General features: G+C 66.3%; 49 protein-coding genes and 1 pseudogene (2 of these 50 running past the window's edge). 31 read left to right on the forward strand and 19 right to left on the reverse strand.

Annotation, left to right across the window (positions count from 1 at the left end; genetic code table 11):
• On the forward strand, positions 1-2156 hold the 3' portion of the coding sequence (locus BAC01S_RS20750) for a TonB-dependent siderophore receptor (RefSeq protein WP_174442454.1). Its footprint begins 91 nt before the window's first position; 2156 of the gene's 2247 nt are visible here — the last part of the coding sequence; its start codon lies off the left edge, out of view; the stop codon is at positions 2154-2156.
• Positions 2157-2222: 66 nt separating this feature from the next.
• Here the strand turns inward: BAC01S_RS20750 and BAC01S_RS20755 are convergent, their stop codons facing one another.
• On the reverse strand, positions 2223-3425 hold the full coding sequence (locus tag BAC01S_RS20755; protein WP_027796489.1) for an ammonium transporter: 1203 nt from the start codon (positions 3423-3425) through the stop codon (positions 2223-2225).
• A 441-nt stretch (positions 3426-3866) separates the two neighbouring features.
• Between BAC01S_RS20755 and BAC01S_RS32070 the strand changes: the two genes are divergently transcribed.
• Entirely contained in the window at positions 3867-5528 is a 1662-nt protein-coding gene (locus BAC01S_RS32070; RefSeq protein ID WP_043203054.1) for a sensor histidine kinase, read from the forward strand.
• On the opposite strand, the gene BAC01S_RS20765 is transcribed toward BAC01S_RS32070, so the two are convergent.
• Positions 5525-5869 carry a hypothetical protein gene (locus BAC01S_RS20765; RefSeq protein WP_027796490.1) on the reverse strand — a complete coding sequence of 115 codons (345 nt, stop codon included), beginning with the start codon at positions 5867-5869 and terminating at the stop codon, positions 5525-5527. The genes BAC01S_RS32070 and BAC01S_RS20765 overlap by 4 nt on opposite strands.
• A gap of 131 nt (positions 5870-6000) precedes the next feature.
• On the reverse strand, positions 6001-6582 hold the full coding sequence (locus BAC01S_RS20770; protein ID WP_027796491.1) for a DJ-1/PfpI family protein: 582 nt from the start codon (positions 6580-6582) through the stop codon (positions 6001-6003).
• Between the two features lie 59 nt (positions 6583-6641).
• Here BAC01S_RS20770 and BAC01S_RS32075 point away from each other — a divergent pair, with 59 nt between their 5' ends.
• From BAC01S_RS32075 to BAC01S_RS20810, 7 genes are all read left to right on the forward strand, one after another.
• A complete protein-coding gene (locus BAC01S_RS32075) occupies positions 6642-7091 on the forward strand; it encodes a GNAT family N-acetyltransferase (protein WP_245616636.1) in 450 nt (149 codons plus the stop codon).
• Between the two features lie 76 nt (positions 7092-7167).
• Entirely contained in the window at positions 7168-7632 is a 465-nt protein-coding gene (locus BAC01S_RS20780; protein ID WP_043203056.1) for a hypothetical protein, read from the forward strand.
• A gap of 76 nt (positions 7633-7708) precedes the next feature.
• A complete protein-coding gene (locus BAC01S_RS20785) occupies positions 7709-8176 on the forward strand; it encodes an Rrf2 family transcriptional regulator (protein WP_027796493.1) in 468 nt (155 codons plus the stop codon).
• Between the two features lie 106 nt (positions 8177-8282).
• A complete protein-coding gene (locus BAC01S_RS20790) occupies positions 8283-8927 on the forward strand; it encodes an NAD(P)-dependent oxidoreductase (protein ID WP_027796494.1) in 645 nt (214 codons plus the stop codon).
• A 152-nt stretch (positions 8928-9079) separates the two neighbouring features.
• Positions 9080-11611, forward strand: a complete 2532-nt coding sequence (locus BAC01S_RS32080; protein ID WP_084168737.1) for a mechanosensitive ion channel family protein — start codon at positions 9080-9082, stop codon at positions 11609-11611.
• Positions 11612-11791: 180 nt separating this feature from the next.
• Positions 11792-12250, forward strand: a complete 459-nt coding sequence (locus BAC01S_RS20805; protein WP_027796495.1) for an Lrp/AsnC family transcriptional regulator — start codon at positions 11792-11794, stop codon at positions 12248-12250.
• A 79-nt stretch (positions 12251-12329) separates the two neighbouring features.
• Complete coding sequence (locus BAC01S_RS20810; RefSeq protein WP_027796496.1) at positions 12330-12524, forward strand: hypothetical protein; 195 nt, start codon at positions 12330-12332, stop codon at positions 12522-12524.
• A 43-nt stretch (positions 12525-12567) separates the two neighbouring features.
• Here BAC01S_RS20810 and BAC01S_RS20815 read toward each other — a convergent pair whose 3' ends face one another.
• Positions 12568-14949: an FUSC family protein gene (locus BAC01S_RS20815; protein WP_027796497.1), complete on the reverse strand. Its 2382-nt coding sequence runs from the start codon at positions 14947-14949 to the stop codon at positions 12568-12570.
• Positions 14950-15077: 128 nt separating this feature from the next.
• A complete protein-coding gene (locus tag BAC01S_RS20820; RefSeq protein WP_027796498.1) occupies positions 15078-15719 on the reverse strand; it encodes a VC0807 family protein in 642 nt (213 codons plus the stop codon).
• Between the two features lie 167 nt (positions 15720-15886).
• Here BAC01S_RS20820 and arfB point away from each other — a divergent pair, with 167 nt between their 5' ends.
• On the forward strand, positions 15887-16291 hold the full coding sequence (arfB, locus tag BAC01S_RS20825; RefSeq protein WP_027796499.1) for an alternative ribosome rescue aminoacyl-tRNA hydrolase ArfB: 405 nt from the start codon (positions 15887-15889) through the stop codon (positions 16289-16291).
• Positions 16292-16340: 49 nt separating this feature from the next.
• Here arfB and BAC01S_RS20830 read toward each other — a convergent pair whose 3' ends face one another.
• The 3 genes from BAC01S_RS20830 to BAC01S_RS20840 all read right to left on the reverse strand — a co-directional run bounded on the left by BAC01S_RS20830 (position 16341) and on the right by BAC01S_RS20840 (position 17902).
• Positions 16341-16598 (reverse strand): hypothetical protein, encoded by a 258-nt coding sequence (locus BAC01S_RS20830; protein ID WP_027796500.1) that lies wholly within the window; start codon positions 16596-16598, stop codon positions 16341-16343.
• A 153-nt stretch (positions 16599-16751) separates the two neighbouring features.
• On the reverse strand, positions 16752-16982 hold the full coding sequence (locus tag BAC01S_RS20835) for a hypothetical protein (protein ID WP_027796501.1): 231 nt from the start codon (positions 16980-16982) through the stop codon (positions 16752-16754).
• Between the two features lie 170 nt (positions 16983-17152).
• The gene (locus BAC01S_RS20840) at positions 17153-17902 is read right to left on the reverse strand and encodes a YdcF family protein (protein ID WP_027796502.1); all 750 of its coding nucleotides are present in this window, start codon (positions 17900-17902) and stop codon (positions 17153-17155) included.
• 244 nt (positions 17903-18146) lie between these two features.
• Here BAC01S_RS20840 and BAC01S_RS20845 point away from each other — a divergent pair, with 244 nt between their 5' ends.
• Positions 18147-18464 carry a hypothetical protein gene (locus BAC01S_RS20845; RefSeq protein ID WP_027796503.1) on the forward strand — a complete coding sequence of 106 codons (318 nt, stop codon included), beginning with the start codon at positions 18147-18149 and terminating at the stop codon, positions 18462-18464.
• 278 nt (positions 18465-18742) lie between these two features.
• Here the strand turns inward: BAC01S_RS20845 and BAC01S_RS20850 are convergent, their stop codons facing one another.
• The 3 genes and pseudogenes from BAC01S_RS20850 to BAC01S_RS34775 form a co-directional block, all read right to left on the reverse strand.
• Positions 18743-19027: a hypothetical protein gene (locus BAC01S_RS20850; protein WP_156954488.1), complete on the reverse strand. Its 285-nt coding sequence runs from the start codon at positions 19025-19027 to the stop codon at positions 18743-18745.
• A 235-nt stretch (positions 19028-19262) separates the two neighbouring features.
• Positions 19263-19658 (reverse strand): annotated as a pseudogene (locus BAC01S_RS20855) (transposase); the annotation flags it as partial.
• Positions 19659-19934: 276 nt separating this feature from the next.
• Positions 19935-20072: a hypothetical protein gene (locus tag BAC01S_RS34775; protein WP_156954489.1), complete on the reverse strand. Its 138-nt coding sequence runs from the start codon at positions 20070-20072 to the stop codon at positions 19935-19937.
• Positions 20073-20100: 28 nt separating this feature from the next.
• Here BAC01S_RS34775 and BAC01S_RS20860 point away from each other — a divergent pair, with 28 nt between their 5' ends.
• The 9 genes from BAC01S_RS20860 (at position 20101) to truB (ending at position 32543) form a co-directional block, all read left to right on the forward strand.
• Positions 20101-21003 (forward strand): LysR family transcriptional regulator, encoded by a 903-nt coding sequence (locus BAC01S_RS20860; protein ID WP_027796506.1) that lies wholly within the window; start codon positions 20101-20103, stop codon positions 21001-21003.
• A gap of 96 nt (positions 21004-21099) precedes the next feature.
• Positions 21100-22338: a pyridoxal phosphate-dependent aminotransferase gene (locus BAC01S_RS20865; RefSeq protein WP_027796507.1), complete on the forward strand. Its 1239-nt coding sequence runs from the start codon at positions 21100-21102 to the stop codon at positions 22336-22338.
• Positions 22339-22630: 292 nt separating this feature from the next.
• The gene (scpB, locus tag BAC01S_RS32085) at positions 22631-23665 is read left to right on the forward strand and encodes an SMC-Scp complex subunit ScpB (RefSeq protein ID WP_245616637.1); all 1035 of its coding nucleotides are present in this window, start codon (positions 22631-22633) and stop codon (positions 23663-23665) included.
• A 147-nt stretch (positions 23666-23812) separates the two neighbouring features.
• The gene (rluB, locus tag BAC01S_RS20875) at positions 23813-25603 is read left to right on the forward strand and encodes a 23S rRNA pseudouridine(2605) synthase RluB (RefSeq protein ID WP_027796508.1); all 1791 of its coding nucleotides are present in this window, start codon (positions 23813-23815) and stop codon (positions 25601-25603) included.
• A 469-nt stretch (positions 25604-26072) separates the two neighbouring features.
• Entirely contained in the window at positions 26073-26540 is a 468-nt protein-coding gene (gene rimP, locus BAC01S_RS20885) for a ribosome maturation factor RimP (protein WP_027796509.1), read from the forward strand.
• Positions 26537-28012, forward strand: a complete 1476-nt coding sequence (gene nusA / locus BAC01S_RS20890; protein WP_027796510.1) for a transcription termination factor NusA — start codon at positions 26537-26539, stop codon at positions 28010-28012. Before rimP ends, nusA begins: the two co-directional genes overlap by 4 nt.
• A 152-nt stretch (positions 28013-28164) precedes the next feature.
• Positions 28165-31131: a translation initiation factor IF-2 gene (gene infB, locus BAC01S_RS20895; RefSeq protein ID WP_027796511.1), complete on the forward strand. Its 2967-nt coding sequence runs from the start codon at positions 28165-28167 to the stop codon at positions 31129-31131.
• Positions 31132-31210: 79 nt separating this feature from the next.
• Complete coding sequence (gene rbfA / locus BAC01S_RS20900) at positions 31211-31582, forward strand: 30S ribosome-binding factor RbfA (RefSeq protein WP_027796512.1); 372 nt, start codon at positions 31211-31213, stop codon at positions 31580-31582.
• Positions 31583-31592: 10 nt separating this feature from the next.
• Positions 31593-32543: a tRNA pseudouridine(55) synthase TruB gene (truB, locus tag BAC01S_RS20905; RefSeq protein ID WP_027796513.1), complete on the forward strand. Its 951-nt coding sequence runs from the start codon at positions 31593-31595 to the stop codon at positions 32541-32543.
• Positions 32544-32602: 59 nt separating this feature from the next.
• Here truB and BAC01S_RS20910 read toward each other — a convergent pair whose 3' ends face one another.
• From BAC01S_RS20910 to BAC01S_RS20925, 4 genes are all read right to left on the reverse strand, one after another.
• The gene (locus BAC01S_RS20910) at positions 32603-34168 is read right to left on the reverse strand and encodes a DHA2 family efflux MFS transporter permease subunit (protein WP_027796514.1); all 1566 of its coding nucleotides are present in this window, start codon (positions 34166-34168) and stop codon (positions 32603-32605) included.
• Positions 34169-34196: 28 nt separating this feature from the next.
• Positions 34197-35447, reverse strand: a complete 1251-nt coding sequence (locus BAC01S_RS20915) for an EmrA/EmrK family multidrug efflux transporter periplasmic adaptor subunit (RefSeq protein ID WP_027796515.1) — start codon at positions 35445-35447, stop codon at positions 34197-34199.
• Between the two features lie 70 nt (positions 35448-35517).
• A complete protein-coding gene (locus tag BAC01S_RS32090) occupies positions 35518-37086 on the reverse strand; it encodes an efflux transporter outer membrane subunit (protein WP_084168741.1) in 1569 nt (522 codons plus the stop codon).
• An 86-nt stretch (positions 37087-37172) separates the two neighbouring features.
• Positions 37173-37664, reverse strand: coding sequence for a MarR family winged helix-turn-helix transcriptional regulator (locus tag BAC01S_RS20925; RefSeq protein ID WP_027796516.1), 492 nt, complete (start codon positions 37662-37664; stop codon positions 37173-37175).
• Positions 37665-38052: 388 nt separating this feature from the next.
• Between BAC01S_RS20925 and typA the strand changes: the two genes are divergently transcribed.
• The 6 genes from typA to BAC01S_RS20955 all read left to right on the forward strand — a co-directional run bounded on the left by typA (position 38053) and on the right by BAC01S_RS20955 (position 47794).
• Positions 38053-39879 (forward strand): translational GTPase TypA, encoded by a 1827-nt coding sequence (gene typA / locus BAC01S_RS20930; RefSeq protein ID WP_027796517.1) that lies wholly within the window; start codon positions 38053-38055, stop codon positions 39877-39879.
• 336 nt (positions 39880-40215) lie between these two features.
• Positions 40216-43080: a 2-oxoglutarate dehydrogenase E1 component gene (locus BAC01S_RS20935; RefSeq protein WP_027796518.1), complete on the forward strand. Its 2865-nt coding sequence runs from the start codon at positions 40216-40218 to the stop codon at positions 43078-43080.
• Between the two features lie 106 nt (positions 43081-43186).
• Positions 43187-44464 (forward strand): 2-oxoglutarate dehydrogenase complex dihydrolipoyllysine-residue succinyltransferase, encoded by a 1278-nt coding sequence (gene odhB, locus BAC01S_RS20940; protein ID WP_027796519.1) that lies wholly within the window; start codon positions 43187-43189, stop codon positions 44462-44464.
• A 101-nt stretch (positions 44465-44565) separates the two neighbouring features.
• The gene (lpdA, locus tag BAC01S_RS20945; RefSeq protein WP_027796520.1) at positions 44566-45996 is read left to right on the forward strand and encodes a dihydrolipoyl dehydrogenase; all 1431 of its coding nucleotides are present in this window, start codon (positions 44566-44568) and stop codon (positions 45994-45996) included.
• A 117-nt stretch (positions 45997-46113) separates the two neighbouring features.
• Positions 46114-47211: a cell division protein ZapE gene (gene zapE, locus BAC01S_RS20950; protein WP_027796521.1), complete on the forward strand. Its 1098-nt coding sequence runs from the start codon at positions 46114-46116 to the stop codon at positions 47209-47211.
• A gap of 133 nt (positions 47212-47344) precedes the next feature.
• Positions 47345-47794, forward strand: a complete 450-nt coding sequence (locus BAC01S_RS20955; protein ID WP_027796522.1) for a transposase — start codon at positions 47345-47347, stop codon at positions 47792-47794.
• A gap of 135 nt (positions 47795-47929) precedes the next feature.
• On the opposite strand, the gene BAC01S_RS20960 is transcribed toward BAC01S_RS20955, so the two are convergent.
• The 4 genes from BAC01S_RS20960 to BAC01S_RS20975 form a co-directional block, all read right to left on the reverse strand.
• Entirely contained in the window at positions 47930-48415 is a 486-nt protein-coding gene (locus tag BAC01S_RS20960) for a DUF2147 domain-containing protein (RefSeq protein ID WP_027796523.1), read from the reverse strand.
• A 148-nt stretch (positions 48416-48563) separates the two neighbouring features.
• On the reverse strand, positions 48564-50279 hold the full coding sequence (locus tag BAC01S_RS20965) for a ShlB/FhaC/HecB family hemolysin secretion/activation protein (RefSeq protein WP_027796524.1): 1716 nt from the start codon (positions 50277-50279) through the stop codon (positions 48564-48566).
• Between the two features lie 226 nt (positions 50280-50505).
• Positions 50506-51987, reverse strand: coding sequence for a collagen-like triple helix repeat-containing protein (locus BAC01S_RS32095; RefSeq protein ID WP_043203070.1), 1482 nt, complete (start codon positions 51985-51987; stop codon positions 50506-50508).
• A 39-nt stretch (positions 51988-52026) separates the two neighbouring features.
• On the reverse strand, positions 52027-53523 hold the full coding sequence (locus BAC01S_RS20975) for a collagen-like triple helix repeat-containing protein (protein ID WP_027796525.1): 1497 nt from the start codon (positions 53521-53523) through the stop codon (positions 52027-52029).
• A 577-nt stretch (positions 53524-54100) separates the two neighbouring features.
• Here BAC01S_RS20975 and BAC01S_RS20980 point away from each other — a divergent pair.
• The 5 genes from BAC01S_RS20980 to BAC01S_RS21000 form a co-directional block, all read left to right on the forward strand.
• Positions 54101-54289, forward strand: coding sequence for a Flp family type IVb pilin (locus tag BAC01S_RS20980; RefSeq protein WP_027796526.1), 189 nt, complete (start codon positions 54101-54103; stop codon positions 54287-54289).
• A 112-nt stretch (positions 54290-54401) separates the two neighbouring features.
• Entirely contained in the window at positions 54402-54905 is a 504-nt protein-coding gene (locus BAC01S_RS20985) for an A24 family peptidase (protein ID WP_027796527.1), read from the forward strand.
• The gene (locus BAC01S_RS20990) at positions 54902-55381 is read left to right on the forward strand and encodes a TadE/TadG family type IV pilus assembly protein (protein ID WP_027796528.1); all 480 of its coding nucleotides are present in this window, start codon (positions 54902-54904) and stop codon (positions 55379-55381) included. The genes BAC01S_RS20985 and BAC01S_RS20990 overlap by 4 nt, the downstream gene beginning before the upstream one ends.
• Before the next feature lie 61 nt (positions 55382-55442).
• The gene (cpaB, locus tag BAC01S_RS20995; RefSeq protein WP_027796529.1) at positions 55443-56378 is read left to right on the forward strand and encodes a Flp pilus assembly protein CpaB; all 936 of its coding nucleotides are present in this window, start codon (positions 55443-55445) and stop codon (positions 56376-56378) included.
• 48 nt (positions 56379-56426) lie between these two features.
• Positions 56427-57003, forward strand: the 5' end (the start) of a protein-coding gene (locus BAC01S_RS21000) for a type II and III secretion system protein family protein (RefSeq protein ID WP_027796530.1). Its footprint extends 806 nt past the window's final position; only the first 577 of its 1383 coding nucleotides appear in the window; it begins with the start codon at positions 56427-56429; the stop codon falls past the right edge of the window.

The raw sequence follows: 57003 nt of genomic DNA on the forward strand, positions 1-57003 counted from the left end.
AGTCCGCCTTTGCCCAGAGCGCGGGGGAGGCCGGCACCGCCGCCTCGGCAGCCGTACCGGCAAGCTCGGCGGGTGCTGCTGGTGTTGCCGCCGCGCCCGCCTCCGCGCAAGACGCTGCGGAATCGACACAGGCTCCGGCGCTGCCTGCCGTCAAGGTCAGTGCCGCGGCGCAGACCGATTCGCCGCTGCATCTGAACACGCCGGTCTCGGCAGGCGCGCTTGGCTCGCGCTCCCAGCTCGACACGCCTTTCTCGACGACGGTCGTGACCGGCGAAGATCTGGCCGACCGCCAGGTGGGCAAGCTGGGCGACGTCTTCGCGCTCGACGCTTCGGTTACGGACAACAGCAATGCGTATAGCGCGTGGGCGACCTACATCACGATCCGCGGCCTGCCGATCGACTGGCAAAACGGCTTTCGCATCGACGGCAATCCGTTCATTTCGTACGGCATCACGATGCCTTACGAGAACCTCGAACGTGTCGAACTGCTCAAGGGCCTCGGCGGTTTCATGTACGGTTTTGCCGAGCCGGGCGGGGTCGTCAACTACGTCACGAAGAAACCGGGCAACGATCCCGTGACGAGCGTCGATTTCGGCTACCGCATGGATGGCGTGCTGAGCCAGCACGTCGACTTGAGCCGCCGCTTCGGCCCAGACGGCATGTTCGGCGCGCGCGTCAACTACACGCACGAGGCGGGCAAGACCTATAACGCGGGCAATATCAACACCAACGCCGTTTCGCTCGCACTGGACGGCCAGCTCACGCGCGATCTGCAGGTCTACTTCAACGCGCTCTACCAGCAGAGCCGCTCGAGCGGCCAGACACCGGCCATCTACACCGGCAGCTACACGGCGACGAGCCTGCCCGCCACGATCAGCGGCGGCACCAACTGGCTGGGCGGCACCGACCAGCATCTGAACACCAACCTGCAGCTCTACACGGCGGGTGTGCGCTACCAGATCACGCCGGACTGGTCGTTCAACACCTCGGCGAGCTACAGCAAGGCGGCGCGCGACCGCAACGAGAGCACGCTCACACTGCTCGATCAGGCGGGCGACTATACCGACAACCGCTGGAACGGCGACGAAGGTCATCAGGACATCTACTGGCAGGGCATGTTCGAAGGCAAGGTGAAGACCGGGCCCCTCGCGCATGATCTCGTGCTGGGCGCAATGTGGCAGCACCAGACGAACAACTACAGCCTCGTTTCGCACTACTTCACGCTGGGCGACGGCAATCTCTACGAACCCAATCCGTTCCGCTACTACTCGGGTGGCGGCCTCTCGACCTACCGTACCAGCGAGATCACGCAAAAAGCGCTTTTCGCGAGCGACACCGTCGCGATCACGAGCCGCCTCTCGCTGCTCGCCGGCGTGCGTTACACGAATTACGAGCAGGAGTCCTACAATACGGACGGCTCGCTCGCGTCGTCGTATGGGCAGAACGGCGTCGTCACGCCGACCTTCGCGCTCATGTACAAGCTCGAGCCGGAAACCACGCTCTATGCAAGCTACGTGGAGTCGCTGGAGCAGGGCGCGACGGTGGCCGACATCTACGCGAACGGCGGCGCGCTGCTGCGTCCGCTGCGCTCGCACCAGTACGAGGTCGGCGTGAAGAGCGAGCATGCCCGCTGGAGCGCGAACGCGGCCCTGTTCCGGATCGAACGCGGCGCGGCCTATGCGAACGGCCAGAACGTCTATGTGCAGGATGGCGATTCGATCTACGAAGGACTCGAGGCTGGCGGCAGCGTGCGCCTTGGCCGCAGCTGGCAGGTGGCCGGCGACATCATGCTGCTCGATACGTGGTACGCGAAGGGGCAGGCCTATGAGGGCAATCGCGTGGCCGGGGCGCCGAAATTCGTAGCAGCCGCGCGCGTGACCTATGACGTGCCGGCCGTGCCGGGGCTGCAGGTGGGGGTGGACGCGAAGTACACGGGCAATACGGAGGTGCGGCCCGCGAACGACCTGGAAACGGGCGGCTACCTGATCGTGAATGCCGGGGCGAGCTACATGACGCGCATCGGCGGCCACGATGTCACGCTGCGCGCGGCCGTCGACAATATCGCGAACCGCCGCTACTGGATGTATGAGTACTCCGACTACATCGCGCCGGGCGATCCGCGTATGGTCAGCCTGAACGCGAAAATCGACTTCTGATCCGCAATCGCAGGCCCCGCCGCGCAACGCGAAGCGGGGCCGAAGGCACGGTGAACGGACGCTTCCTCAGACCACCGTTTCCCGCTCGGGCGTGGCCGTGATCTTGTGGATCGACAGATCCGCGCCGTTGTACTCCTCTTCCTGGTCGATGCGCAGGCCGACGGTCAGCTTGAGCGCACCGTAGACAATGGTGCCGCCCAGCGTGGCCACCACGATGCCGCCCACGGTCCCGACCGCTTGCGCCCAGAACGACACGCCGCCCATCCCGCCTGCCCAGTGCATGCCGAAGATGCCGGCGGCGATGCCGCCCCAGGCGCCGCACAGGCCGTGCAGAGGCCAGACGCCGAGCACGTCGTCGATGCGCCAGCGATTTTGCACGCAGGTGAACATCGTCACGAACAGCACGCCCGCCACCGCGCCCGTCACGAGCGCGCCCAGCGGATGCATGAGGTCCGAGCCCGCGCACACGGCCACGAGGCCGGCCAGCGGGCCGTTATAGGTGAAGCCCGGGTCGTTGCGGCCCGCGAGCCAGGCGGAGAGCGTGCCGCCCACCATCGCCATGAGCGAGTTGACGGCCACGAGGCCGCTGATCTTGTCGATGCTCTGCGCGCTCATCACGTTGAAGCCGAACCAGCCCACCGCGAGCACCCAGGCGCCGAGCGCGAGGAACGGAATATTCGAGGGCGGATGCGCGGCGACACGCCCGTCGCGCGTGTAGCGCCCGTGCCGCGCGCCGAGCAGAACCACGGCCGGCAGCGCGACCCAGCCGCCGAACGCGTGCACGACCACCGACCCCGCGAAGTCGTGGAACGGCGCGCCGAACCAGTGCGTGAGCGCGTCCTGGATGCCGAACCGCCCGTTCCAGACAATGCCCTCGAAGAACGGGTAGATGAAGCCGACGATCACGAAGGTCGCGAAGAGCTGCGGATTGAACTTCGAGCGCTCGGCAATACCGCCCGAGACGATTGCGGGGATGGCCGCCGCGAAGGTGAGCAGGAAGAAGAAGCGCACGAGGGCATAGCCGTTGTGCTGGGCGAGCACGTCGGCGCTGGCGAAGAACTGCACGCCGTAGGCGATCGTGTAGCCGATGAAGAAGTACGCGATCGTGGAAACCGAGAAGTCCACGAGAATCTTCACGAGCGCGTTGACCTGGTTCTTCTTGCGCACCGTGCCGAGTTCGAGGAACGCGAAGCCCGCGTGCATCGCAAGCACCATGGCGGCGCCCAGCAACAGGAAGAGCGTGTCGGTGCCGGTCTTGAGAGTGTCCATCTTGATGACGTGTCGTGATTGCCCAAAAAGAGCGCATCCATGAGCAAGATGCGGGCCAGCGGCGCGCCAAAGCGGTGAATCAAGCGCCACGGCGGGTCATTCGGCGGCTTCGCGCCGGTGCGCGGGTGCACCGCGTCGGGCGAAACGCGCCGGCGCATGTTCGAGTACGGTGCGGGCGCGATGCTTTCGTGCGTGGCGCTTTCGCACAATTTATGTGCTCATGCTCGAAGATGGGGAAATCGGGCGCCAATTCGGGGAGATTTATTCGGTTTTGCTTTCTGTCCCGCGGCGGTGTCAGCGAGTCGAAATCGGCCGGCGCCGGCGCCCGCATCTGGCGCGAGGCGGCGCGTATCGGCTCGGGGAACATGCGAAATGTCCCTCGCGCACAAACGCCGACATAATGGCTGAATCGATCTATCTCGTCGTCCGATACGCCACCGCATGCGACTAACGACCAAAGGGCTGCTGCTGATCGCGATTCCCGCGGTCTTCGAACTGACGCTGCTGCTCGGCATCGTCCGGGCGCAGAGCGACGCCGAGGCCGCCGAAAGCTGGAGCCAGCACAGCCAGGACGCGCTGGCCCAGGCCGGTCGCGTGCTCGAGCCCGTGCTGATCGAATCGGTGCAATTGCGCGGCGCCGTGGCGGCCGGCGATGCGGCGTTCACGACGCCGCTGTCCACGTGGGTGGAGGTCGACGAGCGCATCGACCGGCTCGTCGACCTCGTCGCCGACAATCCCGGCCAGGTCGAGCGCGCGGTCCGGATTCGCCAGGCGGTGCAGAACTACCGGCATTGGTCGGAACGGGTTCAGGATCTGCTGCACGAGAAGCGCAGCGGCGAGCTGGTCGACCACTTCCGCGAGCTGACCGATGCCGACGTGCTCGATCGCGTGCGTGCGCAGATCACGGCGTTCCAGACCGAGGAGCGCCGGCTCGACGTCTTGCGCGTCACGGCCGCCGAGGAGGCGCGCGCGCAGCAGCAGACGCTCGTGATGACGGCGGTGACCGGCTCGATTGCGTTCGTCGCGCTGGCGGTGTGGCTCTTTACGCGCGGCGTGCGCGGACGGCTCCTCGCGCTATCGGACAACGCCAACCGTCTCGCGGGCAACGAGCCGCTGGCGCCGCTTACCGTCGGCAACGACGAGATTGCGCGGCTCGACCTGACGCTGCATCAGATCGGCCAGCGGCTCATCGAGGCCGAACGCGCGCGGCTTGGCTTCCAGGCGGACCTCGCGCGCCGCGCGGAGCAACTCGCGCAGATCAACGAGAACCTGCGTCAGCAGACCCAGGAAAACGAGATGTTCATTCACAGCGTTTCGCACGACCTGCGTGCGCCGCTCGTGAATCTGCAGGGTTTTTCGCGCGAGCTGAACCATGCCTGCGACGACCTGCGCGCGCTCGTTGCGCGCTCGGCGCTGACGCCCGAAGCGCGCACCGAAGTGGAACGGATCATCGAGGCGGACATTGGCGAGGCGCTGCGCTATCTGCAGACTGCCGTGCTGCGGGCCTCGCACATCATCGACGCGCTCTTGCGCCTCGCCCGCGTGGGGCGCGTGGAGTACCGCAGTCAGCGCGTCAACGTGCGGGAGCTCGTGCAGCGCGTGGTGGACGCCATGCACGGGTCGATCCGCGCCCGCGCCGCGACCGTGAGCGTGCGGCCGCTGCCGGCGGTGTGGGGCGATCCGACAGCGCTCGAGCAGGTCTTCGCGAATCTGATTGGCAATGCGCTCAACTACCTCGATCCCGCGCGCGAGGGCAAGGTCGAGATCGGGACGGCCCCGGCGCCGCCCGGCGTGGAATCGCTGCAGATTTTTTACGTGCGCGATAACGGGCTTGGCATTCCCGAAGTCGCATTGCCGCGCCTCTTTCAGGCGTTCCAGCGCATGCACGGCCATGTCGCGCCAGGCGAGGGTATTGGGCTCGCGCTCGTGCGGCGCATGGTCGAGCGCCACGGCGGGCGCGTGTGGGTGGAATCGCGCGAGGGCGAGGGCACGACGTTCTATCTTTCGCTGCCCGACGCGCTGGCGCCGGTGCCGCCCGCGCCGGGCGAGGCGGCCATGCCGGCCGCTGCCGGTGGCCGCGAGGCTACCCGCGTGACCGGTTAGCGCGACAGCCCGTGGCCCGAGCCGAAGATACGGCGTGCGCGCAGCAGGCGGCGGCCGCGAATCGACCAGACGCTGCCCGCAACGATGAGCATGAGCGCGAGACCCAGCACGGCGCGCGGGTCGAGGTGCAGGCCGAGGGGCGCGCCGCCCGGCGCAAGGAAGCTGCGCGCGAGCACGAGCAGGGCGCCCCAGAATGCGATTGCGGCCTGCACGACGAGCCGCGTGCCCGCGCGGTATCGCATGCGGTCGACGAAAGTCGCGCGACGATGCGTGCGCGAGCAAAAAAAAGCGATCGCCAGCAACGCGATCGCGAGAAGCACAATCCAGTCAGTCAGGTCCATCACAACTACCCCTAAAACAATGAAGTACTTTAGAGGGCGGTGATATCGGACGATATAGGACACGTCTCAAAGACTAACCAAACGGCATCCTGATCAGTTATCGCGGCGTATGCCGTTGCGGCCCGCGCACCTCACGGCTCGATGCGGGTGCCAAGCAGAACCAGGAACTGCCGCAGCCACTCCGGATGCGCGGGCCACGCCGGGGCGGTGACGAAGGGCGCGTCGGTCACGGCGCTGTCGATCGGAATGTCGGCGTATTCGCCGCCTGCGAGGCGCACTTCGGGCGCGCAGGCGGGATAGGCCGAAATGCGCCGGCCGCGAATCACTTCGGCGGCGGCAAGGAGCTGTGCGGCGTGGCAGATGGCCGCAATCGGCTTGTTCGCGCCCGCGAAGTGGCGTACAAGCTCGATCACCTTGGGATCGAGCCGCAGATATTCGGGCGCACGGCCGCCTGCGATGGCGAGCGCGTCGTAGGCTAACGGGTCGACGTCCTCGAAGGTCGCGTTGAGCGTGAACTGGTGGCCCGGCTTCTCCGTGTAGGTCTGGTCGCCCTCGAAGTCGTGGATGGCGGTTTTGATGCGCTCGCCGGCCTTCTTGCCGGGGCACACGGCGTCGACGCGGTGGCCCACGGCCTGCAGTGCCTGGAAGGGCACCATCGTTTCATAGTCCTCGGCAAAATCGCCGGTGAGGAAAAGGATCTTCTTGACTGCCATTGCGCGCCTCCTGTGTCGGATGGTGGAACAGATTGGACCCCGATGCAGTCTACTCCAGCATGATTGACGCTTCTGTTACGCCCCGCCTGCCGCCGGATATCGTCTGGCGCACCTACGTACCCGGGCGCGATGCCGCACCGCTCGCCGCGCTCTTTCGCGCCGCGGTGACGACGCTTGCGGCCACGCATTACGACGCGGCCCAGCGCGCGGCGTGGGTATCGTCCGCCGACGACCTCGCCGCGTTCGACGCGAGGCTCGCGCGCGGCACGACGCTCGTCGCGGTCCATGCCAATGCGAGCGTCGCATTCGGGCAGCTTTTTCCGGCCGATCACGTCGAGATGCTCTACGTCGCTCCGGACTGGGCGCGGCGCGGTCTCGCGTCGGCGCTGCTCGGGCGCATCGAGGCCGTGGCGCGCGGCCACGGCGCAAACGTGCTGTGCGCGGAGGCGAGCGCGCTCGCCCGGCCTGTGTTCGAGCGCGCCGGCTTTTCGCTGGTTTCACCCAGATAGTCTTGCGCGGCGGCGTATCATTGCCGCGCTTTCAGATGGCCAAGCCGCTCTTTGCGGCCCAACATTCAGGATGACCATGTCTTTCAGGGTATCGATACACCGGGCCTGCGTGCCCGTTCTGGCCTGCGCGCTGCTCGCCGCGGGCTGCAGCAAGCAGGATGCGAGCGCGCCCGACCTCGCCGGCAAGTCCGCCGACGCCGCACAGCAGGCAGTGCAACAGGCGGCCCAGCAGGCCGCCGATCAGGCCAAACAGAAGCTCGACGCGGCCGCGAGCTATGTGAACCAGCAGGTCGACGCCGCGCGCGCGGGGGCGCAGCAACAGATCGACAACGCTTCTTCGCACACGCAGGACGCGAGCGCTTCGACGGGCCAGCTCGCCTCCGCCGCGCAAGGCCAGCTAGGCGACGCGGCGAGCGATGCCCGGGCCATGCTCGGCCATGCCGCGGCCGCAGCGGGCACCGGGCTGCAACTGACCGGACGCACGCTGCAACAGTGGGCCAGCAGCGTTTCGGCTGCCTCGTCGCCGGCGGCTAGCCAGTGAAACCGAGCTTGACGTCCGCGATTAATGTAATTACGATGGTTACATATTTCGATGCAGGTTTCCTTGCAGGTTCGGCGTGAACACGAGTAGCCGCTTTGCGTTTGCCGTCCACGTGCTTGCGCTGCTCGCGCAGCAGCAGGGCGCGCCGCTTTCGTCGGAGATCATCGCGGGCAGCGTGAACACGAATCCCGCGCTGATCCGGCGGCTCCTCACGATGCTCGCGAACGCGGGGCTTACGGGTTCGCAGCTGGGCGCGGGCGGTGGGGCGCTGCTGGTGCGCGAGCCCGCGTCGATCACATTGCTCGACATCTACCGCGCCGTGGACGACGCGCAGCTTTTCGCCATGCATCGCGAAGAGCCCAATCCGGCCTGCATGGTCGGGCGGCATATCCAGCACACGCTGCGCGGCGTCATCGACGACGCACAGCGCGCGATGGAGGCGTCGCTCGCTGCGCGCACCCTCGCCGATGTTGTCGACGATGTGGAGCGCAGCGAGCGCAGGCTCGAACGGTCGCGCGGCTCGCGCGGTTCGGGCAAGGCGTGAAGGATCATGAGCGCTACAGCATGACTCACCGGGGCTATGCCCCATTTTTTAACGCTTTTTGTGTAACTGTTGTAGTTACATAATCCAATCCGACAGGAGTTCAACCATGAGCAAGTCGCTGAATATCGCCCTCTTTGGCGCAACCGGCATGATCGGTTCGCGCATTGCCGCCGAAGCCGCGCGCCGCGGCCATCGCGTGAGCGCCCTCGTGCGCGAGCCTGGCCGCGTGGCGGCGGGGCCGAACGTCGTGGCGTCGAAGGTCGACGTGCTCGACGCGGGCAGCGTGGCCGCGGCCGTGCGCGGTCACGACATGGTCGCGAGCGCCTACGCGCCGCCGCACGACCGCGTGGCGGACGTGCTGGCCGCGAGCCGTGCGCTCGTCGACGGGGTGCGCGCGGCTGGGCTCAAGCGCCTTGTCGTGGTGGGCGGCGCGGGCTCGCTCGAAATCGCGCCCGGCAAGCAGCTCGTCGATTCGGAGAGCTTCCCGGCGGCGTGGAAGGGGATCGCGCTCGCCCACCGCGACGCATTCGACTACTACCGCACTGTTGCCGATCTCGACTGGACGTTTTTCGCGCCCGCCGCGATGATCGCGCCCGGCGAGCGCACGGGCCAGTTCCGCACCGGCGCGACCGCGCTGATCGCTGACGCAAAAGGCGAGAGCCGCATTTCGGCGGAAGATTACGCGGTGGCGTTCGTCGACGAGCTGGAGCAAGGGCGCTTCGTTCGCCAGATCGCCACGGCGGCCTACTGACGCGGTAGAGCGGAGGCATGGCGGCCGTGCGAGGCGCCGCCATTCTGCAGCGCGTTTCCGCAGAATTTCCGCTGACATTCTGTTACGCGAGCGTGCCGCGCGGGCCGCTCGACTGCGGCTAAACTGGAGCGTCCTGTTCTTGCCTTTGCGACATGAATTCACGCTCCGGACGGGACGGCGCACGGGCCCGGCCGGCGTGCGCCGGGTGGCCCGCGTTTACTCCCGTTTTTGACCGGCACGCGGCGCAGGCGGCATGCGTGCCGCAGCGCCCCGGCTGGCTGATGTTGCTTGCCTCTTTCGTGCTGTGGTGCGCATGCATGCCGGGCGCGTTGGCCCAAACGGCGGTCCCCGCGCCGGCCGTGCCCGCCGCGCCGGTACTCCCGGCGCTGAAAAGTCTCATTACGGGTCAGCCGGCGGCCGCCTCGGGAGCGTCGGCGGCCGGGGCGGCATCCGCGCCCAGCCCGGCAAGCCAGGCCGAGTTCACGCGCAATCTCGACAGCGTGATCACGACGCTCGACAGCGAACGGCAGCGCAATGCGCTTGTCGCGCAACTGAAAAAGCTGCGCGATGCTTCGCAGAACGTGGCACCCGCGCCGGCTTCGGGCGCGGCGGGCACGTCGGGGCTGCTCGGCGCGATCGCGTCAGGCCTTTCGTCGGTCGAAGCGGACGCGCGCCGCGGCCGCAGCCCGGTGCACTACTGGGCCGGGCGATTCCGGGCAGCCGGCGACGAACTGTATGCGCTCGCGGTAGGCGAGGGCGATGAGCACGCCGGCGGTCTCGTGCTCGACCTGCTTGGCATGCTCGTGGGCTGGGGCGCCTGCGCGCTTGCGCTGCGCTGGCTCGTGCGCCGCGTGCTGAGGCGCTTTTCGGTCGACACGGGGCTGCAGCCCAATCCCACCACGCTCGAGCTCGTCGTGTTCGCCCTGCAGCGGGTCGGACCGTTCATCGTCGCTTTCGTCGCGGCGCTCGTCGTCGAACACGCGCTGTCCCAGTCCGTCGGCCGCACGATCGGCCTCGTCATCGCCTATGCCATTGTCGCGGGGGCGGTGTTCTCGGCCATCTGTCTCATCATGTTTTCGCTGTTCGGCTCGGGGCATCGCCGCGCCGCCGTGCGCGTGCTGATCGCGCGCGGGCGCCGGCCGCTCTTCGCGATCGGCGTGTGCAGCGCGCTCGGCGACGCGGCCACGAACTCCGACGTCGCGTACCAGATTGGCATCAACCTGGCCGCACTCGTCTCGACGTTCGCCAACATGACGGCGGCCGTGTTGGCCGCCGTGTTCGCCCTGAGCTTCAGCCGGCCCGTTGCGCATCTGATCCGCAACCGCAGCTACCAGCTGCGCCACGACCACAAGGCGCTCACGGAAATTTTCGACGTGCTGGCCTCGATCTGGCACGTGCCGATGCTGCTGCTCGCGGCCGCCTCGATCGTCGCGACCGTGGGCGGGCTCAGCAGCAGCGAAAACGTGCTGCAGATTTCGATCGTCACGGCGCTTTTGCTCGTGCTGGCGTTCTTCCTTTCGGCCATCGTCCGGCGCCTCACGCGCCCGAACCCCGCGCGCGTGCGGCGCCGCTCGCCGTATCTGCGGCGGCTGCTGCGTTTCGCGGGCACGCTCGCCATCGTGTTCATCTGGCTCGCCTATTTCGAGTCGTGCGCGCGGCTGTGGGACATCTCGCTCGCGCGCATCATCGAGGCGAGCGTCGCGGCGCGCGGCATCGCCCATGCGCTGTTCGCGATCGGCGTGACCGTGTTCTTCGCGTGGCTCACGTGGATCGTGCTCGACACCGCGATACTCGAGGCGCTCAATCCGAGCGGCCCGCGCGCCAAGGGCCGCGCGCCCAGCGCACGCGCACGCACCATGCTGCCGCTCGTGCGCAACGCGGTGCTCGTGACGATCCTCACGATCGCGGGGATCGTCACGGCCGCGAACCTCGGCATCAACGTGACGCCGCTGCTCGCGGGCGCCGGCGTGATCGGCCTTGCCATCGGCTTTGGCGCGCAGTCGCTCGTGAGCGATCTCATTACCGGGCTCTTCATCATCATCGAGGAGACGATCTCGGTAGGCGACTGGATCGATCTCGACAACGGCCACGCGGGCACCGTCGAGCATCTGTCGATTCGCACCGTGCGCCTGCGCGACGGTCAGGGCGCGATACACGCCATTCCGTTTTCGCAGATCAAGATCGTGAAGAATCTCTCGCGCGACTTTGCGTATGCGGTCTTCGAAGTGCGCGTGCCGTTTTCGGTCGAACTCGATACGGTCACGCGGCTGATTCGCGAGGTGGGCGCGGAGCTGGTGGCCGATTTCCGCTACCGGCGCGAGATACTCGGGCCCGTGGAGGTATGGGGACTCGACCGCTTCGAGCCGAACTGGATGGTCGTCAAAGGGCAGATCAAGACGCGGCCGCTGCAGCAGTGGAGCGTGGCGCGCGCCTTCAACGCGCGGCTCAAGCACCGCATGGACGAAGCCGGCATCGACATGCCGGTGCCGCAGATGCAGGTGCACATGAGCCCGCGCGGGGAGGATGTGCCGCTGCACGAGGACGATCTTGCGCCGCCTTCGCAGGCGGCGGCGTCGGGAGGCGCGGTACGCGATGCCTCGCACGAGCCGCGCCCGGCGCCGCCGTCCACGGCCGGCCCCGACAGCGCGCCGCCGCAGATTCCGACGGCTGGCAGCCGAGGTTAGTCGTTCACGGGTCGTTCGGACTGCTATTCAAGCGGTCGTACCGCGGTGTAGCGTTGCCCGGTTGCCGTTCGGTCGCGGATGAATAGATTGATAGCGGTTTGCGTCGAGAAGGAGTTTCCATATAATTTCCCCGCATGAACTCCAGATAGAATAAATTTCTACGCAAGGGGAAGGGCGGAAATGGATGTGATCGACAGAAAGCTCGTCGAGCTGTTGCAGCAGGACGCCACGATGCCGGTTGCCGAACTCGCGCAGCGTGTCAATCTCTCGCAAACGCCGTGCTGGAAGCGGGTCCAGCGTCTCAAGGAGACAGGCGTGATTCGCGCCCAGGTGGCGCTGTGCGATCCGAAAAAGCTGGGCGTGGGGACGACCGTATTCGTGGCGGTGCGCACGAACCAGCACACCGAGGCGTGGGCGCAGAGTTTCACGCGCGCGGTGCAGGACATTCCCGAGATCGTCGAGGCCTACCGCATGAGCGGCGAGACCGACTATCTGCTGCGCGTCGTGGTATCGGACATCGACGACTATGATCGCGTCTACAAGCAGTTGATTCGCGCCGTGCCCCTCTCCGACGTGAGTTCGAGCTTCGCCATGGAGCAGCTCAAGTATTCGACGGCCTTACCGGTGCGAGTCGGGTAAGGCGGCCGCGGCGAAGCAAGCCGCCTGCAAGGCGCCCCGGCGTAGAATGCCCGCTTTGCTCCTTATTTTTCGGCAAACCATGAACGAACCGCGCAAGAAGAATCCCACTTTTGGTGTTGGCGTGCTCATCGTGGTGGTGGTGCTCCTCGTGATCGGCACCGTGCTGTTCAATGCGATCCGCGGCAAGCGCGAATACGATGAGGCGAACCCGGGCCAGCCGGCGAGCGCGGCGGCAAGCACGAATGCCTCGCAGCCGGCCGGCACGGGCCAGTAACGCAGCCCCCTGCGCTGTAACCGAGTCTTCCCGCGCTTGCCCGCTACGCGTCGGGCAGCCGGATCACGCTTGCGTCCTTGCGGATGAGCCAGGACGCGGCCAGCATCTGCTTGCACTGATGCGCGAGCAGTTTCAGCTCCTGCGCAAACTCCGAGGACGGCCCCAGTGCGCGCTCGGTCTCGACCACCGCCGTGTCGAGGTCGCGTGTGAGCTGTTTCGTGATGTCGATCTGGTCGGCGGGGGCGGGCGTGCCCGACTCGGCGGCCACGAGGTTCTCGTGCACGCATGAGAGGGCCCGCTCGAGCGCATCGGGCGCGGCCGTCTGACCCGGCTTCGACGAGGCGCGCAAGAGGGGCGCCGCCGCCGTGATCTGCGAGGCGAGTACGTGGCTGCGGATCAGGAGGTCGTTCAGCTCGGCCACGTACTTCTGCGCCGATTTCGGCTCGAGCATCATGCGCTGGAAGGCCTGACCCAGATTCGCAAACGCCACGTGCACGTCTTTGCGCGCGAGGCGGTAGCGGAAATCGGCGCCAGGCGCGGCGCTGGCCTGCGCGCTGGCCTTCGCCCCCACGGCGGCGACGGGCTGGCCGGAGGCGACGCTCGCCGGGGCCGGTGCGCCGGTAGCCGTGGCCGCGGTGGCGGACGCCGGCGCCCGCGCGGCGGATTCGGTGAACGCGGCGCCGGCAAACGCGGGCTGCGCCTGCGCCGGGCGCGTGCCCCGACCCCAGCTGGCTTCGAGATACTGGCGCATCGCGCCGATCATGTCGTTCACGAGCTTGCCCATCAGCCGGTACTCCCAGTACGGGAACAGATGGCTCGCGGCGATCGCGATCATGCAGCCGACCATGGTGTCGATGGCGCGCTCGCCGATGATGCGCATGCTGCCGGGCGCGAGCAGATGGAACATCAGCAGGACATATGCCGAGGTGAACACGACGCTTGCCGTGTAGTTGAAGAGCAGCAGGCTGTAGCTCATCACCATGGCTGCGAACATCGCAACGAGCAGCACGAACGGCTGCTTCACGAGCAGGATCAGGGCGACGCTCGCCGCACAGCCGATCAGCGTGCCGACGATACGCTGCGCGTTGCGCTGGCGCGTGAGCGAGTAGCCGGGCTTCAGGATGATGATGGTCGTCATCACGATCCAGTAGGCGTTGGTGAGCGGCAGCAGGCGCCCGAGCCAGAAGCCCACGGCCACCGCGATCGTCACGCGCAGCGCATGGCGAAAGCTCGGCGAGGCCATGGTGAGGTTCGAGAAGATCTGCATGAACGGCACGCGCCGGCTCGTGACGAAACGCTGCAGGGCTTCGTCGACGCGCAGCACCGTTTCGGTGATCGGCGTTTCGCTCGTGAGGCTGCGGCGCATGCGGTCGATCAGGCGCGTCGCGCTCCAGATGCGCCTGAACGACGCCGAGACTGCCGCATAGGCCTCGGGGTCGGTCGTTGGCAGATCGCGCTTCCTGAGCTGCTCGAGCTCGTACTCGATCGCGCGCAATTCGGCCTTCACGTTGACGCTCGCGCGCGGCGGCTCGTTCTGCAGCACGGCAAGGCCGATGTCCTCGAGATCGGCGGCGGCCTTGCGGATCAGGTCGCGATAGAACACCAGCAGGTCGGAGCCGCCGAAGGTATTGCGCACCAGCGGATAGTCGGTGTGAGCGCCCACGAAGAGCTCGTGCAGATCGACCGTGTCGATGAACAGGTTGAAATGCATGACCCGCAGCGGGTCGAGCTTGCCGCTCCTGAACTTCGGCAGGCTGCGGAACACGATGTCGCGCGCCGCGTCCTGGCGTTCCACCGCGGCGATCTGTTTGGCGACGAGGTTGCGGTAGCACTCGTCGAGATCGTTGTCGAGGTCGTAGAACTGGGCGCGCGCGAGCAGGTAGTCGGCGCAGGCGAACACGCTCTCGGCGATCGCCTGCTGCTCGATGCGGTGGAGCATCAGCTGGCTCACGAGCGTGGACCAGGCCGTGTACCAGAGACCGCCCAGCAGGATCCATGACGCGTTGACGAGCGCCTGGTGCGGCGTGAAGTGCTCCTCCAGCGTCATCACCATCATGAATAGCGTGGCGAAGCTGATCTGCGGCCAGCGATTGCCGTACACCACGATCAGCGAGAGCACGAAGGTGAGCGGCACGACGGCGGCCCAGAGCGCGACCGGGTTGACGGTCGCGAGGCCCGTCGCGTAGGCGGCGAGGAAGCCGATCGCGCTGCAGGCGAGCATCTCGTTGCGCTTGTACTTCAGCGGGCCGGGCATGTCGACCACGCAGGCGCCCAGCGCGCCGGTGGAGAGGGTGAAGCCGAGTTCGCTCTGGTTGAAAACGAACAGGCACAGCACGGCGGGAAGCGAAATGCCGACCGCGATGCGAAGGCCGCCATAGAAGTACTGGCTATAGAGGAATTTGCGGATTTCTACCGAATAGCGCATCGACTGCCGATGTGGTTCAAGAGCGGACGGCGGGGAGTGCGCCGCGCAATGGCGCAGAGTCTAACTGATTTCGGCAGGGGGTTGAGCGGCCGTGCCGGCCGGGGTTGGCCGAGGTTGGCCGGCAGCGCTCAGGTTGTCGGGTCGCCGAGCAGGCCGCGGGTGCCGTGAATGCGGCGCATGCGCGTGCGATACCAGAAGGTCCACGCGAGCAGGCCGCCAAACACGCCATAGCCGATCACCGGCGAGACGACGAGGAAGCGCTCGATGGGCCAGGTGGCGGCGAGCCACGTGCGCAACGCCGCGTCCGCGGTGAGGCCGAAGCCCCAGATGGCCGTGAGCATGCGCATGGCCGAGACGAACTCGCGGCGTTCCTGCCAGAGCCGTTCGAAGCGCGCGACGCCCTCGGGCGTTTCGCGCGCGATGGTGGCGCGAGCCAGGTAGTAGACGAGCGGGCGGCGCGCGAGCAGCGAGGCGAGGAAGGTGACGCCGATGGCGCCCGAGGCGAGGCATTCGCGCATCAGCAGCACGCGCGGGCCGCCGCCGAAGGCCATGGCGGCGAGCGAAAGCGCAATGCCGAGCAGCACGATCGCGGCGAGTGCGTCGATGCGCCGAAAGCGCGCGAGTTCGACGATGCTCCAGGCGACCGGCGGGATCGCCGACGCCACGAGGCCGCCCACTTCGCCATAGTGCGGATGGGCGAGGCAGTACGCGACCCAGGGGAGGAGCAGGTTGACCGCCAGTTCGGCGATGAATGCCGGGCGCAGCTTCATGCGGTGCGTCCTCGCGTGTGCATGTTGATATGAACCCAGTATGGCCGAACGATGACCGATCGGCAAACGAACGCAAGAGGTCCGTCCAGCGGCCGCCTGTGCGACACTCGCGAATGCTCCGCCTCGCACCCCCCGGTGTCCCCCTTTTAACTGTTTCGCCGTCCGATATGTCCGTCCGCTATCCCGTCGCTCCCCACGAAGTCGAACTGGTCGCCGTGCGTGCGCAAGGCGCGGGTGGCCAGAATGTCAACAAGGTATCGAGCGCGATTCACCTGCGTTTCGATATCCATGCGTCTTCGTTGCCCGAGGTGATCAAGATGCGCCTGCTCGCGCTCTCCGACCGGCGCGTTTCGAGCGAAGGCGTGGTCGTCATCAAGTCGCAGGAGTACCGGACTCAGGAGCAGAATCGCGCCGCGGCGCTCGCGCGGCTCGACGAACTGATCGACAGCGTGAGCGTGACGCGCAAGGCCCGCGTGCCGACGCGGCCCACGCGGGCGTCGAAGATGAGGCGTCTGGAGGGGAAGGCCCGTCAGGGCGAGGTAAAGGCGGGGCGGCGGCGCGTGACCGGGTGAGGCGCGCCGGCGGCTGGGGCGCGCCATGCAAACGCGCCCCGGGCAGACTTCAGTGCGCCGTGGTCGGCACGTCGAGGATCAGGATGATGGTCCAGTCGGCGTCGCCTTCGTGATGGTACTGGCGCTCCGCGACGATGAACGGCTGCTGCTTGCCCTCCGGGCCGAGGAACAGCACGTCGCCTTCCATCGGGAGGCATTCGACCGGCGGCAATGCGAGGAACGCGTCCTGCTTGCCGCGCGGCATCAATTTTTCGATTTTGCGGGATGCCTCTTCCGTCCATTCGATATCGAGCTGGATGTTGCTCATTCTGTTCTCCGCGCGAGGGGCGCACCGTTGCTGGGTCAATTCGAGGTGCGCGACTTTAGCATACCGCGCGCGACAAAAAGCCGATGCCGGCTACCCGTGCATCGGCTTTCGGAGAGAGGACGGCGCGGCGCTCGTTCGATGCCGCGTGCTGCATTACTGAGCCGGCATGTCCTTGTGGTGATGATGCGGCTTCGCGTGCTCTTCCTTCATGTGCATCGGCGCCGGAGCGGCTTCCTGACGAGATTGCAGTTCCTGCGCGTGCTGTTCGACGTCCGCTGCCCGCTGCGGGTCGGTGCTCATCGTGATGCCGTTTTCGTCTTGCGCGTAGGCGGCACCCGTCAGGGCGGAAAGCGAAATCAGGACTGCGAGGGACATTTTTTTCATCATTACCTCCGTGGAAGCGGTTTATGGACCCAGCCGTTGCCTGGCAAGGCAAAACGCAGGCGGAATGGCCATGCCATTCTAAGGAGCAAATATACGCTCCAGATGACGTTACGGAGTTGAGGATGCGCAGCGTTACATCCTGTTACGCATGGTCGTAGCACACAGTCGCGTCAAAACCAGCCGATCATGCAATAGACATGAAATTGTGCGATGCCGATCAACTCGTGCAAGGCCATTTGCGCGCTTTCCAGATTGGCGAGGCGCGGCCGCCAACCCGTGAGCGCAACGCGCGTGCCGGAGACGACCGGCACCGGGTCGCTGCCGTCGCGCCGGAAGTCGAGCAGGGCGCGCGGCATCTGGTAGGCGGAGGTCACGAGCAGCAGCGTGGTGCCGGCCGCATCGGGCCGGGCTTTGAGCAGGCGCGTCACGTTGCGCGCGTTCTGCCACGTCGTCAGGCTCGTGTTTTCCAGCACGAGGTCGCTGCGGGCGACGCCGGCGCGCAACAGGTAGGGGGCATAGGTGTCGGCTTCGGTAGCGGCGTGATGCTGGGGGTTGCCGCCGCTCACGATCACGCTGCAAACGCCGCCCGCCGCGCGGCATCGCGCGTAGAGCGACGCGGCCGTCGCGAGCCGCGAGTAAACGTCGCGCAGCGGCACGAGGACGCCTGCGTCGTTCACATGCGTGCCGCCGCCAAGCACGACAATGGCCGTGCGTGCCCCGAAAGGCCGGGGCAAGGGTTTCGCCGGATCATAGGGGGTGCGATATGCGGCGGGCTGGGCGAGGTCGAGCAGCGGTTCGGTCAGCCAGCCGGAGGCCAGCAGCCAGAAAAAGGCGATCGCGCCGGCGGCAACGCTCGCGCGAGCGCGGCGACATAGCGCGAACAGCACAAGAAAAGCCGCGAGGAAAACGAATAGAATCAATTTGAATGAGGTAACGTATGATTTCCGGGATAAAGCACCTGCGCACATGCGTCGCGAGCGTGGCGCCGCGCAGTCGTTCTGAAGGCGTTCATCGCGCCTTCACGGGGGCCCGGACAAGCTCGCAGTTTCTGCCTGCTTCCGACTGACAGCGAATGCGCATCGACGGTTGGCCGAAACAGGCTTCCCGCTTTGTGGCAGAGCGCAGCGGCCTCTCTGGAAGGTCGCATTTTAAGAAAGAAGTGAGATGGCCACGTATTCCAACGAAGCAGTACTCGAAGCGTTGCGGCGCGTGCAGTATCGGCAGGTTCCATGGGCGCGACGTCCTGAAGTTTTCCAATACCTGCGCGAGCTTGGGCTGATGGAGACGGTGCGGCAACGCACGGTGGCGCCCGCGCCCGGATTCCACGCACCGGTCGACATTGCCGTGCTCACCGATCTCGGGCGTGCCGAATTCGCGCGTCTCGCGCGCGACGAACGCTCGCTCCACTGGGCCGATCACCGCATCGCCAGCTATGCGGCCCACGGCAGCGTGGCGGCTTCGGACATACCCGCGCGCCAATAGGTCCATCGGCCCTGGATCCTGTTCATGGCGCGGCGAGGGCGCCGGCTCGTGCGCCTCTGTCCGTTTTGGACTGTTCCGGACTGCTTCGGGTTGCTCGGTGCCAAAAAAAAGCCCGTATCGGACGAATCGGACGATACGGGCTTACCGGAATTACTGCTGCCACGCTGTGCTTGATGGCATTAGGTAGACCGGTGCGACGCGCCGGGGTTCCCGCAAAGCGCGGGCGCACGATGAGGGTTTACATCCAGGTCGCCCGGTACGGGCGTGCGTGCCAGCCCTCAACGACGCGGCGGCGCGGGCATCTCTTCACGCGGCGGCATGGCGCGCTGGCGGGCGTTGTCGGTGATATCGGCGCGCAGATCGCCGCGCGGCACCGCAGGATTGGCTCCGCCCGGCTGGGGCGCGCGCTCGGGTGGGCGGGCGCCTGCGCGAGGCAGGTTCCAGGCGCCGGCGTTATGTTGCGGCGGCTGTGCGGCTGCGACGCCGCAGGAAAGTGCTGCAATCAGGGCGAGGGCGGTGAGCGAACCCATGCTGCCCAGGATGAGCAGAGTCATGGATTTCATGGCGGTCTCCCGTCAATACGGGTTCTCGACGTTTGTAGACATGGATCTACCCTAACGTCGACCGCGAAAGCCGGGTGTAAATGTTGGTAAGGAGATGTTTCCCCGTGCCCGGATTACCGCCAATCCGGTAGGAACAAGCCGGTCAGCGCGGTTAGTGCCCGGGTGCTCGCGAAGGGGTTTGGCGTGGCCGGGCGCGTGAGGCGCCCGGCGGGAGAAAGCAAAACGTTGACGCTCAGGCCATCTTGACCGGGGCGCGCCACGACTCCGGGTTGGTCCAGAACGCTCCGCGCAGGCGATCGCGGCTCGGCGGAGCGGGCGGCTTGGTCGCCGTCGCGCCGATGCGGCCGCGCAGCGAAATCTCGCGGCCGTTCGTGCTCAGGCGCTTCACGATTTCGGCGAGGGTGCCGTCAGCCTGCCACTCGTCGAAGCGGCGGCGGCAAGTGGGCGGGGACGGATAGCGGCCCGGCAGCTTGGACCAGCCTTCGCCCGTCGAGAGCACCCACAGTACCGCGTTGACCACTGCACGCGCTTCGACGCGAGGCCGTCCGCGCCGTTCGCTCCGCGCGGGTTCCGCGCAGAACAACGCCTCGACCAGCGCCCATTCGTTATCTCTCAAATCGTCGAACAGCATCATGTCATTCACCTCAGCGAAGCTATCTCCGGTGCGCTGCCCCGCGCTGCGCACTCTTCATGTACGCCCGTCCGGAGGGCGGGCGTACCGGCGGGACCTCGAGGCGGACTGGATGATTGTGGTTTCCGGTCCGTCCGTCGATCCTGTGCATGCTCTTTAGCGAGAAGCGTGCCAACTCGTACGCTTTCGTCTCGGAGCCGCATGGCATCAGGCCCGCGCGGGTGCTTGCCAGGGCCGTATTCGACTCGAAATCGCATAGGGGGGATATCGGGACAATCACCAATCTTGTGCAATCTGGCTCGCCAGGCGTGCGTTTGCGCCGTATTGCTGCATTGCCGCGAATAATCGCTGCTGCCAGTACCGGCCATGCAACGCCCGGATAGGCGCGAGCAATGCGCTGGCATAAAATTGCATGAAAAATCCTGATTAATGAATTTGGCCAATGAATGTGACGCTCCGGCAGTTGCGGGTCTTTATCGAAGTGGCGCGGCTGCAGAGCTTCAGCCGCGCGGGCGACGAAATCGGGCTGACCCAGTCGGCCGTGAGCCGCTGCGTGCGCGAGCTCGAGGCGGAGATCGGCGTCAAGCTGGTGGACCGGACGACGCGCGAGGTGCAGCTGACCGACGTCGGCGCCAATCTGATCGCGACCATTCCCCGTCTTATCGGCGATCTCGACGACGCGCTGCGCGAAATTCGCGAAATCGGCGAGCAGCGGCGCGGACGCGTGGTGGTCGCGGCGAGCCCGACGGTGGCGTGCCGCCTGATGCCCGAGGTCATTGCCGGATGCACCCGGCAGTTTCCCTATGTCACGCTCGGACTGCGCGACGACGTGCAGAGCGACGTGGTGCGCAAGGTCCGCTCGGGCGAGGTCGATTTCGGCGTGATCATCGGGCCGTTCGCGGCGGAGGATCTCGATACCGAGAGGCTCACGACCGATTCGTTCTGCGTGGTCGTGCGCGGCGACCATGCGCTCGCCGGGCGCGATCGGGTCGGCTGGCGCGAGCTCGACGGTGAACGGCTCGTGATGCTCGACTACGCGTCGGGCAGCCGCCCGCTGATCGATGCCGTGATGGGCGAGCAGGGCGTGCGGGCATGGGTGGTGCAGGAACTGGGGCATCCGGCGACCGTATTCGGGCTCGTCGAGGCGGGCGTCGGCATCAGCGTGCTGCCGTGGCTGGCGCTGCCCGTGCCGGCCGGTTCGTCGCTCGTCGCGCGCCCGCTCGTGCCGCGCGCGGAGCGAACCGTCGAGCTCGTGCGGCGGCGCGACCGCTCGCTTTCGCCGGCCGCGGAGGCGGTCTGGGCCCTGATCAGGCAGATCGGCGGCCGACCGGAGGCGCTGAGTTAGCGCCGTAGTTGGAGCGGAGCGTCGGATGCCGGGCTTCTCATCGTGTCTGTGGCGTGCGCGCTACACTGTTTCTTTTACTCGTTTGCCGAATTCGCGATGAGCCACGCCGACCCCATTTCGTCCAGCCTCTCGACGCCGAACAACCGGCCCGACCTTGCCAGCGCTCGCGAAGCCGTGCGCGCGTTGCGTTCGTCGCAGATCCGCGAGGTGGCGAATGCGGGTTTTGGCGTGCCGGACGTGCTGCCGTTCTGGTTCGGCGAGTCCGATCGCGTGACGCCGCCTTTCATCCGCGAGGCGGCAGCCGAGGCGCTGGGGCGTGGCGATACCTTCTATACGCATAACCTCGGCATCGCGCCGCTGCGCGAGGCACTGTCGCGCTACGTGAGCGACCTGCATGGCCCGACGCCGGCGCAGAACATCGCGGTAACGAGCGCGGGGGTGAACGCGCTGATGCTTGCCGCGCAGCTCGTGACGGGCGCGGGCGACCGCGCCGTGGCCGTCACGCCGCTGTGGCCCAATCTCGTCGAGATCCCGAAGATACTCGGCGCTTCCGTCGAGACGGTGTCGCTCGTCTACGGCGAGCGCGGCTGGGCGCTCGATCTCGACCGCCTGCTTGCCGCGCTCACGCCGGACACGAAGCTGCTGATGATCAACTCGCCGAACAATCCGACGGGCTGGGTGATGACGCGCGAAGAGCAGCGCGCCGTGCTCGATCACTGCCGCCGCCACGGCATCTGGATCGTCGCCGACGAGGTGTACGAACGCCTGTACTACGCCGGCGAGGGCGAGATTGGCCAGCGGACCGCCCCCTCGTTTCTCGATCTCGCATCGCGCGACGAACGGTTGATTTGCGTCAATTCTTTCTCCAAGGCGTGGCTCATGACGGGCTGGCGCCTTGGCTGGATGGTCGTGCCCCATGCGCTGATGGACGATCTTGGCAAGCTGGTCGAGTACAACACGTCGTGCGCGCCGTCGTTCGTCCAGCAGGCGGGAATCGCGGCGCTGGAGCGCGGCGAGCCTTTCACGCGCGCGCTGGTCGCGGACCTGCGCGCGTCGCGCGATCATCTCGCGGCGGCGCTCGCGCGACTGCCGGGCGTGGACGTGAAGGTGCCGCACGGTGCGATGTACCTGTTCTTCCGGCTGGCGGATGGGCAGCCAAGCCTCGATTTGTGCAAGGCGCTCGTGCGCGACGCGGGTCTCGGGCTCGCGCCCGGCAGCGCCTTCGGCCCCGAGGGCGAAGGTTTCGTGCGCTGGTGCTACGCCTGCGATCCGGCCAGGCTGGACGAGGGCGTAGCGCGCCTTGCCGGCTATCTGGAGGCGCGCGCCAGGCGTTGAACGCCTGCAATGCACAGTGCATCGGCGCACGGTGAGTAATCGAAAGGCGTCTTTACGCACCCGGCGTTTTTGCGTAATATGGCGCTCAGTCAAGCGGTTCCCTGCGGGAACTTCGCTACTCCGTCCGGCTGGGTCTGGCTCGATTGCCTGTATTGCGGCCCCCCGGTGCGTGCTCCCATCAATATGACCGATCAGAATCGGGCGAGCGCGTCTCCAGTTCCATATCGTCTTTCGTCTGTCTGATCCGGTTCCTTGAACCTGATTTACCTTACTTAAGGTCTGACCTGGCTGCATGAATACCCAAGAGGCGAAGATCGTCCTCGAGACTGCATTGATCTGCACGCAGGAGCCGCTGAAGGTCGGCGATCTGCGCAAGCTGTTCTCCGATGACATTTCGGCCGACACGGTCCGCCACCTGCTCGAAGACTTGAAACAGGAATGGTCGGGGCGCGGCGTGGAGCTGGTGGGCCTCGCGTCCGGCTGGCGCTTTCAGAGCAAGCCCGCCATGCGGACTTACCTCGACCGCCTGCATCCCGAAAAGCCGCCGCGCTATTCGCGCGCGGTGCTCGAAACGCTCGCGATCATCGCGTACCGGCAGCCGGTCACGCGCGGCGACATCGAGGAAATTCGCGGCGTGACGGTCAATACGCAGGTCGTCAAGCAGCTCGAGGACCGCAACTGGATCGAGGTGATCGGGCATCGCGACGTGCCGGGCCGTCCGGCGCTTTATGCGACGACGCGGCAGTTTCTCGACGACCTCGGGCTGAAGTCGCTCGACGAACTGCCGCCGCTCGACGACCCTTCGGCGCAAATCGGCGAACAGTTGCTCGCGCAGCATGCCATCGAGTTTCCGGACAGCGAGGTGGCCCAGCTGCTCGCGACGCAAGCGGAGAGCGAGGCTGCGGAGCCGGTCCGCACGGACGCTGCCGAGGCGGCCGAGACCGAAGAACCGGTGGAGCCGGCAGAACCGGCGATCGAAGCAGGCGCGCCGGATGCGACGGAGCATGAACCGCCCGAAGCGGCTCATGAGGCGGAGTACGCCGGGGACGCTGCCGAACCGGACGAAGCGGATGCGGCGCAAGCCGACGAGAACGCCCGGAGCGCCGAGACCATTGCCACGGCCGAGCCCGAATCCGAGCCCGACGCAGGCAACGAACAAGGCAAGACGGCAGCCGCACAGGGCGACGACGCACACGACACCAATGTCACGGGCGCCGAACCCCAACACGAACGACGCGAGGAAGCCCCTCGCGCCGGGCAGAACGAGCCCGCTCACCCGAAGGCGTATTGGCCGTATCCGGTCGCCGCGCCCGAAGGCGATGACTGAACCGGACACGGCAGCCGCGACGCGGCACAGGACGACCCCGTCCTCATGACGGGACTGACGTCGGAGCCGCTCGCCGCGGCCCCCGGCGTAACGAACACACTGACGCGCCCCGCAAGGGGGCGCGCAACCTGACATTTTGAGGTTGTTTTGACTGATATCCACGACACCGATTCGACCGACGCGTCCGAATCCTCGCGCCGCGCGGCATCCGCGCAGGCCGACGAACCGCGTTCCCGCGAAGCCGGCGAGGCCGAGGGCGCGCCCGGTGGCGGCGAAGGCGAGGACCGTCCGCGCCGCGGTTTGCGCCGCGGGCCGCGCAGCCTGATCGCGCGCCGCCGCGCGGGCGCGAAGGCCAAGGCCGCCGATGCGCCGTCGGCCGACGAGCCGGGCGCCGCCGCCGAAGGCGCCCAGGACAGCGAGAGCGCCGCGCCGGCGCCGCGCCGGGAAGGCGCCGCGAAAAAGCAGGGCCGCCGCAAGGACGCAGGTGCGCCCGGCGCCCAGGGCGAAGGCGCGGCGGCGAAGCCTGCCGGCAAGCGCCAGAAGAACCCGAATCAAGGCCAGGGGCATAAAGGCCAGCCGCGTGCGCAGCAGACACCGGCTGCCGCCGGCGAAAGCGCGCAGGACGATCTCTTCCTGTACGTGACGTCGCCGGCCTTCGACGCCGACAACGGCGCCGCGGGCTCGGGCGTGCGCGCGCCGATGCTGCGCCGCGGCCGCGTGCAGCAAAAGCGCGTGCTGAGCCCCGACGACGACGCGCCGAAGCTGCACAAGGTGCTCGCCGACGCGGGCATGGGCTCGCGCCGCGACATGGAAGAGCTGATCATCGCGGGCCGCGTTTCGGTGAACGGCGAGCCGGCGCATATCGGCCAGCGCATTCTGCCGACCGACCAGGTCCGCGTGAACGGCAAGCCGATCAAGCGCAAGCTGCCGAACAAGCCGCCGCGCGTGCTGCTCTATCACAAGCCGACCGGCGAGATCGTGAGCCATGCCGATCCGGAAGGCCGCGCCTCGGTGTTCGACCGCCTGCCGCCGATGAAGACGGCGAAGTGGCTCGCGGTCGGCCGTCTCGACTTCAATACCGAGGGGCTGCTGATGCTGACCACCTCGGGCGATCTGGCCAACCGCTTCATGCACCCGCGCTATAGCGTGGAGCGCGAGTACGCCGTGCGGGTGGTCGGGGAGCTGACGGAAGGGAACCGCCAGAAGCTGCTCAAGGGCATCGAGCTCGACGACGGCCCGGCGAACTTCCTGCGCATCCGTGACGGCGGCGGCGAGGGCACGAATCACTGGTATCACGTCGCGCTGGCCGAAGGCCGCAACCGCGAAGTGCGCCGCATGTTCGAGGCGGTCGGCCTGATGGTGAGCCGCCTGATCCGTACGCGCCACGGCCCCATCGCGCTGCCGAAGGGCCTCAAGCGCGGCCGTTGGGAAGAACTCGACGACAGTCAGGTTCGCAGCCTCATGGCCGCGGTCGGGCTCAAGGCGCCGGCCGAGGAGAAGGGCGGTCGCGGCGGCAACGCTCAGGAGCGCCGTCAGCCGGACCCGATGCAGACCTCGATGGGCTTCATCAACCGCGAGCCGGTGCTGAGCTCGCACGGCGCGATGGCGCAGCCTCGCCAGGGGCGTCGCGGCGCGGCCGGCGGTTTCGGCGGCGGTGCGGCGGGCGGCGCGGGCGGCTTCGGCACGGGTTTCGGCGGCGCGGCGGGTGGCGGGCGCAACGGCAATCGTCCCGGCCGCGACGTCGACGGCAATCGGGCTCCGGGCGCCGGCAAGCGCGCGGGCGGCCAGGCCAGCGGCAATCGCCGTGGTCCGGGCGGCAACGGCAATGGAAATCGCGGCGCCAATCCCAGTGCCAATGCCAACGGCAACCGCGCGCCGGGCGGCAACAGCCGCGGCGGACAGCGCGGCGCACCGCGCAACCGCACGCGCGGTCACTGAACGCAGCAAAGCAGTCGGGCGGCATCTTGCGAGGTGAGCTGCCGACGCTTTGCGAAAGGGTGGGAAAGTCGGGCGGGCAAATCCCGCAAGCCCTTTCCGGACAGGCATTTAGCGCCGTCCGGTTTGCGTTGGTGTCGAAAAAAGGCTACAATCTCGAAGTCGCTGGGCGTGCGGCTTTGATTTGCGCTCCAGGTCCGACCACCTGGCTATAAAAGAAGATGGGCGTTTCGCCCATTTTTTTTTGGTCCGGCCGCTTGAGAAGGTAACTGCGAGGCAACTGCGAACGTAATGGCGGGTGCGGTTGTGGACCAGGCGGCGGGCCGCGCGGGGTGCGTCATCCATGGAGCAGGCAAGGTGCAAGAGCGCGCGCTCACCTGGCGCGCGGCCCGCGAACCGGAATGAAACCGGACGACCGAGCGGAATCTCGGGAAGTTGCTGGCCTGCTGCGCGAATATCTGGAGTAGGCATAGTGCAACTGACGGAACTGATTGAAACCACGGTCACCGGGCTCGGGTACGAGCTGGTCGATCTCGAGCGCACCGGGCGCGGCATGCTGACGATCTATATCGATCAGCCCTCGGGAACCGCGGGTATTGCGATCGAGGATTGCGAGAAGGTCACGCGTCAGCTGCAGCACGTTCTGATGGTCGAGAACATCGACTACGAACGGCTCGAGGTTTCATCGCCGGGCCTCGACCGTCCGCTGAAGAAGCTGGCGGACTTCGAACGCTTCGCGGGCTGCGAGGCGGTCATCACGTTGAAAAAGCCATTGGACGGACGGAAATCGTACCGGGGCATCGTGCATGCGCCCGAAGGCGAGACCATCGGTCTGGAATTCGAAGGGAAGGCAGGGCCCGCGATGCTGGATTTCACGCTCGCGGACATCGACAAGGCACGCCTTATCCCCAAAGTTGACTTTAGGAGCCGCAAACAATGAGTCGCGAAGTGTTGATGCTGGTGGACGCGCTGGCACGCGAGAAGAATGTCGACAAGGACGTGGTGTTTGCCGCCCTTGAAGCGGCGCTGGCGTCCGCCTCCAAGAAACTCTTCGACGAAGATGCGGACATTCGCGTGCAGATCGACCGCGAAAGCGGCGAGCACGAGACGTTCCGCCGCTGGCGCGTCGTGCCCGACGAAGCGGGCCTGCAGGAGCCGGATCAGGAGATCCTGCTTTTCGAAGCGCGCGAGCAGAAGGCCGACGCGCAGATCGACGATTTCATCGAGCAGCCGGTGCCTTCGGTCGAGTTCGGCCGCATCGGCGCGCAGGCCGCCAAGCAGGTGATTCTGCAGAAGGTGCGCGACGCCGAGCGCGAGCAGATCCTCAACGACTTCCTCGAGCGCGGCGAAAGCATCATGACCGGCACGGTCAAGCGCATGGACAAGGGCAATTTCATCGTCGAGTCGGGTCGTGTCGAAGCGCTGCTGCGCCGCGACCAGCTGATTCCGAAGGAAAACCTGCGCGTGGGCGACCGCGTGCGCGCCTGGATCGGCAAGGTCGACCGCACCGCGCGCGGTCCGCAGATCGAGCTCTCGCGCACGGCGCCCGAGTTCCTGATGAAGCTCTTCGAAATGGAAGTGCCGGAAATCGAGCAGGGTCTCCTCGAGATCAAGGCCGCCGCGCGCGATCCGGGCGTGCGCGCCAAGATCGGCGTCGTGGCCTACGACAAGCGCATCGACCCGATCGGCACCTGCGTCGGTATTCGCGGTTCGCGCGTGCAGGCGGTGCGCAATGAGCTCGGTGGCGAAAACGTGGACATCGTGCTATGGTCGGAAGACCCCGCCCAGTTTGTGATCGGCGCGCTCGCGCCGGCAGCCGTGCAGTCCATCGTCGTCGACGAGGAAAAGCACTCGATGGACGTTGTCGTCGACGAGGGCGAGCTGGCCGTCGCCATTGGCCGCAGCGGCCAGAACGTGCGTCTTGCCGGCGAACTCACCGGCTGGCAGATCAACATCATGACGCCGGACGAAAGCGCGCAGAAGCAGAATCAGGAGCGCACCGTGCTGCGCGACCTGTTCATGGCGCGCCTCGACGTTGACGAAGAAGTCGCCGACATCCTGATCGACGAAGGCTTCACGAGCCTCGAAGAGATTGCCTACGTGCCGCTCAACGAAATGCTCGAAATCGAGGCATTCGACGAGGACACCGTGCACGAGCTGCGCAACCGCGCGCGCGATGCGCTGCTCACCCAGGCCATCGCCAACGAAGAGAAGGTGGAAAACGCCGCGCTGGACTTGAAGAGCCTGGACGGCATCGACGCCGACCTGCTCGCGAAGCTGGCGCAGCATGAGATTCATACCCGCGACGAGCTTGCCGAGCTGGCCGTGGACGAGCTCACCGAAATGACGGGGATGGAAGAAGACACCGCGAAAGCGTTGATCATGAAGGCGCGTGAACACTGGTTTCAGTAACCTGGCAACAGGGATGAAGCTGGTGGCGAACGAGCAGGAACCGACCATGACCCACTGAACCTATCGCGGCCGGCACCGCCCTCGAGCGTGTGCCGGGGCCGCATGAACCGATGTCAACCGCAAGGAACCGCTCCTTGCATTAAGAGGAATGAATGGCGAGTAACAACGTAGCCCAATTTGCCGCGGAACTGAAAATGCCTGCAGGCGTGCTGCTGGAGCAACTGCAGGCGGCGGGCGTCACTAAAGCGAGCGAAGCCGACTCCTTGTCCGAAACGGACAAGGCGCGTCTGCTCGACCACTTGCGCAAGTCTCACGGCTCGACTGATGCAGACAAGCGCAAGATCACGCTGACGAAACGGCATACGTCGGAGATCAAGCAGTCCGATTCGACGGGTAAGGCTCGCACCATTCAGGTCGAGGTGCGCAAGAAGCGCACTTTCGTCCGCCGCGACGAATCCGCCGAGCAGACGGAGACATCGAATCATGCAGTCGACGCAGCCGCTGCCGCCGAAGAGGCGGAGCTGCAGCGCCGCGAGGAAGAAGCGCGCCGCGAGGCCGAGCTGCTCGAGCGCCAGGCGCAGGAGCTGAAGGAGCGCCAGGAGCGTCTCGCGCGTGAAGAGGCCGAGCGCCGCGCACGCGAAGAGGCTGCCGAAGCCGACCGCCGCCGCGCCGAGGAAGAAGCCGCGAAGAAGAAGGTGGCGGCCGAAGCGGCTGCGCGCGAGCTGGCCGACCAGGCGGTTCAGGCGCAGCGCGCCGCCGCTGCCGAAGCACAAGTGAAGCAGCCCGACGAGCAGGAAGAGCAGCGCGCTGCCGCCGAGCGCGCAGCGCAGCGCGAAGCGGCCCAGAAGGCCGAGGTTGCCGCGCGCGAGGCTGCCGAGAAGGCGCAGAAGGAACAGGAAGAGATCGCTCGCCGCCGCGCGGCGGCGGAAGCCGAAGCGCGCGCGATTCGCGAGATGATGAACACGCCGCGCAAGGCGCAGGTGAAGGCCCCCGAGCCGCCCAAGCCCGTGGAGCCGCCCAAGCCCGCCGAGGCGAAGGGCACGCTGCACAAGCCGGCTCGCCCCGAAGGCGCGCCGGCGCGTCCGGCTGGGGCTGGCGCAGGCGCTGCAGCGAAGCGTCCGGCCGCGGCGGCCGGTACACCGGCTGCGAACGCGAACGCGAGCGCACCGGGTGCCGCCGACCGCAACAAGAAGCCGGGCGCCGGCAAGGGCGGCTGGCAGGACGACGCCGCGAAGCGTCGCGGCATCAAGACGCGCGGCGACAGCACGGGTGGTGTCGACCGCGGCTGGCGCGGCGGTCCGAAGGGCCGCGGCAAGCATCAGGACAGCGCGTCGAGCTTCCAGGCGCCGACCGAGCCGATCGTGCGTGAAGTGCACGTGCCGGAAACCATCACCGTGGCCGACCTCGCGCACAAGATGTCCGTGAAGGCATCGGAAGTCATCAAGGTGATGATGAAGATGGGCCAGATGGTCACCATCAACCAGATGCTCGACCAGGAAACGGCGATGATCATCGTCGAGGAACTCGGCCACCATGCGGTTGCCGCGAAGCTCGACGATCCGGAAGCGCTGCTGGTCGAAGGTCAGGAAACCGCGACGGACGCCGAGCAACTGCCGCGTCCGCCGGTCGTCACCGTCATGGGTCACGTCGACCACGGCAAGACGTCGCTGCTCGACTACATCCGCCGCGCGAAGGTTGCCGCGGGCGAAGCGGGCGGCATTACGCAGCACATCGGCGCTTACCACGTCGAAACGCCGCGCGGCGTCATCACGTTCCTCGACACGCCGGGTCACGAGGCCTTCACGGCCATGCGTGCGCGCGGCGCGAAGGCGACCGACATCGTGATTCTGGTGGTCGCGGCCGACGACGGCGTGATGCCGCAGACGAAGGAAGCGATCGCGCACGCGAAGGCGGGCGGCGTGCCGCTCGTCGTGGCGATCAACAAGATCGACAAGCCGGACGCGAATACCGAGCGCGTGAAGCAGGAACTCGTCGCGGAAGGCGTGGTGCCGGAAGAGTACGGCGGCGATTCGCCGTTCGTGCCGGTGTCGGCGAAGACGGGTGCGGGTATCGACGATCTGCTCGAGAACGTGTTGCTGCAGGCCGAAGTGCTCGAATTGACGGCGCCGGTCGAGGCTCCCGCCAAGGGCATCGTGATCGAAGCGAAGCTCGACAAGGGTAAGGGTCCGGTCGCAACGGTGCTCGTGCAGTCGGGTACGCTGAACCGCGGCGACGTCGTGCTCGCGGGCAGCGCCTACGGCCGCGTGCGTGCGATGCTGGACGAAACGGGCAAGGCGACGAAGGAAGCGGGTCCGTCGATTCCGGTCGAAATCCAGGGTCTTTCGGAAGTGCCGGCGGCGGGCGAAGAAGTCATCGTGCTGCCCGACGAGCGCAAGGCGCGCGAAATCGCGCTGTTCCGTCAAGGCAAGTTCCGCGACGTCAAGCTGGCGAAGCAGCAGGCCGCGAAGCTCGAGAACATGCTCGAGCAGATGGGCGAAGGCGAAGTGCAGAACCTGCCGCTCATCGTCAAGGCCGACGTGCAGGGTTCGCAGGAAGCGCTGGTTCACGCGCTCCTCAAGCTCTCGACCAGCGAAGTGCGCGTGCAGATCGTGCACGGCGCGGTGGGCGGCATCAGCGAAAACGACGTCAACCTCGCGACGGCTTCGAAGGCGGTCATCATCGGCTTCAACACGCGCGCCGATGCTCAGGCGCGCAAGCTGGCCGAGGCCAACGGCGTGGACATTCGCTACTACAACATCATCTACGACGCCGTGGATGAGGTGAAGGCGGCAATGTCGGGCATGCTCGCGCCTGAAAAGCGCGAAGTCGTGACCGGTATGGTCGAAGTGCGTGCGGTCTTCAAGGTGCCGAAGGTCGGCTCGGTGGCCGGCTGTATGGTCACGGACGGTATCGTCAAGCGTTCGTCGTCGGTGCGCGTGCTGCGCAACAACGTGGTCGTCCACACCGGCGAACTCGACTCGCTCAAGCGCTTCAAGGACGACGTCAAGGAAGTCAAGCAGGGCTTCGAGTGCGGTATGTCGATCAAGAACTTCAACGACATCGTCGAAGGCGACCAGTTCGAGGTGTTCGAGATCACCGAAGTCGCGCGTACCCTGTAATTTCAGGCGCTACGCAGTACGGGCGGGGCGGGCGCTGGCCAGCCCCGCCCGTTTGTTTTTGCAAGAGGGTGGATAAATCATGACCAAAAGACGTTCCTCTCCGAATCGCAACGTGCAGATCGCGGACCAGATCCAGCGCGATCTGTCCGAGCTTGTGTCGCGCGAGGTGAAGGATCCGCGCATCGGACTCGTGACGATCCAGAGCGTCGAGCTGACGCCGGATTACGCGCACGCCAAGGTGTACTTCACGACGCTCACGGGCGACCCGCAGGCAACCCAGGAGGCGCTCAACCACGCGGCGGGCCACCTGCACAACCTGCTTTTCAAGCGTCTGCACATTCATACCGTGCCGACGCTGCATTTCCACTACGACAAGACCGTCGAGCGTGCCGTCGAAATGTCGCGCCTTATCGACGAAGCCAATTCGACGCGCGCCAAGGGCGACGAGTAAGCGCCCGCGCATGACTGCATCTTCCAATCCGGCGCGGCCCAGGCTGCCGCGACGCCTGCTCGACGGCGTGCTGCTGCTCGACAAGCCGCTCGGCCTTTCCAGCAACGACGCGCTGATTCGCGCGAAACGTCTCTTTCGCGTGAAGAAGGCGGGCCATACGGGCACGCTCGATCCGCTCGCCACGGGTCTGCTGCCGCTGTGCTTCGGCGAAGCCACCAAGTTCTCGCAGGACTTGCTCGACGCCGACAAGACCTACGAAGCGACGATGCGGCTCGGCATTCGCACGGCGACGGGCGACGCCGAGGGCGAAGCGATCGCCACGCGCGAAGTGCGCTGCGACGAGGCCTCCGTGCGCGAGGCGATGGCGCGCTTCGTCGGCGACATCGTGCAGGTGCCGCCCATGTACTCGGCGCTCAAGCGTGACGGCAAGCCGCTCTACGAATATGCGCGCGCGGGCCAGGTCGTCGAGCGCGAGGGGCGCCGGGTGTCGATACTCGCGCTCGAGATGATTGGCTGCGCACTGCCCGACGTCACGTTTCGCGTGACCTGCAGCAAGGGAACCTATGTGCGCACGCTCGCGGAGGATATCGGCGAGGCGCTCGGTTGCGGCGCTCATCTCGTGATGCTGCGGCGCACGGGCGTGGGCGCGCTGACGCTTGCGCGGGCGGTTACGCTCGAAGCGCTCACCGCAGCCGACGAAGCCGCGCGCGATGCCTGGCTGCAGCCGGTCGACGCGCTGCTTTCCACGTTTCCTGCCGTGATGTTGGACGGGGAGGCGTCGCGCCGCTTCACGCATGGCCAGCGTTTGCCGCTGCACGAGCTCGCGGGCGATCGCACCCAATGGGAAAGCGCGGCGCGCGTGCGTGTGTATGGCGACGACGGCCGCCTGCTGGGTGTCGCGAAGGCGGCGAACGGCGTGCTTGCGCCGGAGCGTCTCGTCATGAGCGGCGCGGCGGCTTAAGTCCCCCAAACGCATTCGCACGTGGCGAATTAGCGCCTGGCGAATGCGTGCCGCGCCTTTCAGTGCGCGGCCGAAGCCGCTGCCCCCGAGTCCCCGCCGCCCGCGCGTTCGGGCCGCGTGATCCAGATCAACGCGATCAGCACGATGAAGATCACCGACGAAATATAGAAGAGGTCGTTCACGCCGAGCTGAGCGGCCTGCTGGGAGAGCAGGCGGTCGAAGAGCCCGTGCGCCTGGGCCGTGTCGAGCCCGGCCGCGTTCTGCATCTGCTGCATCGACTGGTTGAAGATCGGGTTGGTCGGCGTGGCGACTTCGGTGAGCTGCGCATGGTGGAACGTCGTGCGGTGTTCCCATGCGGTTTCGAAGATCGACGTGCCGATGCCGCCGCACATGATCCGCACGAAGTTCGAGAGCCCCGAGGCGGCCGGAATCCGGTGGCCGGGCAGGCCCGAAAGCGTGATCGAGACGAGCGGAATGAAGAGCCCCGCCATGCCGATGCCCTGAATCAAGGTCGGCGCCGTGAGCGCCCAGGTGTCCACGTCGGTCGTATAGCGCGAGCGCATCCAGAAGCACAGCGCGAACACCACGAACGCCGCCGTCGCAATGTAGCGCGGATCCGTGCGCGGCAGGATGCGGCCCGTGATCGGCGAGAGCAGGACCGCGAACAGGCCCACCGGCGCCATCACGAGGCCGGCGTTGGTCGCGGTGTAGCCGATATCGGTCTGCAGCCACAGCGGCAGCAGCACGAGATTGCCGAAGTAAAGGCCATAGCCGATCGACAGCGCGATCGTGCCGCCCGTGAAATTGCGCCGCGCGAAGAGCGAGAGGTCGACGACCGGGTGCTTTTCGGTCAGCTCCCACACCACGAAGAACGCGAACGCGATGATCGCGGTGAGCGCGAGCACGACGATCGTGGTCGACGAGAACCAGTCGAGATCCTTGCCCTTGTCGAGCATGACCTGCAGCGAACCCACCCAGACGATGAGCAGCGCGAGCCCCACGCCGTCGATCGGCGCCTTCTTCACGACCGAGTCGCGGTTGCGGAAGATCGCCCACGTCGCCAGCGCGGCCACGATCCCCACCGGAATGTTCACGTAGAAGATCCACGGCCACGAGATGTTGTCGGAGATCCAGCCGCCGAGGATAGGGCCGGCCACCGGCGCGATCAGCGTGGTCATGGACCACATGGAAAGCGCGATGGGCGCCTTCGCGCGCGGATAGCTCGCGAGCAGGAGCGTTTGCGAGAGCGGGATCATCGGGCCGGCCACGGCGCCCTGCAGCACGCGCGAGGCGAGCAGGAAGGGCAGCGTGGGCGCGAGACCGCACATCCACGACGAGATCACGAAGAGGATGATCGACGCCATGAAAAGGCGCACCTGGCCGATGCGGTCGGTGAGCCAGCCCGTGAGCGGCACCGAGATCGCATTGGCCACGGCGAACGACGTGATGACCCATGTGCCCTGGTCGGACGACACCCCGAGGTCGCCGGAGATCGACGGGATCGAGACGTTGGCGATCGAGGTGTCCAAAACGTTCATGAACACCGCGAGCGACACCGCAATGGTGCCGATCACGAGCTGCGCGCCTTGCAGCGGCGGGTGGACTGCGCCTTGTTGCTCTGCCATTAATTCACTTCTTGTTGTGCGGGGACCGTTACATCAGCTTCGAGGCCGGCTTTGCCGTGCGTGCGTTCGCCGAGGAGACCGTCGCCTTGCCGTTGTCCGCAGTGCTGTCTGCGCTCTTGCCCGCGTTCTCCGCGATGATGCGGGCGATCTCGGCGTCGGCTTCGTCGCCGTACTTTTCGAACACGTTCGTCTGATAGACGGTGTTCAGCGCGTTGCCGAGCTGGCTGCCCGTATCGTCCTTGATGTTCACGTCCACCTGCATGGACAGGCCAATGCGCAGCGGATGCTTCTGCAGGTCGGCCGGGTCGAGCGAGACGCGCACCGGCAGGCGCTGCACGACCTTGATCCAGTTGCCCGTCGCGTTCTGCGCGGGCAGGAGCGAGAATGCCGAGCCCGTGCCCGCCGAGAAGCCCACCACCTTGCCGTGGTAGACGACGGAAGAGCCGTACACGTCGGCCGTCATCTCGACCGGCTGGCCGATGCGCATGTGCTTGAGCTGCACTTCCTTGAAGTTCGCATCCACCCAGATGGCGTTCAGCGGCACCACCGACATCAGCGGCGTGCCCGGCGAGACGCGCTGGCCCACCTGCACCGAACGCTTGGCCACGTAGCCCGTCACCGGCGCCGGCAGCGTGTTGCGCGCGTTCGCGAGGTAAGCGTCGCGCACCTTCGCGGCCGCGGCCATCACGTTCGGATGCGACGAGACGGTCGTGTTCGCCGTGAGCGCGCGGTTGGCGGCGAGCTGCTGCTGCGCGGCTTCGAGCGCGGCCTCGGCGCTCTTCACGGCGTCGTTGGCGTGCGAGATTTCTTCCTGCGAGACGGCGCCCGTCTGCGCGACTTCCATGCGGCGGCGCAGATCCTGCTGGGCGCGCGCGAGGTCGGACTGGCGCTGCGCGACTTGTGCTTCGTACTGGCTGTCGTCGGCGAAGAGGCCGCGCACCTGGCGCACCGTCTGCGCGAGATTTGCCTCGGCCTGCTGCAGCGCGATGCGCGAGTCGGCCGGGTCGAGCTCGACGAGCGAGTCGCCGATCTTGACGTTCTGCGTGTCGTCCGCGTTCACGGCGATCACCGTGCCGGTGACCTGCGGCGTGATCTGCACGACGTTGCCGTTCACGTAGGCGTCGTCGGTGCTCTCGGAGAAGCGCGCGACGAGGAAGTAATAGAGGCCGTAGGCAATGGCTGCAATCAGGATCACGAGGACGAGCAGCGTCATCATGCGTTTGCGCTTGCCGTTGCTCGCGTTCTGCGGGGCGGCCGCCGGTTGCTGGGGGGTGCTCATGGAAGTGATCTCCAGGTTCTCTCTTGCTGTTTGTTCGGTGCTGTGTGGTTCTGTTGCGCTCGGTGCGTCATCAGTTCGTCGCGTTCGCCGCGGCCGTTGCCGGCTGCTGCACGGGCACCGTCGTGCCGCTCCACGGCGCGCCGTTCGGCCCCTTCGCCTCGCTGCCGACCACGGCCGGCGGCGTCAGGCCTGTGTCCGCCGCGTCGAAGCCGCCGCCCAGCGCCTTGATGAGCGCCATCTGCTCGTCGAGCCGCTGCGCCTTCAGGTCCGTCACCGTCTGCTCCGCGGCAAGGCGGTTCTGGTCGGCGTTGAGCACCTGCAGCTGCTCCGAGAGGCCCGCCTTGTAGCGGATCACGGCGAGCTGGTACGCCTTCGCGGAGGCGTCGAGCGCGTGCTGCGCGTCGACGAGCTGCCGTTCCGACGAGCGGATCGACGACACCTGGGTCGCGACGTCCTGGAACGCGCCGATGAGCGTCTGGTTGTAGTTGGCCACGTCCAGATCGAAGTCGGCATAGCGGCTCTTCAACTGCGCGCGCAGGGCGCCCGCATCGAAGATCGGCAGATGCACCGCCGGGCCGAGCTGCGCCTGGCGGCTCGCGACGTTGAGGAACCGGCCCCAGCCGAACGCGTCGAAGCCGAAGCCCGCCGCGAGGTTCACGTCGGGGTAGAACTCGGCCTTCGCTTCCTTCACGTCGTGCATCTCGGCTTCCACTTGCCAGCGCGCGGCGACGATGTCCGGGCGGCGCGCGACGAGGTCGGCCGGCAGGTTGTCGGGCAGCGCCACGTTGGCGAGCGGATTGAGCACCGGCTGCGCGATCTGCAGGCCGCGGTCCGGGCCCTTGCCGAGCAGGGCGCCCAGCTGGTAGCGCACGGTTTCGATCTGGCCGTCGATCTGCGAGAGATTGGCCTGGCTCGTCGCGATGTTGCCGTTCGCGGTCTCGCGCTCGACGTTGGTGTCGAGGCCCGCCACCACGCGCCCGTTGGTGATCGTGCCGATGGTCTTGCGGTTGCCGATCTCGCGCGCGGCGATGTCGCGCTGCGCGTAGAGCTGCGCGAGCTGGTTGTAGGTGCGCGCGACCGACGCCGCGAGCGTGATGCGTGCCTGCTGCATGTCGGCCTCGGCCGCCTTCTGCTGGGAGACCGCCTGGGCAAGGCGCTGGCGGTTCTTGCCCCAGAGGTCGAGCTCCCACGAAGCGCTCGCCAGCACGTTGTTCTCGCTATACCAGGTGCCGCCGTAGGGCGGGGGATAGAGCGAATTGGCCGAGAAGACCTCGCGGTTCCACGAGTAGCTCGCGTTGACCTTCGGGAAGAGCGCGGACTTCGAAGTCTCGATGTACGACGACGCCTTGGCGATGCGGGCCTGCGCCTGCGCGATGGTCGGATTGCCTTCGAGCGCTTCGTCGATGAGCTTCGGCAACTGCGGGTCGCCGAACTGGTTCGCCCAGTCGAGCGTCGGCCACTGGCCGCCTTGCGCCGGGATGCTCTGCGAACTCTCGAGCTGTTGCGGCGGGTCCAGCGTCTTGTCGCTCTTGATGCCGGCGTAGTTCGCACATCCCGCGAGCGCCAGCGCCGCGAGCGCCGCCGCCATGGCCGCGGCGGTCCGGCTCGGCACCGGCCGGGTGAGGGATTCGGAATTCATTGCTCGTCTCGATGCGTGAGAAGTGGTGGTGGTGCTGGACGATGCAGCTATTTTCTTGTGTGACGCGTTCAAATTTGATTGCCCCGTCATGAATTCGCCGGCGGATTCTGGCTCGGATCGCAGCTGTTCGCGAGTACCCGCCGCAGCATGCTTTTCAGGAATCCGGCTTCCTCCGGCGAGAGCCCGGTCATGAGCTTGTCCGTGATACTAGTGAAGATCGCCGGCATGCGCACAGCGATAGCCAGGCCTTCGGGCGTGAGGGCGAGCCGCACGGCGCGCCGGTCTTCGGAACTGCGCACGCGCTCGAGCAGGCCGCGTTTTTCGAGGCGATCCACTAGTCGGGTCACGGCGCTCGCGTCGATGCCGTACTCGCGCGCGAGCTCGGCGGCGAGCACGCACTTGCCGCTCGCCACCATGAACAGCACGCTCGCCTGCTGGCTCGTGACGCCCAGTTCCGCCACGGTGCGCTGGTTGACCATGTTCAGCATGGTCGATCTCACTCTGGCGATCAGATAGCCAACGCTTTCGCCGAAGTCGTAATTGAGCACTTCGGGCGGCGCGGGTGTCGGGTCCGTCATGATTCGGCTGCGACTGCAATGGTTGACCAGGCAGGGATTATAGGCCGCAGATAGTTGACGCGGCAAGCGTCAATTCTTCATTTGCTGAATAACCTTTGCGGGCGAAGGTCTTAATCCGGAGGCGGCCGTGTGGGAAAATCCGGCGCCCGCTGCTGCTCCAGCGTTGTTGTTCCGCTATGCCCCCCGCCTATGCCCCCGCTTTTGGCCCCCGCGCCCATTCCTGTTGCATTGCGCAAGACAGCCAGGGGGATGTCATTCCGGCGTGCTATACTTTCAGGTTCCCAAAAGTGCGCTTTTCTCACGTGCTCTGCCGCTGCCACTGTCAGTGAGTGGCGGGCGGGCACGAGTAGGCGAGTAGCAGCGCACTCAACTGTGTAGCCAGGTTCCTATGTCCCGCGCCCTTCGCAACATCGCCATCATTGCCCACGTCGACCACGGCAAGACCACGCTCGTCGACCAACTGCTGCGCCAGTCCGGCACCTTCCGCGACAACCAGCAGGTCGCCGAACGCGTCATGGACTCGAACGACATCGAAAAAGAGCGCGGGATCACGATTCTCGCGAAGAACTGCGCGGTCGAGTACGAAGGCACCCACATCAACATCGTCGACACCCCGGGCCACGCCGACTTCGGCGGCGAAGTGGAGCGCGTGCTCTCGATGGTCGATTCGGTGCTGCTGCTCGTCGACGCTGTCGAAGGCCCGATGCCGCAAACGCGCTTCGTGACCAAGAAGGCGCTCGCGCTCGGTCTCAAGCCGATCGTCGTCGTCAACAAGATCGACCGCCCGGGCGCGCGCATCGACTGGGTGATCAACCAGACCTTCGACCTGTTCGACAAGCTCGGCGCGACCGAAGAGCAGCTCGACTTCCCGGTGGTGTACGCCTCGGGCCTGAACGGCTACGCCTCGCTTTCCGCCGATGCGCGCGAAGGCGACATGCGTCCGCTGTTCGAGGCGATCCTCGAACACGTGCCGGTGCGCGACGCCGATCCGGAAGGTCCGCTCCAGCTGCAGATCACGTCGCTCGACTACTCGACCTACGTTGGCCGTATTGGCGTGGGCCGTATCAAGCGCGGCCGCATCAAGCCGGGTCAGCCGGTGGCGCTGCGCTTCGGCCCGGAAGGCGAGGTGATGAACCGCAAGATCAACCAGGTGCTGTCGTTCAGCGGCCTCGAGCGCGTGCAGGTCGAATCGGCCGAAGCGGGCGACATCGTGCTGATCAACGGTATTGAAGACATCGGCATCGGCGCCACGATCTGCGCGATCGAAACCCCCGAAGCGCTGCCGATGATCACGGTGGACGAGCCCACGCTGACGATGAACTTCCTCGTGAACTCGTCGCCGCTCGCGGGCAAGGAAGGCAAGTTCGTGACGAGCCGCCAGATTCGCGACCGTCTTACGAAGGAGCTGAACCACAACGTCGCGCTGCGCGTGAAGGACACCGGCGACGAAACCACGTTCGAAGTGTCGGGCCGCGGCGAACTGCACCTCACGATCCTGATCGAGAACATGCGCCGCGAAGGCTACGAGCTGGCCGTCTCGCGTCCGCGCGTGGTGCTGCACGAAGTGGACGGCGTGAAGCAGGAGCCGTACGAAATGCTGACGGTGGACGTCGAAGACGCCCACCAGGGCGGCGTGATGGAAGAGCTGGGCCGCCGCAAGGGCGAAATGCTCGACATGGCTTCGGACAGCCGCGGCCGCACGCGCCTTGAGTACCGCATTCCGGCGCGCGGCCTGATCGGCTTCCAGGGCGAGTTCATGACGCTCACGCGCGGCACGGGCCTGATGAGCCACGTGTTCGACGCCTACGGCCCGATCAAGGAAGGCACGCTCGGCGAGCGCCGCAACGGTGTGCTGATCTCGCAGGACGACGGCGCTGCCGTGGCCTATGCACTGTGGAAGCTGCAGGATCGCGGCCGCATGTTCGTGAAGCCGGGCGACGCGCTGTACGAAGGCATGATCATCGGCATCCATAGCCGCGACAACGACCTCGTCGTGAACCCGATCAAGGGCAAGCAGCTCACCAACGTGCGCGCCTCGGGCACCGACGAAGCCGTGCGTCTCGTGCCGCCGATCCAGATGTCGCTCGAATACGCCGTCGAATTCATCGACGACGACGAGCTCGTGGAAGTCACGCCGCAGTCCATTCGCCTGCGCAAGCGTCACCTGAAGGAGCACGAGCGCCGCCGCGCGAGCCGTGAAGGCGCTGCCGACTAAGCCTCGTTCGAAGATTTTTCGCGCATCGCAATGCTGAAGGATCAACAGGAAAGCCGCCGCTGTCCGGGCGGCTTTTTTGCATCTCGCGGAGATTGGCGGGCGGTGCCGGAAGAGAGTGTTGCAAACCCCGCAAAAGCCCATGTAGAAAGGGTTTGCGTGTGGTGTTGTGCCACATTGCATTCTATGGAGAGTATCAGTTCTGTGATATCCTCCGCGGATGCTGTTTTAGGTCCTTCCAAGCAGACTTGATTCGCAATCCGCTAAACGGTCAGGCCGTGGCGCGGAAGGTTGAGTAACCCGCTATTTCTCGAGAAACTCGAAGAAAGGTGAGCGTAAATGTCGGAAACGATGAAGCAATTCCAGCTGAACTCCTATTTGTTCGGCGGCAATGCTCCGTATGTCGAAGAGCTATACGAAGCATATCTTGACAACCCTGCATCCGTTCCGGATACGTGGCGCGAATACTTTGACGCGCTGCAAAACGTGCCGTCGTCGACGGGCACGGCTGATAGCGACGTGGCCCACGGCCCGATCGTCGAATCGTTCGCCCAGCGCGCCAAGGCCAACGCCTTCATTCCGCGCGGCGGCGGCGAAGACCTCGCCACGGCCCGCAAGCAGGTTTACGTTCAGTCCCTGATTGGCGCCTACCGCTTCCTCGGCTCGCAATGGGCCAATCTCGATCCGCTCAAGCGCCGCGAGCGTCCCGCCATCCCCGAACTCGAGCCCGCGTTCTACGACTTCACCGAAGCCGACATGGACGAGACGTTCAGCGCGACGAACCTGTATTTCGGTTTCGAGCGCGCGTCGCTGCGCGAGATCGTCAAGGCGCTGCGCGACACGTACTGCGGCACGATCGGCGTCGAGTACATGTACCTCAGCGATCCGGAGCAGAAGCGCTGGTGGAAGGAAAAGCTCGAGTCGATCCGCTCGACGCCGAACTTCTCCGCTGACAAGAAGAAGCACATCCTGCAGCGCCTGACGGCCGCCGAAGGCCTCGAGCGCTTCCTGCACACCAAGTACGTCGGCCAGAAGCGCTTCTCGCTCGAAGGCGGCGAGAGCTTCATCGCTTCGATGGACGAAGTCGTCCGTCACGCAGGCGCGGCGGGCGTGCAGGAAATCATCATCGGCATGGCCCACCGCGGCCGCCTGAACGTGCTGGTCAATACGCTCGGCAAGATGCCGGCGGACCTCTTCGCCGAATTCGAAGGCAAGCACGTGGACGACCTGCCGGCCGGCGACGTGAAGTACCACAAGGGCTTCTCGTCGGACATGGCTACCGAAGGCGGCCCGGTCCACCTCTCGCTCGCGTTCAACCCGTCGCACCTCGAAATCGTCAACCCGGTCGTGGAAGGCTCGGCCAAGGCCCGTATGGACCGCCGCGGCGACGACGACGGCCTGCAGGTGCTGCCGGTGCAGATCCACGGCGACGCGGCCTTCGCGGGCCAGGGCGTCGTGATGGAAACGCTGAACCTCGCGCAGACGCGCGGCTACGGCACGCACGGCACGCTGCACATCGTCATCAACAACCAGATCGGCTTCACGACGTCGGACCCGCGCGACGCGCGCTCGACGCTCTACTGTACCGACGTGGTCAAGATGATCGAGGCGCCGGTGCTGCACGTGAACGGCGACGATCCCGAAGCCGTCGTGCTCGCCACGCAGATCGCCATCGACTTCCGCATGCAGTTCCACAAGGACGTCGTGGTCGACATCGTCTGCTTCCGCAAGCTGGGCCACAACGAGCAGGACACCCCGGCGGTCACGCAGCCGCTCATGTACAAGAAGATCGCGCAGCACCCGGGCACCCGTGCGCTGTACGCCGAGAAGCTCGTGCAGCAGGGCGTGATCACGGCGGAAGACGCCGACAACTACGTCAAGGCGTACCGCGCCGCGATGGACGAAGGCAACCACACCATCGACCCGGTGCTCTCGAACTACAAGAGCAAGTACGCGGTCGACTGGGTGCCGTTCCTGAACCGCAAGTGGACCGACGCCGCCGACACGGCCGTGCCGCTCGCGGAACTCAAGCGCCTCGGCGAGCGCATCACGACGATCCCGGAGAACTTCAAGGTTCACCCGCTCGTCGAGCGCGTCATCAACGACCGCCGCGCGATGGGCAAGGGCGAAGCGAAGCTCGACTGGGGCATGGGCGAGCACCTCGCGTACGCGTCGCTGGTCGCTTCGGGCTACTCGGTCCGCCTGACCGGCCAGGATTCGGGCCGCGGCACGTTCACGCACCGCCATGCGGTGCTGCACGACCAGAACCGCGAGCGCTGGAACGACGGCACGTACATTCCGCTGCAGAACATCGCCGAAGGCCAGGCGAAGTTCACGGTGATCGACTCGGTGCTCTCCGAAGAAGCCGTGCTCGGTTTCGAATACGGCTACTCGACCGCCGAGCCGAACACGCTCGTCGCATGGGAAGGCCAGTTCGGCGACTTCGTGAACGGCGCGCAGGTCGTGATCGACCAGTTCATCTCGTCGGGCGAAGTGAAGTGGGGCCGCGTTTCGGGTCTCACGATGCTGCTGCCGCACGGCTACGAAGGTCAGGGTCCGGAGCACTCGTCGGCGCGTATCGAGCGCTTCCTGCAGCTGTGCGCCGAGCACAACATGCAGGTCGTGCAGCCGACCACGCCGGCGCAGATCTTCCACCTGCTGCGCCGCCAGATGATTCGCCTCTTCCGCAAGCCGCTCGTCGTCTTCACGCCGAAGTCGCTGCTGCGCCACAAGGAAGCCGTGTCGGATCTCTCGGAACTCGCGAAGGGTTCGTTCCAGCCGGTGATCGGCGAAGTGGACGACTCGATCGATGCGAAGAAGGTCAAGCGCGTGCTGGTCTGCTCGGGCCGCGTCTATTACGACCTGACCGCGCACCGTCGCGAAGCGAAGGCGAACGACGTCGCGATCATGCGCGTCGAACAGCTCTATCCGTTCGCGCACAAGCAGTTCGAAGCCGAACTGAAGAAGTACGACAACGCGACCGAAGTGGTCTGGGTGCAGGACGAGCCGCAGAATCAGGGCCCGTGGTTCTACATCGAGCACCATCTGAAGGAAGGCATGAAGGAAGGGCAGAAGCTCGCGTACAGCGGCCGTCCCGCTTCCGCCTCGCCGGCCGTCGGCTACTACGCGAAGCACTACGAGCAGCAGAAGTCGCTGATCGAAGGTGCGTTCGGCCGCCTGAAGGGCGCGCAGGTCGCGAAGTAAGCACAAAGAGCAGATCGAACCGGGAAAGCGTGCATCCATAAAGCGCGCTTTCCCGCGCTCAGGTGCGCGACCCGGTTCGTCATAGATACGTATTCAGGAAAATCACATGGCTATTGTTGAAGTCAAGGTCCCGCAGCTTTCGGAGTCGGTTTCGGAAGCCACGATGCTCCAGTGGAAGAAGAAGCCGGGCGAGGCTGTTGCCCAGGACGAAATCCTCATCGAACTGGAAACGGATAAGGTCGTTCTCGAAGTGCCCGCGCCGTCGGCCGGCGTGCTGGCCGAGATCGTCGCCCACGACGGCGACACCGTGGTCGCCGATCAGGTGATCGCGAAGATCGATACGGAAGCCAAGGCTGGCGCCGCGCCTGCTGCCGCCGCTGCACCGGCTGCAGCGCCCGCCGCTGCAGCTGCTCCCGCAGCTGCGCCGGCTGTTGCCGCCGCAACGGCTTCGAGCAGCACGATCGCGTCGCCCGCAGCGGGCAAGCTGATGGCCGAGAAGGGCCTCACGGGCGCGGACGTCGGCGGCACGGGCCGCGACGGCCGCATCACGAAGCAGGACGTGCTGGGCGCCGGCGCGCCGAAGGCCGCTCCGGCTGCCGCTCCCGCCGCTGCGAAGCCGGCTGCCGCGAAGCCCTCGCTGCCGCAAGTCAACGCACCGGCATCGGCTGCGAACTGGCTGAACGACCGCCCGGAACAGCGCGTGCCGATGTCGCGTCTGCGTGCGCGTATCGCCGAACGTCTGCTCGAGTCGCAGCAAACCAACGCCATTCTTACGACGTTCAACGAAGTGAACATGGCGCCGGTCATGGATCTGCGCAACAAGTACAAGGACAAGTTCGAGAAGGAACACGGCGTGAAGCTCGGCTTCATGTCGTTCTTCGTGAAGGCGGCGGTTCACGCGCTGAAGAAGTTCCCGCTCGTGAACGCGTCGATCGACGGCAATGACATCGTCTATCACGGCTACTTCGACATCGGTATCGCTGTCGGCTCGCCGCGTGGTCTGGTGGTGCCGATCCTGCGCAACGCCGACCAGATGAGCCTCGCCGACATCGAGAAGAAGATCGCCGAATTCGGCCAGAAGGCCAAGGATGGCAAGCTCTCGATCGAGGAAATGACGGGCGGCACGTTCTCGATCTCGAACGGCGGCGTGTTCGGCTCGATGCTCTCGACGCCGATCATTAACCCGCCGCAGTCGGCGATCCTGGGCGTGCACGCCACGAAGGAGCGCGCCGTGGTGGAAAACGGCCAGATCGTGATCCGTCCGATGAACTACCTCGCGATGTCGTACGACCACCGCATCATCGACGGCCGCGAAGCCGTCCTGTCGCTGGTCGCGATGAAGGACGCGCTGGAAGATCCGGCTCGCCTGCTGCTCGACCTGTAAGCGTCGGCCTCATCAAATATCAAGTCTTATGCTGAGCGCCGCGCGCGCGGATTCCGGAAGCCGGGGTCCGCACGCCGCGCTCACGTATCGAAAGGATGACCATGTCCAAAGAATTTGACGTCGTCGTGATCGGCGCCGGCCCCGGCGGCTATATCGCGGCGATCCGCGCCGCGCAGCTCGGCAAGTCGGTTGCGTGTATCGAAAAGTGGAAGAACCCGGCCGGCGCGCTGAAGCTCGGCGGCACCTGCCTGAACGTCGGCTGCATTCCGTCGAAGGCGCTGCTCGCCTCGTCCGAAGAGTTCGAGAACGCCGCGCATCATCTCGTTGACCACGGCATCAGCGTGGGCGACGTGAAGATCGACGTCGCGAAGATGCTCGAGCGCAAGGAAGGCATCGTCGAGAAGATGACGAAGGGTATCGAGTTCCTGTTCCGCAAGAACAAGATCACGTGGCTCAAGGGCCACGGCAAGTTCACCGGCAAGAACGAAGCCGGCGTGCAGATCGAAGTGTCGGGCGAAGGCGAAACGGAAATCGTCACGGCGAAGAACGTCATCATCGCGACGGGCTCCAAGGCGCGTCACCTGCCGGGCATTCCGGTCGACAACAAGATCGTCTCCGACAACGAAGGCGCGCTCACGTTCGACTCCGTGCCGAAGAAGCTGGCGGTGATCGGCGCAGGCGTGATCGGTCTGGAACTGGGCTCGGTGTGGCGCCGTCTTGGCGCCGACGTGACGATCCTCGAAGCGCTGCCGGAATTCCTTGGCGCGACTGACCAGGCGCTCGCGAAGGAAGCTGCGAAGCTCTTCAAGAAGCAGGGCCTCGACATTCACGTTGGCGTGAAGGTGGGCGTTGTGAAGGCGACGGACAAGAACGTCACGATCAACTACACGGACAAGGACGGCAACGCGCAAGTGCTCGAAGCCGACCGCCTGATCGTCTCGGTGGGCCGCGTGCCGAACACCGACAACCTCGGTCTCGAAGCGATCGGCCTGAAGGCCAACGAGCGCGGCTTCATCGACGTGAACGACCATTGCGCGACGAGCGTGCCGAACGTCTACGCGATCGGCGACGTGGTGCGCGGCCCGATGCTCGCGCACAAGGCCGAAGACGAAGGCGTGCTGGTGGCCGAGATCATCGACGGCCAGAAGCCGCACATCGACTACAACTGCATTCCGTGGGTGATCTACACCGAGCCGGAAATCGCATGGGTCGGCAAGACGGAGCAGCAGCTCAAGGCCGAAGGCCGCGACATCAAGACGGGCCAGTTCCCGTTCATGGCGAACGGCCGCGCGCTTGGCATCAACAAGGCCGACGGCTTCGTGAAGATGATCGCCGACGCCAGGACCGACGAACTGCTCGGCGTGCACATCATCTCGGCGAACGCATCGGACCTGATCGCGGAGGCCGTGGTGGCGATGGAGTTCAAGGCGGCCGCCGAAGACATCGGCCGCATCTGCCATCCGCACCCGTCGCTGTCCGAAGTCATGCGCGAAGCGGCGCTCGCCACCGACAAGCGCGCGCTCAACATGTAATGCACAAGGGCGGGGCGGCCGACTTTTGATGGCCGCTCTGCCTTGCAGTACCCAGCATCACTTACGGAGGCGGGTGGGCTTTGGCTCTCCCGCCTTTCCTCATTTGCGGCCCGGAAAATGAACGTCACCGAATACTACGAAAACGAACTGCAGTCGCGGGGATACCAGCCCGATGCGGCCCAGCGTGTCGCCATCGAGCGGCTGCAGCGGTGCTACGACGAGTGGGTGGAGTACAAGTCGCGCCGCTCGAACGCGTTCTGGAAGCTCATCAATCACCCCGACCTGCCGCGCGGCGTGTACATGTGGGGCGGCGTGGGCCGCGGCAAGAGCTTCCTGATGGACAGCTTCTACGCGGTCGTGCCCGTGCAGCGCAAGACGCGCCTGCATTTTCACGAGTTCATGCGCGAAGTGCATCGCGAGCTCGAAGAGCTGAAGGGCCAGGCCGACCCGCTCGACGAACTTGCGCGCCGCATCGCGAAGCGTTACCGGCTGATCTGCTTCGACGAATTCCATGTCTCGGATATCGCGGATGCAATGATCCTGTATCGCCTTCTGGACGGCCTCTTCAAGAACGGCGTGCAGTTTGTGATGACCTCCAACTACGATCCCGATTTGCTGTATCCCGACGGCCTGCATCGCGACCGCATGCTGCCCGCGATCGAGCTCATCAAGGAAAAGTTGGATGTCCTGAACGTTGACGCCGGCATCGACTATCGGCAGCGCACGCTCGCGCAGGTCGAGGTTTATCACACGCCGCTCGGCGCCGAAGCCGACCGCGCATTGCGCCACTCGTTCGCGCAGCTCGCGGCGGTGCCCGACGAGAGTCCGATCCTGCATATCGAAAAGCGCGAGCTGAAGGCTCTGCGCAAGGCCGACGGCGTAGTCTGGTTCGATTTCGCGACGCTGTGCGGCGGCCCGCGCTCGCAGAACGACTACCTGGAGCTGGCGAGCCGCTTCCACGCGGTGATCCTCTCCGACGTGCCGCAGATGACGCCGCGCATGCAATCCGAAGCACGCCGCTTCACGTGGCTCATCGACGTGTTCTACGACCATAAGGTGAAGCTGCTGATGTCGGCTGCGGTGCGGCCCGAGGAGCTGTATGTCGAAGGACCGATGGCGAACGAATTTACGCGCACGGTCTCGCGCATCGTCGAAATGCAATCGAAGGAGTACCTCGAAGCGCCGCGTCGCATCGTCGACACGAGCCTGACCTGAGCGCCGTCCAGCCCCATTCGCCGTCGCGAAAAGAGACTGCAGGGGCCTTTTCAAGATTCGGACTCATCTGATAGTCGCCGCTGGGGCAAGTCCCTATCGTTTGTCTGGAACATTACGGACAAAGGAGAGGACCATGACCCCCTATCGCGATATTACCGAGGAAGAGTGGCGCCGCGTCATGCCGCTGCTGCCTGAACTGCGCCCGCGCACCGAGCTGCGTGGCCGGCCGCTGGCCAACACGCGTGCGGTGCTCAACGGCGTGCTCTGGGTGATGTACAGCAGCGCTACATGGTCGGCCATGCCGCGCCGCTACCCTTCGTATCAAACCTGCCACCGCCGCTTCAAGGCCTGGCACGACAGCGGCGTGCTCCGGCGCGTGATGGCGGAGCTGTTCGGCGAAGAGGGCGTGATGTTGTGCGACACGATCGAGACGCGTATGCGTAAGCATATGAGCCGAGCGGACAAGCTCGCGCGCCGCGACCAGCCGCCGGCCTCGCTGCCGAAGACCTCGCCGTTCGCACCGTCGCCCGATACGGCGCAGCCGTTTTCCTACCAGCGAGCCTTGTATCGCCAGACGGCCTGAGCACGTTGTCCGTAGGGCGGGGCGCAGTCCACGAGAATCGGACTGCGCCCTTTGCATACCACCGGTTACTTCTCAGTTACCTGGTAGTGCCATCTACCGTGAGGTTGGTGCTTACTGCCGGGCTTACTACCGGGCTTACTGCTGGCGAACCCACGTCTGCGAGCGGCCCAGCAGCGAGATGCCAAGATAGCCGCGCACCACGAGCTTTTGTCCGCCGTCCTCCAGATGCATCTTGCAGCGATACACCTTGCCGTTTTCCGGGTCGAGGATGTGGCCGTTGTCCCAGCCGTCGTCGCTCTTCTTCATTCCGTCGATAATCGTCATGCCGAGAATGAGCTGGTCCTTGCGCGCGTCGGTGCACTCGGTGCAGCGGCGATCCGGTTTGTCGGCCGGATTGAGGCCCTTGATGACCTTGCCGTTGAGGTCGCCGCTGCCGTCGTCGCTGATCTGGACGAGTGCTTTCGGCTGACCCGTGTGATCGTCGATGGTTTCCCACACGCCCACCGGCGTGGCGCTTTGCGCATGCGCGGCCATCGCGCCGCCGAGGAGAGAGCTCGCCAGCGCGAGCTGGGTTGCCGCGCGTGCGGCGAATGCAAGGGTGCGTCCGGTGATCCGGTTCATATGTCGTCCTCCACTGATGATTGTCGTGATCGTGCAGACCGTGCGTGCGCCTTGCCAGCGCGCAGGCCGGTGTAGGGCAGGATACGCGAAAGCGCGGCGTTCGTAGGAGAGGAGGGCCTCTAGTCGCCCCCCGGCCCGGTTCATCGGGTCAGTTCAGCTGATACGAGAATGTCGCGTTGATGCGCGGGCTGCGCGACGCGCTTTCCACGGGCGCATCCGCGAGCGCCTTGGCCACCGAGAGGTCGAGGGTATAGTACTTGCCGTCCGAAATCCGGAAGCCGATCGACGCCGACGAAAGCCGCGATGGCGCGGGCGTGCCCGCATGCAGGTAGACGCGCGCCATATCGAACGAAACGTAGGGCGTGATCGTCTGCAGCCACACGTAGGCGGGCCGGAACGGATGGTTCACTTCGAAGGAAAAGCCCCAGCCCGAATCGCCCGATGCTTCGCCGGGCTCGTAGCCCTGTGCGAAGTGCTGTGCGCCGAAGGAGATCTCTTCGGACGTGGGCAGCGTCACCGGGCTGTACTGGCCCGTGGCGGCCACGGCCGTGCCGAAGCCGAGCGGCCAGTCGTTGGTTTGGGAGACCGTGGCATCGGTGCGCACGAAGTTCAGCGAGACGGGGTTCTGCACCACGAGCCCCGGTATGTTCGTGTCCACCGACTTCGAGGCGCCGAGCACGTTGAAGGCCTTTGCCACGTTGAAGCTCGCCTTGCGCACCTGGCCCGGCTGGACATCGGTGTAGTCGGCCTGCAGTTGCAGCACGCGAATCTGGGAGCGTTCGCCATACTGCGCGCCGTTGATCGTGTTGTGATAGTCGTTCTCATCGTGGGTCGCGTAGACGCTTGCTGTGCCGATCAGGCTGCGCGTGTTGTTGAGCAGCATCGGGTACGAGAGCGAGCCCGTGAGCTTGTCGCTGATGACCGTCCGTTCTACGTAAGAGGGCAGGCCCGGATTGTCGGTCGGATTGCCGCGATAGTGCGAGGCATCCACTTTCGCCGTGAGGCCGTCGCTGCCCACCGGCACCGCCGCATGCGCCGCGATGTAGGTGATGTGATCAGGACCCCTTGGCATCAGCGCGGAGATGCTCAGTTGCTCGCCGAACGGCGTGAGCCCGTTTTCGCTGGCCGTCAGGAGGCCCTGAACGCCGGGCTGATTGGTGTTCACGCCGGCGCTGAAGTCGACGCTCTTGTGCCGGGTATCGAGTTCGAGCGTTGTCGCGCCGTCGGTGTTGCTGGGCGGCGGCACGTTGGCCGAAACCTTGAGGCCCGGCAGCAAGCCCAGCACGTTGATATAGCGCTGGAACGTGGCTGTGCGCAGCGGCCGGTCGTCGACGATATGCGCCGCGATCGCGCGGATCTTGCCTTCCAGCGCGCCGGGCTTGCCGGTGATCTTGACGTTGGCCACGTAGCCTTCCACGACCACGATGCGCACGACGCCATTGGCGAAGTCCTGTGCAGGCACGAACGCGAACGACAGCGCATAACCGCGCGACTGATACAGCTTCGTCACGCTATCCACCGTCTCGATCAGCTTGCCGATCGTGATGTCGTGATTCGCAAGGGGTGCGAAGCGTTGCGCGACTTCGTCGAACGGAATCGATTTCACCCCCTCGACCTTGAAAGTCGTGGGCGTGAGATGCGTGGCGAGCAGTTGCTGCAGCTGCGGTGTCTGCTGCTCCACGTTCACGGTTACGTTCGGCGCCTTTTGCGGCGCATTGACCTGCGGCAGCGCGTCGAGCGGATTCCCGCCGAGCGGGTTTGCGCCTGGCGCCGGCCGGCTCTGCGCGACTGCAACCCCCGTGAGACCGCTCGCCGCCACCCCCACAGCGGCGAGCATGGCCCATCCTGCAACTGCGCCTCTCATTTCACTGCCCTCTAGCTTATCGGGCGGCACGCGTCGTGGATTGTTGGTATTCGACGCGTGCCGTCTCTTTGTGCCGCCTTCGTGGGCGGTCTGTGGCTCCCTGACGCCTGTGTTTTTATTCCTGCGGTCTTGCGACTACGTTCTTGCCAGGCTGTGCGCGCGCAACGTTCCGGTCCGAATGTCGCGTCGTCGCGCTGCCTATCTTGCCCGATGATTTTGCGTTCGGCTACGGCAGCTTCTTGAGCAGGCCACCTAACAGACCGCCCGAACTGCCGGCGCTGCCCGAGGTGCCGGAGGTGCCGCCCGCCGTCGAGCTGAGCGTGCCCGTGACCGTGCCGACGAGCGCCGTCACCGGCTGCAGCAGGGCGCCGCCGCCGCTGCTGCCGCTCGTGAGCGAAGCGAGCGCACCCGTGGCCGTCGAACCGCCCGACGTGCCGGTCGGGTTGCCGGCGAGCAGGGCGCCCACCACGGGCACGCCCGCGATCGTGCCGCTGAGCGGGGTGGCCGAGAGGACGCTGTTGAGCGGCGTGTTCGTCAGCACTCCCCCGAGCGGCGTGCCCGAAAGCACGCTCGTGAGCGAGCCGACCGGCAGGTTGCCGAGCGGCGAGCTGCCAAGGCCGAGGCTCGCGAGCGTGGCCTTGAGCGGGCCGAGCGGACCGCTTGCCGCGGCGCCCGTCGGCGGACCGTTCAGTACAGCGTAATTACTGCTGCCGACGAGACTCACGATCAAGCCGGGAATCGGCGCGGCGCCGTTCGGGCCGTTCGGATTGACAAGGCCGCCCGCGTTGGTCACGGTGTTGCCGAGCGACGCGACGAGCGTGCCGACATCGGCGCCGAGCGGGTTGTTCGTGGCGGTGCTGGCCGTGCTGCCGAAGGTCGTGCCGGCCGTCGAGACCGCGCCGCCCAGCTTGGCGAGCACGCCCGAAAGCGGCACGCCGAGGCCCGTCGTCGTTCCCACCTGCTGAGTGACGAGACCGGCCGTGAGCACGATCGGCGTGATGGCCGTGCTGATGGGCTGCGTGACCTGTTGCACGGGCGCCGAGGAGAGCACGTTGCCAAGGACCGCGCCGCCCGCGTTGACCGTGTTCGCCGTCGTGGCGAGCACGCCTGCCACCGGCGACGTGACGGGGGAAAGCGGCGAGAGCGGGCCGCTGCCGAGACCGCTCACGGTCGACGAAAGGCCGTTGACTACACCGCTCGTCGAGCTCACCACGCTGCCGAGGCCGGCAACCGTGGCGCCCACCGGGTTCGTGCTCGATCCGGTCTGGCCGACACCGCCCGCGAGGTCGTTGGCGAGCGCGTTGACCACGCCGCCCGTGCTCGCGACGGTGCTGCCGAGGCCCGACGTGACGCCGCTCGCGCCGGGTATGGGTGCGGAACTGATGGTGTTGCCGAGGTCGGCGGCAGTCTTGGCGACCGAGGTCAGCGCACCGCTCGTCCCGGTTGTGCCGCTGGACGTCGTCGAGCCCCCGCCACCCGTGTTCGTGCCGCTGCCGCCGCCCGTCGAGCCGGTCGTGGTGCCGCCTCCCGTGCCGCTGGTGCCGCCGGTGCCGGTTGCACCGCTCGCCGCGGTGTTGGGCGGCGTATAGCTGCTGCCGCCGCAGGCCGCGAGCGCGCACGCTACCGCGCAGGCGAGCGCCGTGAGGCGCAAGCCGCGCACGAGCGTCTGGGTCTGTTCGTTGAAAACCGCCGTTGCGCTGGTGGACATGACGGTGTCTCCTCGTTTGAAAGAGTGGTTCGAATGCGCTTATTTCTTGGCGCCGAGCAGGCCGCCCACGAGCGAGGTCAAGCCGGCGAGCGGGCCCGTCGTGCTGCTGCTCGTCCCGCCGCTCGAGGACACGAGCGAGAGACCTGGGGTGGTGCTGCCGCTGCTCGCGCCATGCGAGCCCGAGGCGCTCGCGCCCGTGCCGGCCACGGCGCCGACACCGACTCCTACGCCGACACCGCCTGCTGCGCCGGTGACCGTGCTGGTCAGGCTTGAGACGAGGCTCGTCACGGGGGCGAGCGGATTGCTGCCGCTGCTGCCGGAACTGCCGGCGCCGCCGATGCCGCCGGTCAAGCCGCCAAGAAGGCTCGTGACAGGGGCAAGCGGGCCGCTGCCCGAGCTGCCCGAGCCGCCGGTCGCGCTACCGAGGAGGCTCGTGATCGGAGCGAGCGGATTGCTGCTCGAGCTACCGCCTGTCAGCAGTCCACCGGCCGAGGCGACCGTCTTGCCCGTATCGGCGACGAGCGTGCCGACGCCGGTAGTGACCGGATTCGTGCCGCCGCCCGCCTGTGCGACGAGCGCGCCGCCCTTCTGGAGTCCGCCGCCGACCGCCTGCAGCAGGCCGTTGACCGGCGTGCCGACGCCCGTGGCATTGCCAAGCGTTTGCGTGGTGGCGGCGAGCACCGAGGTGATCGGCGTGATGGCCGAGCTGAGCTGCTGCGTGACCTGCTGGACCGGCCCTTGCGAAAGGGCCGACGTGAGCGTCTGGCCGCCGGTGGTGAGCGCCGAGCCGAGCGTGTCGACGGCGCCGCCGACGGGCGTCGTGAGCGCGGCGAGCGGCGCGAGCGGGCCGCTGCCGAGGCTCGTGACGAGCTGGCCGGCGCTCGTGACGGCCTTGCCGACGTCGCTCACGGCGCCGCCGGTGCTGGCGAGCGTGGTGCCGACCGGATTGCTGCCGGCGCCGATCTGGCCGAGGCCTTGCGAAACGCCCGTGCCGAGCGCCGAGACGGCCGCGCCGGCGTTCTGCACGATACCGCCGGCGGCGCTCGTGGTCGCGGAGCTGACACCCGGCAACGATTGCGAGGCGATCAACGTGCCGAGACCCGTTGCCGTCGAGCCGGCGGCATTCACGACATTGCCGGCGGCGTTCGCGACCTGGCCCACGGCATTGGCGGCGACGGTCGAACCGCCGCCGCCCGAACCGTTGCCATTGCCGTTGCTGCCGGTCGTGGTGCCGCCCCCGTTCCCCCCTCCATTGCCCGTGCCGCTGCCGCTATCGCCGGTGGTCGTGCCGCCATTACCGCTTCCCGTGCTGCTGCCGTTGCTGCCGGTGGTGGTGCCTGCACCGCTGTCGCCGCTTCCGCTCGAACTGCCCGAGCCGCTGGAGCCGCTCGTGGACAGTGTGCCGCCGCCGCTACCCGTGCCCGTGCCGCTGCTGAGCGTGCCGGAGCCGCCGCATGCGCTCAACGAAAGCATGGCGGCGGCGGTGGCCGCGATGAGCGTCAAGCGTGCGGCGTTGCCGATCGTGTTCTGATGCATGGTGCCCTCGTCTCGTGTGGTATCTGCTTGTGTCATTTGTCTGGACTACGTGCCCATATCTGCAACAGATGTGCCAGGCAGCGGCGAGGGCGATGACGTGCAGAAAACCGCGTACTAGAGGGGTTTTTCAAATCAAGGCGTGCCAAGCATCTGGCCGCGTCTTTTGTCGAAGGAATCGTTTGCACGGATGTCGCGAGACCTTGTGCTGGCAAGCGTTACGTCACGTAACGCCGGCATGGCGGCGTTACGGAACAAGACGTAACGCGATGACTTTCTAGTCCTGAATAGTGCAGTCATGGTTTGTCCGAGCTAAACAACACAACGCCCATGCCGATAATGAAAATACGAGAGGGCGATTGCGCAACGAAGGTTGTTACGCTATAAAAGCCGCACAAGGAGAGCCGGACGCATGCATCAGGAGAGGTATGTATGCGATTTGGGCCAACGTCAGCGAGCCGTAATAGAGGCTCGCGCGCAGCTGGACCGGATGCGCAGGCGACTATTCACGATACGGGCAAGGCTTTGTGAAGCCGGCGCAGGACAACGTGAAAGCGAAATAAAGAGAGAGAGGGCCGAAATGAACAAGCTGTTCAAACAATTCATCAAGTCGGAAGACGGGGTTACCGCGCTCGAATATGGGCTGATTGCTGGCCTGATTGCGCTGACCATTGCCGCTTCTGTCACGAGCGTGGGTAACGAGCTGAAGACTGTGTTCACGAACATCGTGACATCTGTGACTGCCGCAGTCACAGCTTCAGCCGGCTAAGCGACTTATCGTTCCGAGTTCGCAGTAGTCCGTAATAAAGCGGTCGTTCCGCTTTGCCCGCGCGCCGGTCTTTCGGCGCGCGCGAATTGCTGCGCGCGTCGAAAGACCGGCTATGACACTCACCCTACTCAGCGGCCTCGTGTTCGGCGCCTGGACGGTGGCAGTCGCGATCGGCGATTGCTGTTCCCGCCGTGTGCCCAACGCCCTCGTTGTGGCGGGCCTATGCGCTGCGCTCGCCGCGTCGCTGCTGCACGCCGGGCCGGCGCGCATCGGTCCCGGGCAGGCACTTGGCGCCACCTTGGTCAGTGCCGCTGCGCTCATGCCGTGCTTCGTGCTCGGCGTAATGGGTGCGGGCGACGTCAAGGTGTTCGCCGTGCTCGGAGCGTGGTGCGGATTGCATCTGTTGTTCGACCTGTGGATCGTCGCTAGTATCGCTGCGGGTGTGCATGCTGCGGCGACGCTGATCGCGCTCCGCTGGCGCAGCAGTGCGGCACGATCTCAAGGAGTGCAGATATTTACGGTGGGTGGGCGGCGCGGTACGCCATACGCCGCCTACCTGACCATGCTGGCCTTTGCATGGCTTGCGTGGCAGTTCGCGCTCGGGAGTACGCGATGAGCCGGGTCACGGGCAAGCCCATGCGTCGCACGACGCAGCGCGGTACCGCCGCAGTTGAATTCGCGATCGTGTTTCCAGTGTTCTTCCTCGTGCTCTACGCAATCATCACGTACAGCATGGTGTTTCTCACACAGCAGAGTCTCACGGCAGCAGCGGAAGAGGGTGCGCGTGCCGCGCTCGTTTGGCAGAGCGCGACGAGCGACGAATTGGCCTTAAATGCGCGTGCCACGCAGGCATGCACGCGCGCGGCGACGGTCGTGAGCTGGCTGCCCGTCGCGGCCCACTGCACCCCCGCGATAAGCTCCGCGCCGTCGGGTTGCACGAACAATCCCGCCATGGACTGCATCCAGGTGACGCTGACTTACGCATACGAGACGAATCCACTCGTGCCGATATTGCCTCTTCTGAGCATCGCTATACCGCAGTCGCTCACCGGTCAGGCGACCGTGCAAATCGATCCGGAGAATCTGCTGTGATGCGCACTCGGACCCACTCTTACGCAATCGCGCCGCTCCACCGAAGCCAGGGTGATCGTTCATGGCGAATCTGACCAAAGTCGTCGCGGGCCTGCTGATTGCCGCTGCGCTCGTGCTCGGCGCGTTTGCCTTCATGCTGGCGCGTCGCGCGCCTCCGGCGCCGGTTGTCCAGCCCGTTTCTTCTGCAGTACAAACGCTCGTGCCGGTCGTCGTCGCCACGCGCACGCTGCCCGCGGGCCAGCCGATTCCCGCCGACGCGCTGCGCGTACAGACGCTGCCTATCCATCCCGCGGGTGCGTTCAACGACAAGGCGCTGATTGCCGGCCGCGTGCCGCTTGACGAGATCGCGGCGGACACCCCCGTGCTCGACGCGCAGCTGTCGTCGAGTCTCGCGACCAGCATCCAGCCTGGCGAGCGTGCCGTGGCGGTGCGTGTCGACGAGGTCAACGCGGTGGGCTACGAGCTCAGGCCCGGCAATTACGTCGATGTGTTTTTCACGCTGCGCCGCGACGGCGCGGTGAGCGGCGGCGAAGTGGGCCGCACCCAGGCGCGGCTTCTCGTTTCGAAGGCGCGCGTGCTGGTCTTCGGCAATCCTGCCGACGCAACGCCGCCGCGCGGCAACACGCAGCGCACGAGCGGCTTCGGCACGCAGAACATGGCGCCGCGCACCGCCGTACTCGCGGTGCCGGTGACCGAAGTGGACAAGCTGGCCCTCGCGCAAAACCAGGGACAACTGATTTTGGCGCTGCGCAATCCGACCGATGACGACACGGTCGATCCTTCGGCATTCGCGGCGCCTCCGGGCGTGATCAAGGTCGTGTCGCACGATGCGCCGCAGGGCTCGACGCGCGCGGCGGAGGGTGTGGCGCTCGATCAGCTCGCGGGCGGCAGTGCGCCGCGCGAGCCACTGGCAGCCGCAACACATCGCAACGCGCCGGCGGCGCGCGGCGGTATCGAAGTGATACGGGGCGGGCGAGCGGAAACGGTTGCCTGGTAATGTGCCGCACAGGCGCGGCGGGTTTGTGGCAAGCAAAACAATATGACGATGACGAGGAAACTCGCGGCGGCCCTCGTGGCATCCGCGTGCGCCGGGCTTCTCACGCTCGCGTTTGCGACGGCGCCCGCACGCGCTGCGCCGGGTGTGCAAGGAGGATCGGCGGCGCTGCCGCAGGCGGTCGAGCTCACGGTGGGTGAGCAGCGCACGCTGCCGGTTTCGGGCGCATTGCGGCGCATCGCGGTGGGGGATCCCTCGATCGCGGACGTGCTGATCGTGCGCGGCGACCGGCGCGGCGGCGTGCTGCTGGTCGGCAAGGCGCCGGGCACGACGAACGTGATGCTGTGGGACGGCGGCGACACGGCGAGCACGATCACGGTCAACGTGACGACGAGCGCCGCGCGTGCCTTGCTCGGCCCCGATACGCCGGCGGTGAAGACGCTGAACGGCACGGCGATCATCACGGGCGAGGCGGCGACGATGGAGGCGCACCAGCGCGCGGTGGTCGCGGCGGAGAGTGCGCTTGGCAAGGATGCGAAGCCCGATAGCGTGCTCGACGCCTCGAGCGTGGCGACGCGTGCGGTGGTTCAGGTGGATGTGCGGGTGGTGGAGTTCAGCCGGTCGGTGC

The sequence above is a fragment of the Paraburkholderia acidipaludis NBRC 101816 genome (assembly GCF_000684975.1).
Lineage (GTDB): Bacteria > Pseudomonadota > Gammaproteobacteria > Burkholderiales > Burkholderiaceae > Paraburkholderia > Paraburkholderia acidipaludis.

Excerpts from the sequence above, each read along its gene's own strand:
- BAC01S_RS20755 (WP_027796489.1), bottom strand. The coding sequence starts at position 3,425 with ATGGACACTCTCAAGACCGGCACCGACACGCTCTTCCTGTTGCTGGGC.
- BAC01S_RS32070 (WP_043203054.1), top strand. The coding sequence starts at position 3,867 with ATGCGACTAACGACCAAAGGGCTGCTGCTGATCGCGATTCCCGCGGTC.
- BAC01S_RS20765 (WP_027796490.1), bottom strand. The coding sequence starts at position 5,869 with ATGGACCTGACTGACTGGATTGTGCTTCTCGCGATCGCGTTGCTGGCG.
- BAC01S_RS20770 (WP_027796491.1), bottom strand. The coding sequence starts at position 6,582 with ATGGCAGTCAAGAAGATCCTTTTCCTCACCGGCGATTTTGCCGAGGAC.
- BAC01S_RS32075 (WP_245616636.1), top strand. The coding sequence starts at position 6,642 with ATGATTGACGCTTCTGTTACGCCCCGCCTGCCGCCGGATATCGTCTGG.
- BAC01S_RS20780 (WP_043203056.1), top strand. The coding sequence starts at position 7,168 with ATGTCTTTCAGGGTATCGATACACCGGGCCTGCGTGCCCGTTCTGGCC.
- BAC01S_RS20790 (WP_027796494.1), top strand. The coding sequence starts at position 8,283 with ATGAGCAAGTCGCTGAATATCGCCCTCTTTGGCGCAACCGGCATGATC.
- BAC01S_RS32080 (WP_084168737.1), top strand. The coding sequence starts at position 9,080 with ATGAATTCACGCTCCGGACGGGACGGCGCACGGGCCCGGCCGGCGTGC.
- BAC01S_RS20805 (WP_027796495.1), top strand. The coding sequence starts at position 11,792 with ATGGATGTGATCGACAGAAAGCTCGTCGAGCTGTTGCAGCAGGACGCC.
- BAC01S_RS20810 (WP_027796496.1), top strand. The coding sequence starts at position 12,330 with ATGAACGAACCGCGCAAGAAGAATCCCACTTTTGGTGTTGGCGTGCTC.
- BAC01S_RS20815 (WP_027796497.1), bottom strand. The coding sequence starts at position 14,949 with ATGCGCTATTCGGTAGAAATCCGCAAATTCCTCTATAGCCAGTACTTC.
- BAC01S_RS20820 (WP_027796498.1), bottom strand. The coding sequence starts at position 15,719 with ATGAAGCTGCGCCCGGCATTCATCGCCGAACTGGCGGTCAACCTGCTC.
- arfB (WP_027796499.1), top strand. The coding sequence starts at position 15,887 with ATGTCCGTCCGCTATCCCGTCGCTCCCCACGAAGTCGAACTGGTCGCC.
- BAC01S_RS20830 (WP_027796500.1), bottom strand. The coding sequence starts at position 16,598 with ATGAGCAACATCCAGCTCGATATCGAATGGACGGAAGAGGCATCCCGC.
- BAC01S_RS20835 (WP_027796501.1), bottom strand. The coding sequence starts at position 16,982 with ATGAAAAAAATGTCCCTCGCAGTCCTGATTTCGCTTTCCGCCCTGACG.
- BAC01S_RS20845 (WP_027796503.1), top strand. The coding sequence starts at position 18,147 with ATGGCCACGTATTCCAACGAAGCAGTACTCGAAGCGTTGCGGCGCGTG.
- BAC01S_RS20850 (WP_156954488.1), bottom strand. The coding sequence starts at position 19,027 with ATGAAATCCATGACTCTGCTCATCCTGGGCAGCATGGGTTCGCTCACC.
- BAC01S_RS34775 (WP_156954489.1), bottom strand. The coding sequence starts at position 20,072 with ATGCAATTTTATGCCAGCGCATTGCTCGCGCCTATCCGGGCGTTGCAT.
- BAC01S_RS20860 (WP_027796506.1), top strand. The coding sequence starts at position 20,101 with ATGAATGTGACGCTCCGGCAGTTGCGGGTCTTTATCGAAGTGGCGCGG.
- BAC01S_RS20865 (WP_027796507.1), top strand. The coding sequence starts at position 21,100 with ATGAGCCACGCCGACCCCATTTCGTCCAGCCTCTCGACGCCGAACAAC.
- scpB (WP_245616637.1), top strand. The coding sequence starts at position 22,631 with ATGAATACCCAAGAGGCGAAGATCGTCCTCGAGACTGCATTGATCTGC.
- nusA (WP_027796510.1), top strand. The coding sequence starts at position 26,537 with ATGAGTCGCGAAGTGTTGATGCTGGTGGACGCGCTGGCACGCGAGAAG.
- infB (WP_027796511.1), top strand. The coding sequence starts at position 28,165 with ATGGCGAGTAACAACGTAGCCCAATTTGCCGCGGAACTGAAAATGCCT.
- rbfA (WP_027796512.1), top strand. The coding sequence starts at position 31,211 with ATGACCAAAAGACGTTCCTCTCCGAATCGCAACGTGCAGATCGCGGAC.
- truB (WP_027796513.1), top strand. The coding sequence starts at position 31,593 with ATGACTGCATCTTCCAATCCGGCGCGGCCCAGGCTGCCGCGACGCCTG.
- BAC01S_RS20910 (WP_027796514.1), bottom strand. The coding sequence starts at position 34,168 with ATGGCAGAGCAACAAGGCGCAGTCCACCCGCCGCTGCAAGGCGCGCAG.
- BAC01S_RS20915 (WP_027796515.1), bottom strand. The coding sequence starts at position 35,447 with ATGAGCACCCCCCAGCAACCGGCGGCCGCCCCGCAGAACGCGAGCAAC.
- BAC01S_RS32090 (WP_084168741.1), bottom strand. The coding sequence starts at position 37,086 with ATGAATTCCGAATCCCTCACCCGGCCGGTGCCGAGCCGGACCGCCGCG.
- BAC01S_RS20925 (WP_027796516.1), bottom strand. The coding sequence starts at position 37,664 with ATGACGGACCCGACACCCGCGCCGCCCGAAGTGCTCAATTACGACTTC.
- typA (WP_027796517.1), top strand. The coding sequence starts at position 38,053 with ATGTCCCGCGCCCTTCGCAACATCGCCATCATTGCCCACGTCGACCAC.
- BAC01S_RS20935 (WP_027796518.1), top strand. The coding sequence starts at position 40,216 with ATGTCGGAAACGATGAAGCAATTCCAGCTGAACTCCTATTTGTTCGGC.
- odhB (WP_027796519.1), top strand. The coding sequence starts at position 43,187 with ATGGCTATTGTTGAAGTCAAGGTCCCGCAGCTTTCGGAGTCGGTTTCG.
- lpdA (WP_027796520.1), top strand. The coding sequence starts at position 44,566 with ATGTCCAAAGAATTTGACGTCGTCGTGATCGGCGCCGGCCCCGGCGGC.
- zapE (WP_027796521.1), top strand. The coding sequence starts at position 46,114 with ATGAACGTCACCGAATACTACGAAAACGAACTGCAGTCGCGGGGATAC.
- BAC01S_RS20955 (WP_027796522.1), top strand. The coding sequence starts at position 47,345 with ATGACCCCCTATCGCGATATTACCGAGGAAGAGTGGCGCCGCGTCATG.
- BAC01S_RS20960 (WP_027796523.1), bottom strand. The coding sequence starts at position 48,415 with ATGAACCGGATCACCGGACGCACCCTTGCATTCGCCGCACGCGCGGCA.
- BAC01S_RS20965 (WP_027796524.1), bottom strand. The coding sequence starts at position 50,279 with ATGAGAGGCGCAGTTGCAGGATGGGCCATGCTCGCCGCTGTGGGGGTG.
- BAC01S_RS32095 (WP_043203070.1), bottom strand. The coding sequence starts at position 51,987 with ATGTCCACCAGCGCAACGGCGGTTTTCAACGAACAGACCCAGACGCTC.
- BAC01S_RS20975 (WP_027796525.1), bottom strand. The coding sequence starts at position 53,523 with ATGCATCAGAACACGATCGGCAACGCCGCACGCTTGACGCTCATCGCG.
- BAC01S_RS20980 (WP_027796526.1), top strand. The coding sequence starts at position 54,101 with ATGAACAAGCTGTTCAAACAATTCATCAAGTCGGAAGACGGGGTTACC.
- BAC01S_RS20985 (WP_027796527.1), top strand. The coding sequence starts at position 54,402 with ATGACACTCACCCTACTCAGCGGCCTCGTGTTCGGCGCCTGGACGGTG.
- BAC01S_RS20990 (WP_027796528.1), top strand. The coding sequence starts at position 54,902 with ATGAGCCGGGTCACGGGCAAGCCCATGCGTCGCACGACGCAGCGCGGT.
- cpaB (WP_027796529.1), top strand. The coding sequence starts at position 55,443 with ATGGCGAATCTGACCAAAGTCGTCGCGGGCCTGCTGATTGCCGCTGCG.